General features: G+C 37.0%; 34 protein-coding genes. 20 read left to right on the top strand and 14 right to left on the bottom strand.

Annotation, left to right across the window (positions count from 1 at the left end; translation table 11 throughout):
• Positions 1-2 precede the first annotated feature (2 nt).
• Entirely contained in the window at positions 3-2,117 is a 2,115-nt protein-coding gene (locus QM491_RS22105; protein ID WP_283329708.1) for a peptidylprolyl isomerase, read from the bottom strand.
• Between the two features lie 559 nt (positions 2,118-2,676).
• Between QM491_RS22105 and QM491_RS22100 the strand changes: the two genes are divergently transcribed.
• Positions 2,677-2,931, top strand: a complete 255-nt coding sequence (locus QM491_RS22100) for a hypothetical protein (RefSeq protein ID WP_283329707.1) — start codon at positions 2,677-2,679, stop codon at positions 2,929-2,931.
• Positions 2,932-2,963: 32 nt separating this feature from the next.
• On the opposite strand, the gene QM491_RS22095 is transcribed toward QM491_RS22100, so the two are convergent.
• From QM491_RS22095 to QM491_RS22075, 5 genes are all read right to left on the bottom strand, one after another.
• Entirely contained in the window at positions 2,964-4,085 is a 1,122-nt protein-coding gene (locus QM491_RS22095) for an aspartate aminotransferase family protein (RefSeq protein WP_283329706.1), read from the bottom strand.
• A 101-nt stretch (positions 4,086-4,186) separates the two neighbouring features.
• The gene (locus tag QM491_RS22090; RefSeq protein WP_283329705.1) at positions 4,187-5,032 is read right to left on the bottom strand and encodes a hypothetical protein; all 846 of its coding nucleotides are present in this window, start codon (positions 5,030-5,032) and stop codon (positions 4,187-4,189) included.
• 172 nt (positions 5,033-5,204) lie between these two features.
• On the bottom strand, positions 5,205-6,164 hold the full coding sequence (gene argC, locus QM491_RS22085; RefSeq protein ID WP_283329704.1) for an N-acetyl-gamma-glutamyl-phosphate reductase: 960 nt from the start codon (positions 6,162-6,164) through the stop codon (positions 5,205-5,207).
• 90 nt (positions 6,165-6,254) lie between these two features.
• The gene (argG, locus tag QM491_RS22080; protein ID WP_283329703.1) at positions 6,255-7,457 is read right to left on the bottom strand and encodes an argininosuccinate synthase; all 1,203 of its coding nucleotides are present in this window, start codon (positions 7,455-7,457) and stop codon (positions 6,255-6,257) included.
• 130 nt (positions 7,458-7,587) lie between these two features.
• Entirely contained in the window at positions 7,588-8,307 is a 720-nt protein-coding gene (locus QM491_RS22075) for a GNAT family N-acetyltransferase (RefSeq protein WP_283329702.1), read from the bottom strand.
• A gap of 614 nt (positions 8,308-8,921) precedes the next feature.
• Between QM491_RS22075 and aat the strand changes: the two genes are divergently transcribed.
• From aat to QM491_RS22060, 3 genes are all read left to right on the top strand, one after another.
• Positions 8,922-9,554: a leucyl/phenylalanyl-tRNA--protein transferase gene (gene aat / locus QM491_RS22070; protein ID WP_283329701.1), complete on the top strand. Its 633-nt coding sequence runs from the start codon at positions 8,922-8,924 to the stop codon at positions 9,552-9,554.
• A gap of 150 nt (positions 9,555-9,704) precedes the next feature.
• Entirely contained in the window at positions 9,705-10,739 is a 1,035-nt protein-coding gene (gene proB / locus QM491_RS22065; RefSeq protein WP_283329700.1) for a glutamate 5-kinase, read from the top strand.
• Positions 10,740-10,958: 219 nt separating this feature from the next.
• Positions 10,959-12,254: a hypothetical protein gene (locus QM491_RS22060; RefSeq protein WP_283329699.1), complete on the top strand. Its 1,296-nt coding sequence runs from the start codon at positions 10,959-10,961 to the stop codon at positions 12,252-12,254.
• Here the strand turns inward: QM491_RS22060 and QM491_RS22055 are convergent, their stop codons facing one another.
• The 5 genes from QM491_RS22055 to secA form a co-directional block, all read right to left on the bottom strand.
• Entirely contained in the window at positions 12,255-13,016 is a 762-nt protein-coding gene (locus QM491_RS22055; RefSeq protein WP_283329698.1) for a class I SAM-dependent methyltransferase, read from the bottom strand. It lies immediately after the preceding gene.
• Positions 13,006-13,911 carry a glycosyltransferase family 2 protein gene (locus tag QM491_RS22050; RefSeq protein WP_283329697.1) on the bottom strand — a complete coding sequence of 302 codons (906 nt, stop codon included), beginning with the start codon at positions 13,909-13,911 and terminating at the stop codon, positions 13,006-13,008. The genes QM491_RS22055 and QM491_RS22050 overlap by 11 nt, the downstream gene beginning before the upstream one ends.
• A gap of 52 nt (positions 13,912-13,963) precedes the next feature.
• Entirely contained in the window at positions 13,964-15,058 is a 1,095-nt protein-coding gene (locus QM491_RS22045; protein ID WP_310589600.1) for a DegT/DnrJ/EryC1/StrS family aminotransferase, read from the bottom strand.
• On the bottom strand, positions 15,055-15,441 hold the full coding sequence (locus tag QM491_RS22040) for a sugar 3,4-ketoisomerase (RefSeq protein ID WP_283329696.1): 387 nt from the start codon (positions 15,439-15,441) through the stop codon (positions 15,055-15,057). The genes QM491_RS22045 and QM491_RS22040 overlap by 4 nt, the downstream gene beginning before the upstream one ends.
• Before the next feature lie 376 nt (positions 15,442-15,817).
• Positions 15,818-19,192, bottom strand: coding sequence for a preprotein translocase subunit SecA (gene secA / locus QM491_RS22035; RefSeq protein WP_283329695.1), 3,375 nt, complete (start codon positions 19,190-19,192; stop codon positions 15,818-15,820).
• 242 nt (positions 19,193-19,434) lie between these two features.
• Between secA and QM491_RS22030 the strand changes: the two genes are divergently transcribed.
• Both QM491_RS22030 and QM491_RS22025 read left to right on the top strand, forming a co-directional pair.
• Complete coding sequence (locus QM491_RS22030; RefSeq protein ID WP_283329694.1) at positions 19,435-19,923, top strand: hypothetical protein; 489 nt, start codon at positions 19,435-19,437, stop codon at positions 19,921-19,923.
• 142 nt (positions 19,924-20,065) lie between these two features.
• Positions 20,066-20,956 (top strand): energy transducer TonB, encoded by an 891-nt coding sequence (locus QM491_RS22025; RefSeq protein WP_283329693.1) that lies wholly within the window; start codon positions 20,066-20,068, stop codon positions 20,954-20,956.
• Between the two features lie 123 nt (positions 20,957-21,079).
• On the opposite strand, the gene QM491_RS22020 is transcribed toward QM491_RS22025, so the two are convergent.
• Together QM491_RS22020 and QM491_RS22015 are read right to left on the bottom strand one after the other, a co-directional pair.
• Positions 21,080-21,712 (bottom strand): NUDIX hydrolase N-terminal domain-containing protein, encoded by a 633-nt coding sequence (locus tag QM491_RS22020; RefSeq protein ID WP_283329692.1) that lies wholly within the window; start codon positions 21,710-21,712, stop codon positions 21,080-21,082.
• A 167-nt stretch (positions 21,713-21,879) separates the two neighbouring features.
• Entirely contained in the window at positions 21,880-23,841 is a 1,962-nt protein-coding gene (locus QM491_RS22015; RefSeq protein WP_283329691.1) for a M1 family metallopeptidase, read from the bottom strand.
• 193 nt (positions 23,842-24,034) lie between these two features.
• On the opposite strand from QM491_RS22015, the gene QM491_RS22010 reads away from it, so the two are divergent.
• The gene (locus QM491_RS22010; RefSeq protein WP_283329690.1) at positions 24,035-24,385 is read left to right on the top strand and encodes a DUF6984 family protein; all 351 of its coding nucleotides are present in this window, start codon (positions 24,035-24,037) and stop codon (positions 24,383-24,385) included.
• 84 nt (positions 24,386-24,469) lie between these two features.
• Here QM491_RS22010 and QM491_RS22005 read toward each other — a convergent pair whose 3' ends face one another.
• Positions 24,470-27,415, bottom strand: a complete 2,946-nt coding sequence (locus QM491_RS22005) for an FAD-binding and (Fe-S)-binding domain-containing protein (RefSeq protein WP_283329689.1) — start codon at positions 27,413-27,415, stop codon at positions 24,470-24,472.
• A 1,085-nt stretch (positions 27,416-28,500) separates the two neighbouring features.
• Between QM491_RS22005 and QM491_RS22000 the strand changes: the two genes are divergently transcribed.
• The 13 genes from QM491_RS22000 (at position 28,501) to QM491_RS21940 (ending at position 57,534) form a co-directional block, all read left to right on the top strand.
• Positions 28,501-31,539, top strand: coding sequence for a SusC/RagA family TonB-linked outer membrane protein (locus tag QM491_RS22000; RefSeq protein ID WP_283329688.1), 3,039 nt, complete (start codon positions 28,501-28,503; stop codon positions 31,537-31,539).
• A gap of 70 nt (positions 31,540-31,609) precedes the next feature.
• A complete protein-coding gene (locus QM491_RS21995) occupies positions 31,610-33,145 on the top strand; it encodes a RagB/SusD family nutrient uptake outer membrane protein (protein ID WP_283329687.1) in 1,536 nt (511 codons plus the stop codon).
• Positions 33,146-33,314: 169 nt separating this feature from the next.
• A complete protein-coding gene (locus QM491_RS21990) occupies positions 33,315-33,878 on the top strand; it encodes a hypothetical protein (RefSeq protein WP_283329686.1) in 564 nt (187 codons plus the stop codon).
• Between the two features lie 28 nt (positions 33,879-33,906).
• Positions 33,907-36,387: a TonB-dependent receptor gene (locus QM491_RS21985; RefSeq protein WP_283329685.1), complete on the top strand. Its 2,481-nt coding sequence runs from the start codon at positions 33,907-33,909 to the stop codon at positions 36,385-36,387.
• 29 nt (positions 36,388-36,416) lie between these two features.
• Entirely contained in the window at positions 36,417-37,559 is a 1,143-nt protein-coding gene (locus tag QM491_RS21980) for a DUF4249 domain-containing protein (RefSeq protein ID WP_283329684.1), read from the top strand.
• Between the two features lie 17 nt (positions 37,560-37,576).
• A complete protein-coding gene (locus tag QM491_RS21975; RefSeq protein WP_283329683.1) occupies positions 37,577-40,828 on the top strand; it encodes a VCBS repeat-containing protein in 3,252 nt (1,083 codons plus the stop codon).
• 239 nt (positions 40,829-41,067) lie between these two features.
• A complete protein-coding gene (locus tag QM491_RS21970; protein WP_283329682.1) occupies positions 41,068-43,131 on the top strand; it encodes a glycoside hydrolase family 97 protein in 2,064 nt (687 codons plus the stop codon).
• Positions 43,132-43,203: 72 nt separating this feature from the next.
• Entirely contained in the window at positions 43,204-46,518 is a 3,315-nt protein-coding gene (locus QM491_RS21965) for a VCBS repeat-containing protein (RefSeq protein ID WP_283329681.1), read from the top strand.
• A gap of 79 nt (positions 46,519-46,597) precedes the next feature.
• The gene (locus QM491_RS21960; protein ID WP_283329680.1) at positions 46,598-49,915 is read left to right on the top strand and encodes a VCBS repeat-containing protein; all 3,318 of its coding nucleotides are present in this window, start codon (positions 46,598-46,600) and stop codon (positions 49,913-49,915) included.
• A 259-nt stretch (positions 49,916-50,174) separates the two neighbouring features.
• Entirely contained in the window at positions 50,175-53,477 is a 3,303-nt protein-coding gene (locus QM491_RS21955) for a VCBS repeat-containing protein (protein ID WP_283329679.1), read from the top strand.
• Positions 53,478-53,607: 130 nt separating this feature from the next.
• Positions 53,608-54,816 carry a DUF3696 domain-containing protein gene (locus QM491_RS21950; protein WP_283329678.1) on the top strand — a complete coding sequence of 403 codons (1,209 nt, stop codon included), beginning with the start codon at positions 53,608-53,610 and terminating at the stop codon, positions 54,814-54,816.
• Positions 54,806-55,912, top strand: coding sequence for a hypothetical protein (locus QM491_RS21945; RefSeq protein WP_283329677.1), 1,107 nt, complete (start codon positions 54,806-54,808; stop codon positions 55,910-55,912). Before QM491_RS21950 ends, QM491_RS21945 begins: the two co-directional genes overlap by 11 nt.
• Positions 55,912-57,534 carry a DUF262 domain-containing protein gene (locus QM491_RS21940; protein WP_283329676.1) on the top strand — a complete coding sequence of 541 codons (1,623 nt, stop codon included), beginning with the start codon at positions 55,912-55,914 and terminating at the stop codon, positions 57,532-57,534. Before QM491_RS21945 ends, QM491_RS21940 begins: the two co-directional genes overlap by 1 nt.
• Positions 57,535-57,671 lie beyond the last annotated feature (137 nt).

The raw sequence follows: 57,671 nt of genomic DNA, 5'->3' as shown, positions 1-57,671 counted from the left end.
TCCTAATAGAATCTAGCTCTGTTGTCTACAACTTTCGCATGTTCCTTAATTGCTTCGTTGATATAGAACGATGCTCTTTGAGCAGCCATCATACGAGCAGAGTTTTTATACATAGTCAAGTCAGCGATTGCTGGTGCAGGAGTTGATTTAACCGATTGAACGATAAATACACCTTGTTCACCTTTAAATGGCTTTGATTTTTGACCAACTTTCAAACCGAATGCTTTACCCAATGCAGTTGGATCTGCACCAGCGCTTGACAATACGCCTTGTGCCAAAGTAATATCAGTAGCAGTTTCAACTAAAGCACCTGCACCATATTTTTGTGCTACTTGCTCCAAGCTTCCTGAAATACCACCTAATTTGTTGATAATTTGTTCAGCTTTCAATTCAGCTCTAACACGTGCTGTTAATTCGTCACGATAGTCTGCAACTTTCACTTCGTCTTTTGACGTTTTATTTGTCAAAATAGCAACGATATATTGGTTGTCATTTTGGAATACATCCGAAACTGTTCCAACTTTAGTATCATCATTGAATGCCCAACGTACAATGTCACGAGCATTAGTTAAGTTATTTACATTGCTAGAACCTTCCAACATTCTTTCAGCACGAAGCATCAAGATACTTTTATCTTTTTTAACAGCAGCATCAAATGCTTCAGAGTTAGTATTGGCAGCAGCAAAGTTATCTGCTTTGCGCAACACTTCGTCCATTGTAGCTTGACTAGGAGCGATAGTACGATTAATAGCCGCTAATTTATAACGAGTATTAGATTTTGGCTCAGTTACTTTTACAATATGGTAACCGAAATCTGTTTCAATCAAACCAGGAATCAAACCTGCTCCGCTAAATCCAAATACAGCTTTTTCGAATGGTTTTACCATTGAACCGTTGTTTTTGAAGAAACCTAAGTCACCACCTTGCTGAGCAGTACCATCCATACCATTCAAACGAGCAAGTGCTTCAAAGTTTGCACCACCTTTGATTTGCGCCATAATACCTTCTGCACGTTTACGAGCTGCTGCTTTTGACGAATCGCTTGTGTTTTCTGGACGAATCAAGATATGACTAGCACGTACTGTAAACAAAGAATCTTTCTGGATACCACCATATTTGTAGATAGAGTAAACATTGTTTTCTTTGAATGGACCGTAGATACCACCTGCAATCATTGAACCTAATTGTGTTTTTACAGCTGCTGGAACTTCTGCCAATGAAACCAAATATGGAGTCTTAACATCTGAGTTCATCATGGCAAATGCAGAGTCATTTTTAGCAACTGCTAAATCCTTCGCCAAACGCTTGATATCGTTGTAGAAAGAAGCTGTATCTTGCTTTGAAGGAATCACAGGGAACGTTACATATTGTATAGAACGTGTGTTTTCGCCTTTAAACAAGTCCTTGTGTTTTGCTAAGTATTCTTCCAATTGGCTATCTGTCACTTTCACAGTAGAGTCAGCAATAGAATAAAAAGGAACGTACAAATATTGTACATCAGCTTTAGCCGTTTGAGCTTGATAGTCTTTTTGAGCTTCAATATTTGTTGTATAAGTCGAAAGTCTCAATAAGCTTTCATACTTTGATCTCAATCTATCTTGACCCAAAGACTTCTCAAAATTAGCCCATGCTTGTTGCTGAGCAGCCGGCATAGACTTTAAGTTTTTCAGAAACTGAATAACGTAATTTTTGTCGAACTGACCAGTTTGAGGGTTTGTAAACTGCTGTCTAACAGAAGGGTGGATATTGTTACCTTGAACCATATCAACTAATTCCTCTGGAGAAACAGAAAGTCCTAGCGCTTCATATTCTTTGCCGTAAGCGAAATCCAAAAGGTATTGGTTCCATACTTGCTCACGCATCATTGCTAATTCTTGCTCACTTGGTCCACGACCTGTTTGAGCGGAGTAAGCTTGAGAGGCTTCTTCTACTTTTTTCTGAAAATCTGGAAATTTGATAGATTCTCCAGCGATTTCTCCCACCTCGTCACTACTCCCACCGAAGAAGCGAGATTTGCCTTGGAAAATGTCGCTCCCTAATAGGAATAGAATTAAACTCACAGCAATGGCTGCCGCTGCAACTCCCGATTTTTCTCTGATTTTGGTAATTAATGCCATATTTAGTACTTTAAAACGTTATGCTTTAATGGGTGAAACGAGACTCGTAGGTTGGTAGTAAAAAGGGATAGTTATTCTTCACCAATTACGAGATACAATATTCTGCACAAAAGAACCGCAAAATAATCATAATACTTTGTAATATCAAAATAGCAGTATGGCATCTTAAAAGAGATAGATGAGTTTTTCTTTTTTTTATTCAATTTTCCTATCTGAAGTAAAAGAAAAATACCTAGCTTTACTTATGTAATACACAAAACTTAATCGTTTGATTGTCAAAGTTTTGTTTGATTTATTTGCTAAATATGGAGCATTTCAAGATTTATACTGATTTATGTCAGATTAACTAAAGAATAATAAAATAATTATGAATTAATTTTAGTTAATAATGTTACTTCTGAACTGTTTTTCAGTCTTTTATAATGAATCGTGTAGTCGCCATCTACACACAGGTATCATTATTTTATAGAACTTATTTATTAAACTTCTTAAGATAGCTAGTTGTAAAAATTGGTAATTTCTCTCTAACTAATTTTTGGCTTCGACTATCCCGCACCACATGTTAAGAGTAAAGTATATACTTTTAGTCAAACACTTTGAAGGTCGAGCCTCCAAAGATGAGGAACAAGAAATAGAACTCTGGCGGAATGAAAATATTATTAATAATCTGACGTATCAACGACTTAAGCGTGTTTGGGAAGAAGACTCAAAGCGTGAGATTGTGAGTGAATCACAAAAAGAGGAGAAAATGTGGAAGAATATTTTTGATAAAATTATTTCTGAAGAAAAACCTGTTCAAGTAGGAAGCAAGTAGTTGGATACTACTCACTTCCATAATACACATATTTATTTTAAAACGCTTTGAAGCGATTCTAAAAATCTATCACACTCGGTTTGTCCCAAAGCTAAGCTTGGTAATAAACGCAAGGTGTGTTTTCCTGCATACCCACAGAAAATATGATGTTTGAATAAAAGCGTATCTCTGATTTCATCTACAGGTTGCTCAAATTCAATACCAATCATTAACCCTCTGCCTCTAAGCTCTTTGATACCTTGAATTTGTTGTAAATTACTCATTAAATAATCTCCCATTTTTGACGCATTCTCAATCAAGTTTTCTTGCTTCATCACGTCCAAAACTGCAACTGCTGCTGCACATGCCAAATGGTTGCCACCAAATGTTGTGCCTAACATCCCGAATTTTGCTTGAAACTTTGGTGAAATTAATACCCCACCAATCGGAAATCCGTTACCCATTCCTTTGGCTGTAGTAATAAGGTCTGGGTGAATATCGGCATATTGATGTGAGAAAAATTTGCCCGAACGACCATAGCCACATTGAACAGAATCAAGAATCAATGCTGCACCAGTTTTATCGCAAATTGCTCGTGCTGCTTTCAAGAATGCTTCTGATGCTACCTGAATACCACCAACTCCTTGAATACCTTCTACGATAACGGCACAAGTTTCATCTGTTACACCTTGCTCTAAAGCTTCAATGTCGTTAAATGGCAAGAAAGTTACATGTTCAGAATAGTTTACTGGTGCCACGATTGCCTTGTTGTCGGTTACTGCCACAGCACCAGCAGTACGTCCGTGAAAAGCCTTGGTAAATGCTACTACTTTTTTACGACCATTGAAAAATGATGCCGTTTTTAAAGCATTCTCGTTAGCTTCAGCACCTGAGTTACACAAGAATAAGGCATAATCTTCGTAACCTGATAGTTCACCTAATTTAGTTGCTAATTCTTCTTGAATAGGAATTTTTACTGAATTAGAGTAAAAACCAATATTATTCAATTGAGTTGTAAGCTTCTCAACATAGTACGGATGCGAGTGACCAATAGAAATCACGGCATGACCTCCGTACAAATCAAGATATTCTTGACCATTTTTATCCCATAAATAACTGCCTTTTGCTTTTACAGGCTCAATATCATATAGGGGATAAACATTGAATAGATTCATTTCTTTGTGAGTTTTGAGATAGTGAAAATGGCCCAAAAGGAAGAGAAGAAGATACTAACCGTTAGCTCAGAAAACGAATTTCTGAGCTATGTCTTTTATAATTACTTCTTCATTTTGCCGATTGTGAAGCCTAAAACAAAATAATCTTCTAAATACCAAATGCTTTGTTTGGCATAATCGCCATCACGACCTGTAGTTCGGATATTGTTTAGACGAGAAAAACCTCCTTTGATGTCGTTGCGTAAGAAAACGTGTTTGGTAATATCAAACTGTAAACCTGCTTTTAGGGCAAATCCATAACCAGCAACATTCCAGTAGTTGTTTTTGCCTACGGTAAATAAGCGAACATCACTTCGAGGAACAAATGCTCCTACGCTACCACCTACAATCCAATCAAGCCCTTGTACACCATTTTTTGCCTTCCAGAGTCTGTCATAGCGGTCTAGGTCAACACTGGCAAAGTTGAAACCATCGGTATGCTCAAAAGTTAAAAAATCTTTTGAGTTAATTGTGATTGGCGTATGATCAAAAGTGCCCACATAAGCAGGGTTTACTGTAATCGCAGGATTAGATACCTGTGCCGAAATAGTTCCTGTAATAGTGCTCTGCTGATCATTGACCATTACATATTTCATGTGATCCCAACCGATTGATACCGCCCAGTGATCACTGAAAAAATATCCTCCTCGAATATTAAATTGAGGAATCGAAAATAGCGCTGGGTCATAATATTCACGTCCTAAAGGAGAGGGAGCATCTTTGGCTACTACATCATGTAGTGTAAAGTTGTAGCCTTGACCAATAAACGTGATATCTGACTTGGTATAAGTGGAGCGGTTGTATCCCCAGTAAACAAATCCTTGCCCTTTGCGACTATAAGGTTGTTTTTCTTGAGCAATGCTCAGTGTTGGTAAAATAAGCCCAAGTAATAGTACTAGCTTTTTCATTTTTGAGAGAGTGATTGTTTAAATTGTTGGTAAAGAGAAGGTTATTTAATTCTGAAAAATTGCCAAGAACCTCCAACTTCAAAATTAAGCATTCACTCGACTTGGAAAGATGATATAAATCAGTCTGAATAGAACCTACACCAGAATTTCTAAGTCAGAGCAAAGCACATTCTTAGAAACCAACACTTTTTAGCGCCAAACCAGTTCGTTCTGGTAATCCAAAAATTAGGTTCATATTTTGTACAGCCTGACCTGATGCTCCTTTAGTAAGGTTGTCGATAATACTAGAGATTAGTAAATTTCCATTGTGTAATTCTAAGTGAATCAGGCACTTGTTGGTATTTACTACTTGTTTTACATCTATTGCCGCATCGCTTACTGTAGTAAAAGGGTGATTGGCATAATATTTTTTGTACAAATCTTTCGCTTCTGCTAAAGTACCTTCAAACTTTGTATAAACGTTTGCCATGATACCTCTAGTAAAGTTTCCACGGTATGGAATAAAATTAATAGGCTGATCAAAATCAGCTTGAAGTTCATTGAGCGTCATGCCAATTTCTGTCAAGTGCTGATGTGTAAAAGCCTTATAAATTGAAATATTGTTGTTACGCCAAGAGAAATGACTTGTTGCCGACAACGACTGTCCTGCACCCGTAGAGCCAGTTACTGCTGAGATATGAATTGCATCTTGAATTAATCCTGCTGAAGCTAATGGTAGCAAGGCCAATTCGATAGAAGTAGCAAAACAGCCAGGGTTAGCAATATGCTTGGCACCTTTGATTTTATCTCTTTGTAATTCGGCCAATCCATACACAAATCCTTCTGATTGGTCACGATAGTCTGTACTTAAGTCAATAATACTGATTTCCTTAAAGGCAGGGTTTGCTTCCAAAAACTTTTTCGACTCGCCGTGTCCTGAACAAAGGAAGGCTACATCAATATTAGTATGTAATTCGTCCGTAAAAACCAACTCTGTATCGCCTAACAAATCTGAGTGCGTAGCATAAACAGGTTTTCCAGCTTGTGATTTTGAATTGACAAAGACAATTTCGACTTCTGGGTGATTGATTAAAATTCTGAGTAACTCTCCACCTGTATATCCTGCACCACCGATAATTCCTACTTTAATCATGTTTTTTATATGATAAAAAAATGCGACAAATTTTCGTGTGTAGCCCAAGCTAAACACGAAAATTTGTCGCATGAAGTAAAACAAATATTCTTATTGCTGTTGGGCTAAGTCTGTAACTTTACGGTGAATCATTGTTTGATTCGACACAATTTTAGAGAATCCTCGGACATCATCACCTGTCCAAGCATTGTTCATTTCACCATAAGAGCCAAATATAGAAGACATTAGGTCGTACTGTGATTCGATACCTACTACAAAATAGCGGTATGGTGCCAAATGAATTTCAACTGTACCCGAAACGTTATCTTGCGTATCTGCCAAGAATGTTTCGAAGTTGCGCATTACTGGTTCCAAGAATTGTCCTTCATGTAACATCGTACCGTACATTTCGGCAATGTTTTGTTTCCAGTAAAGTTGTTGTTTAGTTAATGTATGTTTTTCAAGCAAATGGTGAGCCTTGATAATCAACAAAGGCGCTGCAGCTTCGAAACCTACACGGCCTTTGATACCAATGATTGTATCTCCAACGTGGATATCACGACCTACACCGTACGGTGCGGCAATTTCATTGAGTTTTACAATTGTTTCAACTGGCGATAATTTTTCACCGTTAAGACCTGCTAACTCACCTTTTTCAAAATGTAATTTTACAGTTTCTTCACCAGACTTTGTTACTTGAGTTGGCCAAGCTTCTTCTGGCAAATATCCATTTGAAGTAAGTGTTTCTTTACCACCAACTGAAGTTCCCCACAATCCTTTGTTGATTGAGTAAGCCGCTTTATGCCATTCTCTTACAACACCTTTTTCTTTTAGGTATTCGATTTCGGCCTCACGCGACAATTTAAGGTCACGGATAGGAGTGATGATTTCTACCTCAGGAGATAAAATTCTGAATACAACGTCAAAACGTACTTGGTCGTTGCCTGCGCCTGTACTTCCGTGAGCAATCGCTTTGGCACCGATTTGGTTAGCATACTCAGCCACAGCAGTAGCTTGGAAAACACGTTCAGCAGATACTGATAATGGATAAGTATTGTTTTTCAATACATTACCAAATATCATATAGCGGATACAATCGTTGTAGTATTTCTCAACTACATCCAATGTTACGTGCGATACCACGCCCAGTCCATAGGCTTTTTCTTCAATGTCTTTCAATTCTTCTGCCGAAAAACCTCCTGTGTTTACCAAGGCCGAATGTACTTCATAGCCACAGTCTTCTGAAAGATATTTCACGCAAAAAGAGGTATCAAGGCCTCCTGAAAATGCTAATAATACTTTTGGTTTACTCATTTTTTTATTTCGAAAGAATGGTTTAACAGTACCTCTCTTTCTGGTTGTTTATATGATCAAGATACACTTCAATTAAAATATTGGGGCAATTGTCTTTCCGAAAGTACGATACTGAATCCTAATCGCACAATTACGCAATCCCTCTTCTTAATTTACGCTCCTTACTTCTTTCGGACATTTTTAAGAACATTTTTTCTTTGATAGAGAGTAAACGTTCAAGAACTTTTACGTCTTTCAAAAAATCCCAATTGCCATGTGCTGGCTCCGACTCTGATGTTACCAAAGCTTCAGATTCACGCTGTTTGGCTTTTTTCTCCCATTCTGGGTCAAAAATCATCCCTGTACACAAGCAATGCTTGCGATCGGTACGTGAAAGTACATCGTAGTTGACACATGATTGACAACCTTTCCAGAAGGCATCGTCAACAGGTAGTTCGCTGAAGGTGGTTGGCTCATAACCCAATTCTGAGTTGATTTTCATTACTGCCAATGAAGTAGTAATACCAATGATTTTGGCATCAGGATACTTGCTGCGAGACAGTTCAAACGCTTTAGCTTTTACAGCTTTAGCTACACCGTATTTACGCCATTCTGGTTTTACAATCAAACCTGAGTTTGCCACGAATTTACCGTGTTCCCAGGTTTCGATATAGCAGAAACCAACAAACTCTCCGTTATCATCGATAGCGATGATAGCCTTGCCTTCATTGATTTTATCACGTAAATATTGTGGAGAACGCTTAGCGATTCCTGTTCCGCGTGCTTTAGCGGATTCTTCCATTTCGAGACAAATAGCCTCAGCCAGATGTAAGTGTTCAGCGGATGCGACCTGAACTTTATATTGATTCATTGAATGATAGCGATAGCGTTAACCTGCTACGGTTCAAGGAGTTAATTCGATAAAAACAGAAAATAAACTAGATAATGAGATAACCTGCCACATAGGCAAGCAAAGGAAGAGTCAGGGTCAAACCCTAAAAAAGAATGGTCGCCTGCGTGGTAACGCAGTAGGTTCAACGATGATATGTAAAAAAAGATTTTTCACTATGATATTGTAAGGTTTTGTGAAAATGAACTTGAAAGCTCAAGTATTTTTTTTACCTAATTTAAGACGACCTGTTGGTTTTTTGTAAGTATTAAAACTAAAAATCGTGCAAAGTTTACCAAAACAAAATGTAAGATGCAAGATTTTTTTTTAATAGTTTGAAAATTTAATAATACTTATCTGTATATAGGGCTATTTATTGGACTTATTGAATGTTTTTTGGGAGTATTTATACTTATAGCTACCCATTAATAGCTTAAGAGATTTGAGTTTGGAAATATGCCAATAATTCCCTAAAATTGGTTTAATAGGCACTAATAAACAGGAGCACTTGAGTGAAATAGGTGGAGCATTTTAGAGGACACTCTACACTTCAACCTTAATAAACACCTCGATTGGCCAATTGATAAAGATTAAAAATGGATGAATTAACTGCAGAAGATTTGATGTATGGGTACATGAATGGTATATTCCCTATGGCCGATACCGATGGTTCATTATATTGGTACTCGCCAGACCCACGTGCCATTATTCCTATCGAGACCTATAAACCTTCAAAATCATTACGGCCAATTCTGAATAAAAATTTGTTCGATATTCATATCAATCGGAATTTTGAAGCTGTGATGCGCCATTGTGCATTACCACGTAATGGGGAACCCGAAACGTGGATTTCGGAAGAAATTATACAAGCTTATTGTGATTTGCATAAAATGGGCATGGCACATTCTGTAGAGGCTTATATAGGTGATAGACTTGTAGGGGGGCTTTATGGCGTTGCAATTGGTGGGGTGTATTTTGGAGAGTCTATGTTTTATCTTGAACCAAACTCTTCAAAAGTAGCTTTTCATTACTTAATTGAAAATCTACGAAAACAAGAATATGAGCTACTCGATACTCAGTTTATCAACGATAATGTAAAAAGGTACGGAGCTATCGAAATCCCTAGAGCAGAGTATTTACTGATGCTCCGAAATGGAATCCAACAGCCAAGAAGCTTTGTTCCTGATACTCCAAGTATTTATTTTGACCCTAATCAAATAGAAGGATAGTGAGTGAGAAATCACGAAAATCAATCCTTATCATTTTTTTGTTTTTTCATTCCTCTATCTTTGTTGTATGACTTGCTGTAGTATTGTTTGCAGAAGTTATCATGAGAACACATTGTTCTGTTAACCCCAGTATGATAGAATTTATATAAAATGTCAAAACCAGTTTTAGTTATCAAATTTGGAACGGCCTCCATTACGCATAAAAGTGGAGAATTGAACGAGGCTGTTTTGCAAGAAATTGCTCGACAAGTAGCAATTTTGCATCAGGATTATCATATTGTATTGGTATCGTCGGGTGCAGTAGGAGCAGGAAAAGGCTTTATCAAAGAATACAAAGGAACAATCACTGAACGCAAAGCGGCGGCGGCTATTGGAAATCCCTTGTTGTTGGCCAAATACACTAAGTATTTTTCACAATACGATATAGCGATTGCTCAAAGTCTTTGCGAGCGCCAACACTTTGCCAATCGTAATCAGTTTTTACAACTAAAAGAAACCTATCAAGAGTTGTGGGACAATGGTATTATTCCAATTGCTAATGAAAATGACGTAGTAAGTAACTTAGAGTTGAAGTTTTCGGATAATGACGAATTGGCTACTCTAATTGCTACAGGCTTTGGTGCGTCGGCTTTGTTGCTTTGTACTTCTGTGGGAGGCTTACTTGATGACCAAAAGCAAATTATCTCTTTTGTTGAGCAAATTGATGAGAAAATATTAGGGTTTGTTGATACTGATAAATCGGCTTTAGGATTGGGTGGTATGGTTTCAAAGCTTAATTATACTCGGTTGGCTACTCGAATGGGAATCAAAGTTGTGATATTTGGTATGAACCAACCTGATGGCATCATCGAGGCAGTTGCTGAGAAAACAGGAACAGTGTTTGCACCTCAAGAAGCAAGTTTGACGGCACGCCAAAAATGGTTAGGTAGCGGTAGTATTATTGCAGGCAACGTTGTGGTAGATGCTGGTGCTGTAGAAGCACTGAACAAACGAAAAAGTTTGTTAGCAGTTGGTATTATTGAAGTTGATGGAGAGTTTGAAAGAGGAGAAGTTTTTGAAATCTTAGATCAATCGACCAATGTTATTGGTATTGCAAGAGCTAGAGAGTCTTCAGTAGTGATTGCTCAAAATCTTAAGACTCAAAATTTTGAGGTTGCCAACGCTGACGAAATCGTATTACTATAAAATTCAAAGGGCCATATCGGCCCTTTGAATTGTCTTCTTTACTTGATTATGAATTTGATTCGAATCTTAAAGTACGCTTCTCTTATTTATCTTCTAATCCCATCCATCTTGTTCTTGCTGACTTGGGTAAATATTGCTGTTGGCCTAAGCGCCAGTGTCTCAATAGTTATATATTTCTTTTGGTATTTGAAAAAAGATACTGCAAATGAAGTTAGAGAGATGTCTCCCCAATATTATAGCTGGGTTCATATTTTAGGAATATTAGCATTGGCTTTAGGTATAAATGTATTGTTAGGAATAGGAGAGTTTAAAAGACAAGAGTCAGACTTTATTGCAAATAATTTTAAGTATTATGATTTGATTAAACATGATTGGCCTTTGTACTATCCAGATTACAAGGTACACATGTGTTACTATTTAGGATACTATCTACCTGTTGCCCAATTAGCAAAATGGTTTTCGTTAGAGAGTGCTCGATATTTTGCTTTGGCATGGAGTGTAATAGGTTTATTTTTTGTGTTGCTGTGGATAAGCACTTTTGTGAAAAAAAACGGTATTGTGCTAGTTTTCTTTGTGATTATATTTCCGAATGCTTGGATAATATATGCCCTGATTGATTGGATAGGGTGGCATAGAGAAGTTTTTCCACACTATTTTATTCTTATTAATGATTTTTATCTTGTACTTTCCAAATTTGAGGACAATTGGGCTTGGGCTCCTCAACATACTTTGCCTGCGGTATTGGGAGCCTGTTTTGTTATAGAAGCATTTTTAAATAAGAAAGTTAGTCGACTTGAGCTTCTGCTTATGTTGCTTGCTACTATGTATTGGAGCCCTCTAGCGAGTATCGGTTTATTCCCGTTTGTATTGGTCTTATTTTTGAAAGATTTTCAAACACTTTTCAAGCAAGAAAAGCTTTCAGAGCTACTAGGAATGACTGGGTTAGTAGCGTCATTCATGCCTCTTATGATTTACTTTATCAGTACAGAAGGAGTTAATAGTGGCAATACAGGATTTATTTGGCAGACAGGAACTTCTTTATGGGTGATATACTATGCCATTTATGTGTTGGCAAATGTTGGAATTTGGTTTTATTTTATTCAATCAGATTCTTTTGAATGGAGTCCGTTAATTTATGGAAGTATGTTTTTTACTGCTATATTAGGTATTTATAGAGTTGGTCTCTACAACGATTTGAATATCCGTGGAGTAATACCTGCTTTTACTATAATGTCTTGTGGGATAAGTGTTTGGGTTATTCATAACTGGAAAAAGAAGAAATTGGGGGTCTATCTTCTAACAACATATATTGTAATAGGCGGCTTGCATTCAATACGTAATTTTGGCTTAGCAATATTACCAAGTAAGCCTCTAACTACGATTGAAAAACCCTTCATAAAAAATTACACTTCGATGCTTTCCTTTCAAGAAAGCGCCTATGGCGACACTACGGCAATTAAAGAGTATTGCTTGAAAAGAGGAGGTTTTTTTGACAAATATCTTTTGAAAAAGTAGTTATTTTTTAATAGTTAAAAACACCGAACTACCAAATGGAGTTGAATCAAAAAGTTTTCTCTCAATACTTGAACATTGATAAAAAAAACGATTTATGCCTGCACTAGGAAGAGATACATCGGATACAACTTGTGTTTTATCAATTAAATGAAGCTTAAGTTGTAGCTGTTGTAGTTGACGCACTGCCAATATGAGTGGCGATAGAAAAAAAGGCCAGTAGGTATGTTTTTTGATGGTTAAAGTTTCTGGTAAATATTGAGCATACGTTGATTTTGTAAAGCGATGCTTTCCTCCAACTGCAATATCGTGAGTCCCAAAAAACATATTAAAGGCGTTGTTATTAGTTAAAAAAATACCTTTAGGACCAAGCAATTTAGAAATACCAGCCAGTGTCGTTTTAATGGATTCTGATTCAAGACAGTACACCACGTCGTTGCAAATAATTACATCAAAAGATTCACTAGGAAAAAAATCACCTAATGCCGCAGCATTTATTTTCTGTACACTTAATCCACGTTGTTGACAAAAGCTGAGCGATGAATCAGAATAGTCTATACCTTGAATATTTGAGTATCCTTGTTTTTGAAGAAAAGTCAATAGTCCTCCTGTTCCAGCACCAACATCCAAAATTTGGATTTCCTTGTTTTGACCAAAATTCTCAACAATCTCTTCCAAGACTCTTTGATGTAGTATTTGATACCACCAGAGTTTCTCCTCTACCTCAAACATAATTTTGTATTCTTCGTGACTACTATTCAGCATGATTGATATGTTTTGATTTTATGACAAATTGTGGATGGCTATTTTGGGTCAAAAAGCCTTTTGCAACGTACTCGCCAATGATACCTAGTCCAATAGTCTGAATACTTCCAAAAATACAAATGGCGATAAATGTGGCTCCAGTATCAATCAATCCTAGAATTTGAGCAATAAGTAGTATAAAACTGAAACTCAAAGAAATTACTCCTAAACTTAGAATAATACGAACAGGTAAGAGCGAATATCCAAAAAGAATAGATAAGAATAGGGCGATTAATTTCTGAATTGTATAGCTGGATTGTCCTTCGGCCCGTGCGTGATGCTCTACCAAAACACGCCCTACATTTTTGGTTACTCTAAAAATTAAGGCATCTATATAAGGATAAGGCCCTGTATATTTACAGATTTCGGTTACAACCTCTTTTTTGATAAGCTTAAAACTCGACAAGTATAAGTTCTTAGGTTTTTCGAAAAGATAAGATGTCATTTGATTGACGAGCCAGCTTCCGAAATTGCGAAAATAATGATGCTTTTTATCTTCGTAATAACTATAAACAACATCTAAATTATCAGACTGGGCTTTATGCAAAAGCTTCAGTATTTCACTTGGAGGGTTCTGAAAATCGTCGTCGATGATTACGGCAAAATGTCCTTTGATATGATTGAGGCCACAGATTACAGCATTAAATTCCCCAAAATTTCTACGTAATGAAATAAAACTAACTCGCGGGTACCGCAGTGCTAATGAAGCACAAACTTCCTCTGAGTTATCGGGGCTCCCATCGTTTACTAAGACAATTTCGAATGAAACATGTTGTAAGGTTTCATGAAGTTTATGTACTAACAAACTAATAGATTGAGCTCCTTTATAGACAGGGATTACAACTGATAATAGCATATCTCAAATGAAAGGATGATGACTTTTAAAAATAATTGCCAAAGAAGAATCATTAACCGTTAAAATAATTGATTTTTTCGATAATATACTCAATTTCTACTTCCTGCAAAGTGGGGTTTAAAGGAATACTAAGTACTTCTTGGTGAATCTTTTCAGTAATTGGAAAACAGAGGTGATTAAATTCAGAAAGGGCTTTTTGCTTGTGTGGAGGAACTGGATAATGAATGTCAGTTCCGATTCCTTGCTGTGCTAAATAGGTACGAAGTTTATCTCTTTTCTCTGTTCTTATCACAAATAAATGCCAGACATCCTTATCAATTGAATTAGAAGGAGGTAGTACAATCGACGGGTTGTTGATTTGTTCTAAGTAGTTGCGGGCAATTTTTTGGCGATAAACATTTTCACTATCTAAATATTGCAGTTTCAAGGATAAAAAAGCTGCCTGAATTTCATCTAAACGGCTATTAAGTCCAATCTCATCAAAAACATATTTTTGAGATGAGCCATAATTTCGAAGCTGTCGATATTCATGAGCGAGCGACTCGTCATTACAGGTAATAGCGCCTCCATCTCCTAATGCTCCGAGGTTTTTGGATGGATAAAAGCTAAAACCAGCGGCATCACCTAAGTTACCTGCTTTTATGCCTAAATAAGTAGCTCCATGAGCCTGTGCGGCATCTTCAAAAATTTGTAATTGATATTTAGTAGCTACAGCTTGAATTGCGGTCATCTCACAACATTTTCCATACAAATGTGTAAGCAAAATTGCCTTTGTCTTCTTTGTAATGGCTTGCTCTAGTTGATTAGAATCAATCAAGTAAGTATCTAATAAAGGCTCTACTAACACAGGTTTTAGACCCGCATTGATAACAGCTAAAATGGTTGCAATATAAGTATTGGCAGGTACAATGATTTCTGATTGGGGGGGGTACTTATAGGCTTTTAGGATAATTGTTAGAGCATCTAGACCATTGGCAACACCTAGGCAAAAATTAGTTTCACAGTAGCTAGCAAAGCGATTTTCAAATTCAGTTAATTCTTGGCCTAAAATAAACCAACCTTTTTCAAGCTTTTCTGCAAAAATTCTTTTTAAATCATCGTGATAAGGTTTATTAGTATTTTGTAGGCTCAAAAAAGGAATAATCATAGGATTGTAATTGTCGATTGTGGGTAAGGCTCATAAATGTAGTCATCTTTGTCATAAAATTTGTTGGCTAAAACCAATAAGATGGCATCACTAGAAAATTGATCCATTACGTGCCAATCTTCTGGTGCTAGTACTAAGCATTTTTGAGGCGAATCAAGGATGAATTCTTCTTGTTTAAGGCCGTTGTCATTAAGGACACGACAACTTCCAGATATACATACTAAGGCTTGCCAAGTTTCTTTGTGCCGATGTCCACCTCGGACAGAATCTTCCTTTCCCTGAATATAAAACACTCGTCTTATATGTCCAGGGAGAATTTTTTCAAATACAGTTAAATCTCCTGCATCAGAGCTGAATGTATCCAATAGTAATAATTGACTCACTATTATTAACGAAGGTTTAAAAAGTGACGTGGTTGTATAAAGTATATTAGGTACGATTATCGATATATTTTGACCGATAACGCAGTTGATTGGAAGATATATATGTTTACAAATACTATAGGGTTCAAAAATACTAAATATAATTTAATAGTAAGGACAATAGTGCTTTTAAATTGCTGAACTAAGGGATGAAATAGATTAAACGGTCATAAAATGCGAAAACATTTATTAAGATTGAATCATGTAGATAAAAAATATACCTTTGTAGAAAACTACGAATTCAAAGTCCAATTGGATGGATTTTAGATATAGAACTTAATATAAAAATGGTTAATTTACAAAAAAACGCCCGTTTTGCGGGCGTTTTTTGTTTTTGTTATGCAATTACAACTGCTATGCCTTTTTCTACATCTTGCTCAACAGTTTTGTATTTTACATTTTCTTTGATTGAACCATCTGGATATTGAACTGTTACTCTTTGATTGCGATCAGCAATTTTGATGGCTTGTCTTGGAGCAACTTTTTCAACTGGTTGACTTGCGCTTGGGTCAATGTAATCAAGACCTGAGTCCAAGTTTCCTGCTAACCCACTTACTAAAGATGAAATAGCTTCATCTTTTTGTATTTGTAATTTGGGTTGTGGTGCTGGTGCTTGAGGAATAGCTGGCTGCTCAACAGCTTGCTGAAAATCAGGCATATCTGCTTTCATCAAGAAGCTAACTGTATCGACGTTGATACGACTCAAGAAACGTTCAAATAATTTGACAGCTTCGAATTTGTAAATCAACAACGGATCTTTTTGTTCAAAAACTGCATTTTGTACTGATTGTTTCAAATCATCCATATCACGAAGGTGCTCTTTCCACTCTTGGTCAATAAGGCTCAATGCAATGAATTTCTCCATTTCAGAGATTACTTTTTTACCATTTGTAGTAAGCGTTTCGTTGGCATCAGCAAATACACCTGTTACCAATACACCATTTGTGATTGGTACTTGAATACCTTGATAGCCTTGAGATAAAGCTTCTTGAGCAAAATCAATTACTTTTTCTGCTAAAACCTTATTTTTGGCACTATAATGTTTCTCAGCTGCATCGTACAAACGATTTGTACGCTGTTGAGTATTTAACTTAGCAAACTCCTCACGATCGAATGGAGGTTCCATTCCTAAAATATCAATAACACGAAGCTCTACTTCATCGTAAGAAACATTGTTTTGGATAATATCTGAACAAACGTCAAACGTTGTGTTGGCAATATCCAATGACAAACGCTCTCCGAACAAAGCATTCTGACGACGCTTATAAATGGCATTACGTTGGTAGTTCATTACGTCATCGTATTCCAACAAACGCTTACGAATACCAAAGTTGTTTTCTTCTACTTTTTTCTGAGCACGTTCTACCGACGACGTAATCATAGAGTGTTGGATTACCTCGCCTTCTTCCATACCCATACGGTCCATAACTTTAGCGATACGGTCTGAACCGAATTTACGCATCAAGTCATCGTCCAACGACAAGAAGAATTGAGATGAACCTACGTCACCTTGACGACCCGCACGACCTCTCAGCTGACGGTCGACACGACGAGACTCATGGCGTTCTGTACCAATAATAGCCAACCCACCAGCAGTCTTAGCTTCGGGCGATAGCTTAATGTCTGTACCACGACCAGCCATGTTGGTTGCAATAGTTACCTTGCTTGCATGACCTGCTTCGGCAACGATTTCGGCTTCACGAGCGTGATGCTTTGCGTTGAGTACGTTGTGTTGAATCTTACGAATCGTAAGCATACGACTCAATAACTCAGAGTTTTCGACAGAAGTAGTACCCACAAGTACAGGGCGACCACCTTCTACCATTTCTTGAATCTCTTGCGCTACAGCGTTGTATTTTTCACGAACAGTTTTGTAAACTTTATCTTCGTGGTCATTACGAGAGATTTTTCTGTTTGTAGGAATGGTTACAACATCTAATTTATAGATTGTCCAAAACTCGCCTGCTTCAGTTTCGGCAGTACCCGTCATACCACAAAGCTTGTGGTACATACGGAAATAGTTTTGGAGTGTAATCGTAGCATAAGTTTGCGTGGCATCTTCGATGTTTACATTCTCTTTAGCTTCAATAGCTTGATGTAAACCGTCAGAATAACGACGTCCGTCCATGATACGACCTGTCTGCTCATCTACAATTTTCACTTTACCTTCATCGATGATATATTCGGCATCTTTTTCAAATAAAGTATATGCTTTGAGCAATTGGTTTACGGTATGAATACGTTGAGTTTTTGCTGAATAATCACGAATCAAAGCCTCTTTTTTAACCAAGCGGTCATGTTCATTCAATTCTGCGTCCTTCTCGATGGTGTTCAAATCAACAGATAAATCAGGAATTACAAAGAAATTGACATCGTCAATCAATCTTGCCATAAATTCAAGACCTTTTTCTGTGAGTTCTACCTGATTGTTTTTCTCTTCGATGGTAAACATCAAAGGAGCATCTGCTTCAGGCATTAACTTTTGATTTTCGGCAAGGTAGATAGATTCTGTTTCTTGCATGATTTGCTTCACACCAACTTCTCCCAAGAATTTAATCAATGGGCGGCTCTTTGGCAAACCACGGAAAGCACGGAATAATGACAAGCCACCTTCTTTTTTCTTTCCTGCTGCAATTAATTTTTTAGATTCTACTAATAACTCTTGAACAATACGTTTTTGTTGATCAACCAAACGAGCTACTAATGGATTGAAAATCTCAAAATCTTGTTCATCTCCACGCGCCATTGGTCCACTGATAATCAATGGCGTACGAGCATCGTCAATCAAAACGGAGTCAACCTCATCGACCATTGCATAGTGGTGCTTGCGTTGAACTTGTTCTTCTGGGCTACGAGCCATGTTGTCACGTAGGTAGTCAAAACCAAATTCATTGTTTGTACCATACGTAATATCTGCCAAATATGCTTTACGACGAGCATCTGTATTGGGCTCGTGCTTGTCGATACAGTCAACCGTAATTTGGTGGAATTCAAACAACGGAGCATTCCACTCAGAGTCACGTTTAGCAAGGTAGTCGTTTACGGTTACAAGGTGTACTCCTCGTCCAGCCAAAGCATTCAAGAATGAAGGTAAAGTAGATACCAATGTTTTACCTTCCCCAGTTGCCATTTCGGCAATTTTACCTTGGTGCAATACGATACCACCGATTAACTGTACATCGTAGTGAATCATATTCCACTCGATTTCGTTACCAGCTGCCATCCATTTGTTATGCCAGATGGCGGTGTCTCCAACAATTTCAACATTTTTCTTTCGGCTTGCCATCTCAATATCAAAAGGAGTAGCTGTTACCTCAAGTTTTTTGTTTTCCGTATATCTTCTAGCCGTTTCTTTTACAATCGCAAATGCCTGAGGGAGAATTTCCATCAAAACTACCTCTAGCGATTTGTTACGCTCAACTTCCAATTTGTCGATTTGGTTAAAGATATTTTCTTTAACATCTACAGACATCTCTGAATTACCTTCAATCTCTAATTTGAAATCAGAAATCTCAGCATCATATTTGGCCAAACGTTCTTGAATAAGGGCTTTAAGGTCAACTGTTTTTTGACGAAGCTGATTATCCGTCAAGCTAGAAAGTTTGGCGAATTCAACTTTGACGTTTTCTACAATTGGCATTAATTCTTTGATGTCACGCTCTGACTTAGTACCAAAGAATTTTGTAACTGCCTTGGTTAAATAATTTATCATTTTGTTTTATTCGTTAATCTTTAGAGATTATTAAATGAGGCTTTAGAATAGGATATTTTTTCAAACACAAAGCCTGCAAATTCCTATTGGTCTACCTACAGAAAATTAATTACTTACAAATTTAGTTCATTAGAACCTTTTAAAAACAATTTCGTTATAATTAATATTGCACTAGAAAACGATTTGTCATATTTTAGAAATCACTTAAAACGCCTTTTTCAATAGGTAAGTTATTGAATATCATGGAACAAACTCCTCAACGCCGTCGTCCTCCTCGTCAAAAGTTAAAAATGCCATTCTTTGGAGATTTAATGGGAGGCTCGGGCAATAGCTCGTCTAATCAAGAGAAAAACCCTCTAAGTGGTAAAATCACACCTTTGATTTTTTTGGTTGTGTTGGTGGTTTATGGTATTGATTACTTAACAAGTAGTGGTAAAAATAGGCCTGTTGCTGGAGCTGGTGATATTAAACAAATGGCTTGGAATGGTAAAATTACCAAAAAATGGGCCAATGTAATTGATTCGGCAAGAATCCATTATCTTCTCGAAATAACCGAAGTAGTTAATGATAGCACTAAGGAAAAAAAGGTTATAGATTTGTTTGAAGAGAAAGGTGACTTTTGGGATAAAGTAAGTCCAAAAAATACCTTAATCAAGAAAGAAGGAAGCTTAGATGTTACCATACAACGCTATTTTAAAAAGGATACAGTAATTAAGCTACAATATCCTTGATAATGAGTTAAGTAAAGATTAGAGTATGATTTAAGGGTGAAGCTTGCTTCACCTTTTTTATTTCCTAAATCTAATGGTTGAATGGCATAGAATTTGTACGTATATATGTATTACCCACACGTTAAGACTATTTATTAAAAAAATGAAAAGAAAGTATCTCTTAGTCCTAAGTATTTTAAGCATTTATACCGCCAATACATTTGCTCAGTCATCAAAGAAGAACAGTAGTAAGTTTACATTTAAGCTACCCGCAAATCAGGCTTTTGTATTACCTGCCAATCCTTACATAAATGTAAGCGATGTACCTGTCTTGTTTTCAGCTTCTTCGTTGCTATCATCATTTGCTTTAGTTGAGTCAGTAAGCTCTGAAACCCCTGATTTGAGGCTTAGTTCTTCTAATCGTGACTACGTTATTGGTACTGTATCGTACGATGACGAAAATGACGAAGATGATGAGGCTGCATTGCGTTCAATTATGGACAAAAAGGCAAAGGTTAAAGAAACGATTGTTTTGCAAAAAACATCACCAAAAATAGAAGAACCCAAGTCTGTCGCTGTTAGTGGTGCAAGTAGGACTAAAGCTGAAGGAGGCTTATATGAGTATGTTGTGAAAGAGGCAATGCCAGAAGTAACATTAACGGAAGAGGAGAAAAAACAATATAACTCAAGAGGAATGCGTGTGCTTTCTTTGTTGGAAGAAGAAGCCTACAGTGATTCAGTTTTTACAAAACCTGATCAAATCGCCGTATTTCCTGGAGGCTCTAAGTCTTTCTTGAAATACTTAGACAAGACACTTAAAACCTCAAAAAAACTATCGGATGCAGAAAAGCAAGATAAAGTTATCGTGCAGTTTGTCGTGCGTAAAGATGGACGTACTGAGCGTTTCAAACTGATGAAAGCTTCTGATATAAATACAACGGGATTAGTTTTGGAAGCTTTGAACAAAATGCCTAATTGGGAGCCAGCAATTACGAAAGGTGCAACAGTTAGCTCATTAGTTCAGGTAGAAGTACCTGTTATTAGTGCTAAATAAACTTAGGTCAACTAATATAATTTAGGGCTTACAGCGGAGGTTTTAGCTAAAATCTCCGCTGTAAGCCCTAATATTTGAGCAATAATATGCAATGACTTGTTGACCAATTCATCACATAGCCAACTAGTCGCAATAGATTGGCAGCTCTGGGTTATCGTAGTATTCAAACATTTTTGCAATTTGGCTTTCTACAACACGGTCCACGGAAAGAGTAGGGATATTGTTTCTATCAAAAAACTCTACTGCTGATGTTTCTTGTGTATGTGCATCTAATTCTCCACCAATGATTTCGCATAGTATGAATAGCTTGTAAACATACCAAGCTTGAGGAGGATGAGCATGATTTCTTTTGTCAAAAACACCTAATAGTTTTACTGCTTTTACTTTAAGTCCAGTTTCTTCCCAAGCTTCTTTCTCGGCTACTTCAAAAGGAGTATATCCTACATCGCCCCAGCCGCCCGGAAGAGACCATTTGCCGTCTACAGTTTCCTTAGCCATCAAAATCTTACCCTCTTCATTGAATACCACTGCACGAATATCTACTTTGGGAGTTTGATAACCATCTCGTTCGCTTGCAAATAGGTTAATGATTTTTTCAATAGGTTCATCAGTTAGTTTCTCTATGATTTTTACACTTAAATCAGAGATTTCCTGATATCGTTCAAGGTCATAAGGTTTGTCTGCTGCATAGAAAATACCTGCTTGTGCAATTGATTGAAGTTTTTGAGCTATTGCTAGCCAATCTAGATTGTTCATTTGAAAAGGGAAGTAAATTATTAGAGTCTAAATCGTTGAAGTTAGAGAAAATAGCAATACTTTTTGTACAAATGCTTTAAAAATGAGGAAAGGGTATAAATAAAAATGGGAAAACGACATAGTGTCATTTTCCCATTTTCGAGATAAATAGTACGATTAAGTATTGCTTAATTTGGTTTTTGAGCTTTTATACCCAAAGGTTTCCAAACGTTATTTTTTGAGTTAAAATCAGGAAAAACATGGTCTGGGTCGATGCTCACGGATTTAAGAGGCAAAGTTGTTGCGGTTTTAAATGTCCAAGTGTTTCCTCTCTGCCAGATTTCAACAGGAAGTTTGATTCGTTCTTTCGTACCACCAACCATTTCTAATTCTACCTCGACAGGCATGGCTAGCTTTTCAAGATTTTCAATAGTAATAACAGCACCGTTTTTAGGGTCTTGTTCAATATACTGAACATCTTTTACTGCTTGGTCTAGTTTCCAAGTTTCATAAAACCAACCTCTCCAAAACCAGCTTAAATCTTCGCCAGAGGCATCTTCCATTGTTTTGAAAAAGTCATAAGGTGTTGGATGTTTAAATGCCCATCGTTTGATATATTCCTTGAAGGCATAATCAAATCTGTCTTTTCCTAAAACTTGTTCTCTCAAAATTTTCAATCCAATAGCAGGTTTGTAATATGCCTCATAGCCCAAGTTGCTAGCCTGCATTACATCAGGAATATTCATGATAGGTTCTGCACTTTCACGGAATAGCTGTTTCGCCATTTGGTGCATATCCATTTTATAACCTTTGTATTCGCCGTTATTAAAATCGTCGGTCGAGTAAAAATTGATAAAGGTATTAAAGCCTTCGTCCATCCATGCAAATTTGCGTTCGTTTGAGCCTACAATCATTGGGAACCAGTTATGTCCAAATTCATGGTCTGTTACGCCCCAGAGGCCTTGTGTCGTGCTTGTACTTCCACAAAAAACAATTCCTGGATATTCCATACCGCTGATTGAACCTGCCACATTGGTAGCCACAGGATAGGTGTATTCGTACAACCATTTTGAATAGAACTCCAAGCAAGATTTCACATATTCTGTTGATCGTCCCCAGCCTTTTTCTCCACCTGATTCTGCAGGATAGGCAGACATAGCCAATGATTTTTTACCACTTGGTAAATTAATTTTGGCAGCATCAATCACAAATGCTTTCGAAGAAGCAAAGGCTACATCGCGGGCTGTACTACATTTAAACTTCCATGTGATTTTGCCTTCGGATTTTGGTCTTGAATTCGCTTCTACAACTTCTGCTGCGCTTCTAATCATTACAGTTTTGTCGCTATTGCTTGCTTGAGCTAGTCTTTTGAGTTGTTCGCTTGTCCAGCATTCTGATGGATTGGTAAGTTCTCCCGAACCTACAATAATATGTGATGCAGGAGCTGTAATAGCATATTCAAAATTGCCATATTCTAGGTAAAATTCGCCAGCGCCCAAATAAGGAAGAACGTTCCAGCCTTCAACATCGTCATATACGCACATACGAGGATACCACTGAGCAATTTCATAAACGGTTCCTTGTTGTGCTTCGTGCATTCCCACACGGTCGGAGCCGTATTTAGGAATTTGGAAAGAATATACAATTTTAATTTTGGCAGAGCCGATTTTCTCAGCTATTGGATTTGCCAAACGAATTTGCATACGAGTATCTTCTACCACAAATTCCGCAGGCTTTCCATCGATTGTCACAGACTTGATGGTATAGCCACCATTGAAATTGACATTGCCAAAGCGCCCGCCTGAAATTGGCGTAGTTGCCGAACCACGAGATTTGTTATTAAATTGGTTTTGGTCAAGTTGCAACCAAAGGAAATTAAGTTTATCAGGCGAGGCATTTTTATAGGTAATTTCTACATCGCCATCTAAGATGTTTTTTTGGTCATCGAGCGCAACGTTGATTTTATAATCTGCTTGGTTTTGCCAATAAGTAGCCCCGGGTGATCCTGTTCCACTGCGAGTAGGAGTTGACAGGGTGTAATTAAAAAGTGGGTTAAAAAGGTCGTATTGACTGTAATTTGATTTTTGTTGTGCCTGACTGCTCCAATGCAAGGCAAGCAATGAACCTAAGGCAATTAATTTTTTTACCATCTGTTGTTGAATGTTTAAAAGTAGATTTGGCAGAAACTATAAAACTGAATCCATTGCAATTTAGATGTTTTCCTACAAAGACAATGTTTTATCTTTGTAGCTTTGAGCTAATGGGGATGAATCTGATTAAAAATTATCGATTCAACTACAACATAGCATTCTGAAACAATAAACGATCGAAAGAACAAAAACAATGAGTCAAGATACAAGAAAAATCAGACCGCAAGAGCTAGCATTGATAGAGCATCTTTTAGGGTTGGTTGGGTTTACTACAGAACAATATCCTGTTCGTGAAGATGTTGTGGAGTATGAAGATGGTAAAATGGGAAGTATCAGTGTTGGCGAAGACCCTAATTTATACGATGGAGATTTGATTCAGGTAGAATACGTAGATTCTGATGGAACTCCCGTGTTGATTACACTCACAAAAGATTCCAATAACAAATTGTTAGATTTAGATTTTTGGAAAGTAGATTTCTCCAAATTAATCACCTACCCTCAACCTCATCAGGTAAGTATCAGACCATTAGATGCAGGAGTGTAAGACAATACTATTAATGAAAAGAGTCTGAATATCTATAAAATAAAAGATACTCAGACTCTTTTTCTATGAATAACGTTACTTGACTTATTTCAAGGCTGCGTGAAGAATCTCGACTGCATGCAAAGCTGTACGACCAGTACCATCATGGATTTGGTGACGGCAGCTTGTACCTGAAGCTGCAATGATTACCTCATCTGGTTGCTGGCGAATTGTTGGGAACAATACTAATTCGCCCACTTGATTAGAAAGTTCGAAGTGTTCTTTTTCATAGCCAAACGAACCCGCCATACCACAACAACCACTTGGAATCAATTGAACTTCATAGTTACTTGGTAATGAAAGCGCTTTTTTGGCAGGAACTAAGCTAGAAAGTGATTTTTGTTGACAGTGACCGTGTAATTTGATTAAACGTTTTTCACTTGTAAACAACGACTTATCAATACGTTTAGCATCAATTTCTTTTGCTAAAAACTCCTCTACCATAAAAGTGTTTTTCGCTAATTTTCTAGCATCTTCTAGGAGATTATCATCAACCAAATCAGGGTATTCATCACGGAAAGTTAGAATTGCGGATGGTTCAATACCTACTAAAGGAGTGTTTTCCGAAATAACATCTTTTAGTAAGGTTACGTTTTTCGTAGCCAAAGCTTTTGCATCGTCCAATAAACCTTTTGATAGCTGCGGACGCCCAGATTCCACATGGTTTGGAATAACTACTTCATATCCCAGTTTTTCTAGTAACTCTACCGCTTTTTTACCGATTTCTACATCATTGTAGTTCGTAAATTCATCGGCAAAGAGATACACTTTTTTGCTTAAAACAGTTGCTTTTGAGCGTTTCTTGTTCCAATTCAAGAATGTTTCTTTTGCCAAAAGAGGCATTGTACGTTCAGGGTGGAACCCGACGATATTGTTAGCAATTTTACGTAGCGCAGGCGTATCAAATACCAGATTGTAAGCCCAAGGAACATAAGAGGCAACTTTTGAAAGTTTCGAGAAATTGGCAATTAACTTGCTACGAAGCGGTACTCCATTATCCTTGTAATATTGGTGCAAGAATTCCATTTTCAATTTTGCCATATCCACATTCGATGGACAATCAGATTTACAGCCTTTACATGCCAAACACAAATCCATCACTTCTTTGATTTCTTCATGATCGAAACGATTTGCTTTGTCTGAACGAGTCAAAAACTCTCTTAGAATATTGGCACGAGCACGAGTTGTTTCTTTCTCATTGCGAGTAGCCATGTAAGAAGGACACATAGTTCCGCCTGACAAATGCGTCTTACGACAGTCGCCCGAACCGTTACATTGCTCGGCATGTTGCAAGATATCTTGGTCGTAAAAACGGAAAGTTGTTTTGAATTCTGGGGTAGTTTGTCCCGGCGTATAGCGTAGGAACGTATCCATCGGAGGAGTATCTACAATTTTATTTGGATTGAAGATATTCTTAGGATCCCAGACCTTTTTGATTTCTTTCATCAATTGATAGTTGTGGTCACCAACCATCTGCTTGATAAACTCGCCTCTCAAACGACCATCACCGTGTTCTCCAGAAAGAGAACCTTTGAATTTTTTTACCAAAGTGGCAATCTCTTCCGCAATCAATCTAAACTGTTTATTGCCTTCTTCCGTCTTTAAATTAATGATAGGGCGGAGGTGAAGTTCGCCAGAGCCAGCGTGCGCATAATGCACACAATACATATTATTGGCTGCAAGAATTTCATTAAACTCTTTAATAAATTCAGGCAGGTCATTGACATCCACGGCTGTATCTTCGATAACAGCTACTGCTTTTTCGTCGCCAGGAAGATTTGATAATAACCCTAAACCAGCCTTTCGCAAATCCCAAACGCGCTTGGTATCAGCACCGTAAACTCTTGGAAAATGATAGCCAAAGCCAGCAGCACGCATTTCAGCCTCGATAGCAGCAGCCTGTTTTTCGATTTCGGCAACATCATTATCGCGAAGCTCAACCACCAAAAGTGCACCTGGGTCACCTTCCACAAAGAAACGATTTTGGCGGTGCTCAGGGTTTGCTTTAGTACATTCTAGGATATAATGATCCATCAACTCCGAAGCAGAAGGCTTGTATTTCATCGCAATAAGATTGGCTCTAAGAGCTTCGTCTATGGTATTGAAATGAACACATAATAAACCGATTTCTTTAGGAGGTAAATCGTTGACATGAATTTTAATTTCGGTAATAAAACAAAGTGTTCCTTCAGAACCAGCTATGAGTTCACACATATTGAATGCTTTACCATTTGGTGTAAATGGCTCACAGTTCAATAGCATATCAAGTGCATATCCTGTATTTCTTCGTTCGATGGTAGGCTTAGGAAACTCTGCACGGATTTCGTCTTGATTTTTTGAATCGCTGAGTATATCGTTAGTTTTAAGATAAATCCTATCTAACAAGGTTGCAGAGCCGTTTTTTTGTTGTGCTGTAGCTACCAAAGAGCTAAAGTCAGCTTTGTCGGTTGACTTAAAAACTGTTTCTGAACCATCTGCCAAAATAGCATGTACTTCTAATAAATGGTCACGGGTCGAGCCATAAACCACAGAGTTTGAGCCACATGAGTTATTACCCACCATTCCGCCAATCATAGCACGATTGGCTGTAGAAGTCTCTGGGCCAAAGAACAAACCATGTTTTTTGAGCTCCATATTGAGTACGTCACGCACTACACCTGGTTGTACACGCACCCAATGTTCTTCTTTATTAATTTCAAGAATTTTAGTAAAGTTTTTAGAAACATCTACTACAATCCCATCGCCCACAACCTGTCCAGCGAGCGAAGTACCAGCAGTGCGAGGAATGATGGACGAACCGTTATTGGCAGCAAAAGCAATAAGTTTTTTAATGTCTTCTACCGATTTTGGGATAGCAACAGCGGTAGGCATTTCACGATAGGCCGAAGCGTCGGTCGCATACAAGGTACGCATTACAGTATCGTAATGAAAATCACCCTCGAGCGTACCAGCAAGTTGTGCTAAGAGCTGATTACTTACTTTTTGACTCATTTTTGATAAGGGATTAACCGATGAATAGTATGGTTGCTATTCAGATTAATACAAAATTAGTACGAATTATGAAAGAGTTTTTTGGTTCATCAATACAGACATTGAATGCTCAAAGATACGAAATTAAAGGCATAACAGCCTAAGTAAAATTGTGGTAATAAAAGATTGAGAAATTGAAGTGTAATAATTCAGTGAATCTCTTTTAATTCACACTGAGGAGCATTTGGAAAGTGTAGATAACTTGGCAAAATAGAGCGATAAGAAGGAAAGAAGTTGGTAATTAAGTTAAAAGCAAAATCGTGCAAGAATATACTTATTGGTCTTACGAAAATATATATCTAAGAGAGAAAAAACTAAGAGAAGTCAAGCCTTAAAGTACAGATTTCTTAGGATATACATAACGATATTTAAGACGAAATATTTTGCAAATGATTGCAAATGTTGTGCAAACTTATACAAACAATTGCATATAGACTTCTTTGATATAACCTGATAAAATTCGGAGAATTTATATTAGAAATAGATGATAGAGGGATTAAGTAAAATACTAAAATGATTTTGAAGAAGTTAAAATTAATAATTGTACTTTTTTGAGATGATACGCTCAAAAGTAGAAATTTTCATGTTTAAGTGTATTAATAAAAGAATGTTAGACTGTTCTAAAGTGTACAAAATTTGTGATTTTATTTATTAGAAAAATACAATGTTTTTTTATTGTACAGGCAAAGACGTTTTTAACATTTATTAACAAAAAACGTGCATACGCAAAGTTTTACAAAGTTTTGCAAATCTGTCCTACACTGTGCTAAGTTTGCAAGGTATAGTTTTAGTGCAATTTTGATGAAAATAAGTATTTTTTTTGAAATAAAATTTTTTCAAAAAAAAATTGAATTATAGAAACTTTATCGCCTACTTTGTTGTGTGAAATCACAGCAAATTCATACTTTTTAGTAAGAAAATTCCATAACTAGGCTAGCTACTAATTCCCAAAACAATTCCTCTAGTATGAGAGTTTTTACCTACAAAATGCTGTGAATAGCATTCTCAAATTTCATTAACCATTTTTCCCAATCTTAATATTACCTATGAAAAATCATTTTTACCGATGGTTTGGTCGCCCAATGCGACAAGGTTCAGTATCAACGGGGCTTCTTAAGTTCGCGGCGATAGCTGTAGCTATGCTTTTGTCTATTGGGGCTTATGCTCAAGACAAAACTGTTACCGGAAAAGTTACTGACAGTGGCGATGGCTCTGGGCTACCAGGTGTATCTGTAAGTGTAAAAGGAACAAATAAAGGTACACAAACAGATGCGACGGGCTCATTCAAATTGAACAATGTATCAGACAATGCTGTTTTGGTTTTCTCTTTTGTAGGTTACGCAAAACAAGAAGTTTCGGTAGGTGGTCGTTCTCAAGTGAACGTTTCATTGGCATCGGAAACTAAAGCATTGGAAGAAGTTGTAGTAGTAGGTTATGGTACTACAACGAAAAAAGATGCAACAGGTGGTGTTGTAGCTTTGACTGCTAAGGATTTTAACAAAGGTGTGATTGCTTCTCCAGAACAATTATTACAAGGTCGTGCGGCGGGTGTTCAAATGACTCCTAACTCTGGTGAGCCAGGTGCAGGTATCAACATCCGTATTCGTGGTACAACTTCAATTCGTTCAGGTAATGGTCCATTGTACGTAGTAGATGGTATTCCATTGGATGGTGGTAACACTTCTGAAGGTACAGATGGTAGTGCAGGTGTTGGTACAACTACAGCAAGAAACCCATTGAACTTCTTGAACCCAAGTGATATCGAAAATATCTCTGTGTTGAAAGATGCTTCTGCTGCTGCAATTTACGGTTCTCGTGGTGCAAATGGTGTTGTTTTGATTACGACTAAGAAAGGTAAATCAGGTCAAAGTAACTTGAACTTCTCAGCAAACACTGCGATTTCAAACAACTACAAAAACTATGATGTATTGTCTACTGCTGATTTCTTGAAACAAGCTACTGCTGCTGGTTTGGATGTAAATAACAAATTGATTAATGCTGGAGCAAATACAAACTGGCAAGATCAAGTATATCGTACTGCAGTTGCTCAGAACTACAACTTAAGCTACGGTGGTGGTAATGACAACACGAACTATTTCTTCTCTTTGGGTTACAATGACCAACAAGGTACTATCAAAAACTCAGGAATGAAGAAAGTTACAGCTCGTGTAAATGCTACACACAAGTTGTTTGATAACAAAGTAGTTTTGGCGGTAGCAATGACTACATCTAAAGTAACTGACCAATTGTCTGCTACAGGTGGTGACATCGGTTTTGAAGGTAACGTTATTTCAACTGCTATCAAAACTAACCCTACTTACCCAGTTTATGCTACTGACGGTTCTTATTTTACAAGTGGTACTCCATCGTTCCGTAACCCAGTTTCTTTGTTGAATCAATATAGAGGTGGTGCTGTAACTAACAGAACATTGATGAACATCAGTGGTACTTGGAATATCCTTCCAAACTTGTCTTACAAAGCTAACTTTGGTTATGACAATTCTGATGGTGTAACAAGAACAAGTGTTGACCCTAATACGCCTGGTTTTGCAACAAACATTCCTGGTAACCAAGGTTATGCTCGTATTGCAAACCGTTATTTGACTACAACAACTTTGGAACACACGTTGAACTACAAGTTGGATTTGGGTAAAAATAAAATCGACGCTTTGGCTGGTTTCTCATATCAGAAATTTGAAAATCAAGGAAACTATGTTCAAGCTAATTATTTTGTTTCTCCAGCTGGATTTGATTTGGCTAACAATATCAACTTCGTAGATAACTCTGGAACAAACAAAGCGTACTCTGGTGGATCTGCTAAAGGCATGAGTGAATTACAGTCATACTTTGGTCGTGTTAACTACAATTACTCAGATAAGTACTTGTTGACAGCTACTTTGCGTGTGGATGGTTCATCAAAATTTGGTGCTAACAACAAATATGGATACTTCCCTTCATTTGCTGGTGCTTGGAGATTATCTAACGAAACTTTCGTTCCAAAAGAAGTATTTACTGATTTGAAAGTAAGAGCTGGTTGGGGTGTTACAGGTAACCAAGAGTTCCCTACAAATACATCTTTGGCTACTTATGCTCCTAACTCTTCTTCAGGTGGTTTGCAAAAAGAAAACGTACCTAACCCTGATATTAAATGGGAAACTACAACTGCTTATAACATCGGTTTAGACTTCTCATTGTTGAAAGGAAGATTGTCAGGTACTGTTGATTACTTCAACAAATCTACTAACAACTTATTGTTCCCATTTGCTGCTCCACAGCCTGATGTTGCAACAACAAGATGGAGTAATATCCCTGCTGACATCAGAAACAAAGGGGTTGAAGTTTCATTGACTTACCAAGTATTGGCAGGCAAAAAATTGGATTGGGAAGTTTCTGGTAACGCAACATTCTTGAAAAACGAAGTAGCTCGTTTGGATGTATCTACTATCCAAACTGGTAACTTGTACGGTCAAGGTTTGTCAGGTGCATTTATCCAACCTATCACTCAAGGATATCCATTGTATGGTTTCTTCTTAGCTGATTTCTTAGGTTACGATGAAAATGGTAACACTAAATTGTCTGCTGACAAAACTTACAAAGGAAGTCCATTCCCTACAATGACTTGGGGTTTGAACAACAGTTTCTCTTTGGGTAGCTGGAATGCTAGTTTGTTTATCAATGGCCAACAAGGAGGATACGTTTATAACAACACTGCTAACGCTGTATTAAATAGAGCTTCTGTGAAACAAGGTAACAATGTTACTAACTATACAATCTCTAGTACAACAGGCCAAGCATTTGGTGACGCTCCAGTTCCGTCATCATTCTACCTAGAGAAGTCTGATTTCATTCGTGTTTCTAACTTCTCATTGGGTTATACATTCAAGTTACCTGCTAACAGTTTTGCTAAGTCTCTTAACATCTCTTTGACAGGTCAGAATTTATTGTTGATCTCTAATTACTCAGGTCTAGATCCAGAAGTGACAAACACTGCTGCTACTAGAAATGGTGTTCCTTCATTGGGTATTGATTACATCTCATATCCTAAAGCTAGAACATTCTCATTGGGTATCAACGCTAACTTCTAACAACTTGTATAGTTCAGTTTTGACATAGCTTAAGACTTTACTTTAATCCACATTATCCGAAATAAAAGAAATGAAAAATTTTAAAAATATATTGTATCCTTCGTTGTTAACGCTAGCAATGGGAGGCGCGATCGGATGTACGAACTTGGATGATGCTGTGCTAGATCGTTTAACGAGTGCTTCATCTATTTCGCCTGATTTAACATTGAAGTCTGCCTATCAAAGTTTGGGTACCTTTACTGACCAAGCAGCTATTTACGCTTTGACAGAACACCCTTCTGATGAGATGCAAGGCCCAACTCGTGGTGCTGACTGGGACGATAATGGTCGTTGGAGAAACCTTCATACACACACTTGGACAAATCAAAGTGATGATGTATTAGCAGCATGGAATAACCTAAACCGTGGTCATGCGCTTGCTAATGAAGTAATTAATAATGCTTCAGCATCAGCAAAACAAAAAGCTGAAGCTACTTATCTTCGTGCATTCTATATGTTTTATACAATGGATTTGTTCGGTCAAGTAGCATTTAGAGATCCAGCAAATCCAGGTGCGTTGCCAAAAGCATTAAGCCGTAAAGAGGCTGCTGCTCAGATTATTGCTGATTTGAATGCTATTCTTCCATCATTGGATAATGCTTCTGGCTCTAATTCAGGTACAGCAACTAAAGAAGCAGCTCGTTTCTTGTTAGCAAAAGTTTATTTGAACAAAGCTGTTTACGATCAAGATCCAGCTAGTCCAGCAGGTCCATTCACGTTTGCAAAAGCTGACATGGATCAAGTGGTATCATTAGCAGATGCTATTACTGGTTCAGGTAAATTTAGTTTGACTGCTAACTATTTCGATAACTTCCACTTCGAAAACTCATCTCGTTCAAAAGAATTAATTTTTGTAATTCAGAACGAAAAAGGTGCTAGTAACAACAATGGTTCTTCTGTAAGAAACCGTTATTATATGACAACGCACTATAACCAAGTTCCTAGTGGTTGGAATGGTTTTACAACTTTGTCTGATTTCTATAATAGCTTCGAAAAAACGGATAGTCGTTTGGGTGCTTCTGTTACAGGATTGACAGATAAATCAGGTTTGCGTGCAGGTTTCTTGGCAGGTCAACAATACGATCAAAACGGTGCAGCATTGAACGACCGTTCTGGTAAGCCACTTAGCTTTACTTTGAAGTATGACTTCAAAGTTGCAAATGAGGCAGATGGTGTTCGTGTTATCAAATATATTCCAGATTTGTCAGACATCGATTCTCCTGCAAATGATTATGTATTCTTCCGTTATGCTGACGTATTGTTGATGAAAGCAGAGGCTTTGTTCAGAGGTGGTAACACTGCTGGTGCATTGACTATCATCAACGATTTGAGAAAAACTCGTGGTGTAGCCGCTCTTGCAGCATTAACAGCAAACGACGTTTTGGCTGAGCGTGGTCGTGAATTGTACTGGGAAGGTTGGAGAAGAAATGACCAAATCCGTTTTGGTACTTTCGCAAACCCTGTTGATAACAGAACAACAGCATCTCCTGCTTACCGTGTTGTATTCCCAATCCCTCAAAGAGAATTGGAAATCAATTCAAACTTGAAACAAAATGTTGGATACTAATCTTCTGACAGTTTTATAATACTGGAAAATGCTCGATTTATCGAGCATTTTCCTTTTAAGGATATTGTTATACCTTGCATCTCAATAGGTATAAAGAAAATTACTGATGGTATAATCAGCTTATCTATTCCTTTATTTACTACATAAACATTAATAAGCTCTCAAAATAATGGTACGTCAATTCATTTTTATTATTGGAATTTTATTGTTGGTTTCGGGTTGTACAATTTCAGATAAATTCAAGGCTGATGAAGTTTATAGTCAGTTGAAAGACGACCAAACAAAAATTATTTTAAAAGTTAAAGGAACCAACTTTTATAAGGAAGAAAGTGTCTTTCACGGTCACCTCGAAATCGTTGAAAAATCATTTACTATTAATTCTTTCGATCAGTTCGATAGCAATGTAATGATTCATTTTGGAGGAGAAAAATTATACGAAGAGAAGCCTCTAAAAGTTCCTATCCGAATGTTTAACTCATATACATCCACAGTGATGTTTGGTAAAATCAAAGATAAAGCTAAAAGAAGAGGTGAAGGATATCTGATGAGCCAAGGTCTCCTCACATTCAAATCTCTCAACAAAGATAAAATTGTTATTGAGGTTGTAGGAAAAGCAAAAAAATATCCAAATGTTGGTGAAACCGATCCTGCATTTGAAGTAGAAGGAATTATCGTATGCAAAAAACCGAAAATAGCTTTACTAGATGTTAATGAGGCAACAACATTGTACTAGTTCCTGTATCGTTTGAACCTATAAACTAATGAAAAAAATTAAACCTATTAATAGCTTTAAGCTTCCAATGCTCATTTTTCTGATAGGTACTTTGGGAGCTAACTTTTTTTCTTTGGGACAAACTCAGAGGAGTTCAAATGAATTACTAGCTAGATTGAGTACATCAGTCAACAGAGATAAAACTTTCCTGCGAACCTTTGCTCTAGTTGGAAATGTGGTTGATGTAGAAAGCCAAAAGCCAATTCCTAATGCAAGTGTTTCTATTGACTATGTCAAGTCAGGTGTAATTACAGATTCTACAGGTAATTTTTATATGAGATTGACGCAGGGTGAATATATTGTAAAAATCTCGGCTGTAGGATATAAGATATTTAGAAAATACATCAAGCTTGACCAAGATACTAAGATGAAGATTGAGCTTCAGGCGGTGTCAAATATGCTTGAAGAAGTGATTGTGTCGAGTGTAGCAACTCGCAAGGATATTCAAACACCATCTTTAGGGGTTTCTTTGTTGAGCCTAAAAGGCATTAAAAAGATTCCTGCTATGATGGGAGAGGTAGATATACTGAGAAGCTTACAGACACTCCCAGGCGTAAGCTCAGTGGGAGAAGGAAGCAATGGTATTAATGTACGCGGGGGGGCAGTGGACCAGAATTTGATTTATGTCGACGATACGCCCATTTTTAATCCCACACACTTATTTGGTTTGTTTTCAATATTCCCCTCCGACGCCATTAGGGAGGTAGAACTGTACAAAGGAGGTGTTCCTGCTCGTTTTGGAGGACGTACTGCTTCTGTTTTAGATATTAAGATGAGCGAACCTAGTCTCGAAAAAGGAAGTGTTCAAGGGGGAATAGGCGCCATTTCAAATCGTTTGACTTTTGAAACTCCTCTTATCAAAGATAAACTTTCGTTGATGACTTCGGCTAGGGTATCCTTTAATGATTTTTGGTTTAAATGGTTTGGAACTCCCGAAGTAAAAAATACAAGAGCTAACTTTTACGATTTGGCATCCAAAGTGTTTTTTAAACCTGATAAAAAAAATACGATTTCACTGACCGCCTATATTAATCATGATTTTTATCGAGTAGATTCTTTGTTTAGCCTCGAAAATGTTGTGGCAAATCAAACGGATTTTACTTATGGACATCAGAATTTAGCGCTACGTTGGAATCATTTTTTTTCAAGTAAAAGCAGTTTAGAAGTTTCTGCTATTTCTAGTTTGTATAAAAGCCAGACGGTTGCTCCTGATACTGCCAATAAGATAGACCTTCGTAACTCTATTCGTTATTATAATTTCAAAGCTCTTTTTTCCTATTACCCTAATGAAAAGCATAAAATCAATGCGGGTATATCGGGTATTCGATATGAGTTAGAGCCAGGCGTATTGAATAAAGATATTGTATCAAATATTGCCAAAGTCATTTTGGATAAGGAACAGGGTTATGAACTGGCAACTTTTGTTGATGATGAATATAAACTTAGTGAAAAACTAAGAGTTCAATTGGGCTTACGTTATGTGCAATATTTAAGTATGGGACCAGCTCCCAAACGGGTATATGTGGCTGGTGAGCCTTTTTCAGGAGAAACACTTTTACAAAGTACTTGGACATCAGGTGTGATTGAGAATTATGGAGGACTAGAACCTCGTTTGACTGCACTCTATACCATTGATGCAAACTCTTCTTTGAAATTTGGCTATAACCGAATGCACCAGTTTTTACAACTAGTTTCTAATAATACAACACCTTTGCCAACGGCTAGATGGAAATTATCAGACAATAATATCAAGCCTCAAAGCAGTGACTTAGTGTCGTTGGGATATTTCAAGAATTTGAAAGAAAGCATCTGGGAATTATCTGTGGAAACGTATTACCGCAGAACCCAAGATATGATTGATTATATTTCTGGAGCAAACTTACAGTTGAATCCGACCATAGAAACACAATTATTGAATGGAAAAGGCTTGGCTTATGGCGCAGAGCTGATGCTTACGAAGAAAAAAGGAGAGGTAACGGGCTCGATTGGATATACCTTTGCTCGCTCATTTTCGAAAGTTGATGGTCAATACCCAGAACAGCGTATTAATAAAGGTAATTGGTATCCGACCAACTATGATAAGCCTCATACGCTCAACCTGATGTTTAATGCACAGCCTGACAAGCACAATAGTTTTTCTTTCAATTTTGTCTATAGCACAGGACGCCCATTGACAGCGCCTGTGGGAACTTATACGCTTGATGGACAAAAAATCTTGGTATATACCAGCCGAAATAATGACCGTATTCCTGACTACTATCGATTAGATTTTTCTTGGATTATCTCTAATCCGAGTATGAAAACCAAAAGGTGGGAAGGAAGTTGGGCATTTACAGTGTATAACCTTTTGGGGCGCTCAAATGCTTATTCAGTATTTTTCAAAACACTAAACGATGTAATTAGAGCTTACCGATTGAGTGTTTTTGCCTCGCCGATTGTTTCCTTAGGTTATAATTTCAAGTTCAAATAAGTTTTACCGACCTTTAGCATTCATAGCGTATGAAAACCTATTTAAGATTTTTAATTCTAACTTTAATGTTGAGCTTAAGTTCTTGTATCGACGAACTTAGAGACTATACCCAAGCTACAGGAGAACGATATCTGTCGGTAGAAGCCTCGCTTTCGGATTTGAAAGGACCTCATAGAGTATATCTGTCTTTTTCGTCTCCCAACATCAATATCAATACCGAAAGTACACCCATAACTGGTGCGACGGTATTTTTTGAAGATGATTTAGGAAAACAGGAAAGGCTCTCAGAGCTTTCAGGAGGAGTTTATGAGTCTTCATCTACTTTTCAAGGCGTTGTAGGTAGAAGTTATACCTTAAATATTACCTTGCAAAATGGTAAAAAATATCAATCAACTCCAGAACAAATTATAGCATCGCCAGCGATAGATAGTGTTTATACACAGTTTAAAATTGATACAGACTATCCAACCAACGACGCACGCAGATATGCTTTTCAGGTATTCGCCGATTTTAAGGATTCTTCAGATCCTCAGCAATATTATGAATGGAAATGGACGCATTACGAACGAACACTTTACTGCGCAAGTTGCGAACGAGGATATGATTATATCCAAAACAAATGTAGTATTGAAAATAACTTTCCGCTTGGGCAAACGGTACCAGAATTAATTAATTACAAATGCTCAGAGACTTGTTTTGATATAGAAAATTCAACTTTGATTAATATTCTTTCTGACAATTTGTTGAATGGACAAACTATCAGAGGCGTAAAAGTAGCGAGTGTTCCTTACACAGATAAATCTTTGTATTATTTGAAAATTGAACAAAGAGCTATTCCAATTAAACTTTACCAGTATTTGAGAACGATAAAAAATGTATCTCAAAGCTCAGGAACGCTATTTGATGTGCCTGCCGAAACACAGTTTAGCCCAAATATCATTTCGGTAGATTTTCCTGAAGAAAAAACATTAGGTGTTTTTTCAGTATTCGGAGCTAAACAAAAAATAGTATATATAGACCGCTCGATTGGTTCTGACGGATATACAGCTATTCCAAAAGTGTATCAAGGAAGAAGCATTCCACCACCACCAGGAGCATTGAGTGGTCCGTTGACGCCTTGCATAGAAGGTAAATATCGAACAAAAAAAGAACCTGAAGCTTGGCGTGAATAAGTAAAAGAACCAAAAGTATGATAAAGAATTTCATAGTAATTAAACATATTTTTAAAAACCTATTTTACATAGGTCTTTTGGGTGTAATGGGTATTTCTTGTCAACAGCAAGAGACACTTTTTACACTCAAAACACCTGAAGAAACAGGTATTCAGTTTTCTAATATCGTAACAGAGTCTGAACAGGAAAATATTCTCAATTATGAATATTTTTATAACGGAGGAGGCGTTGCTGCTGCTGATTTCAATAACGATGGATTGACAGATTTGTATTTTACAGGTAATCAAGTTCTTAATACTTTGTACTTGAACAAAGGAGAAATGCAATTTGAGGATATCACCTCCAAAGCTGGGGTAGCTGGTAGACAAGGTGCTTGGAAAACGGGTGTTTCGGTAGTTGATATTAATGCCGATGGTTGGCTGGATATTTATGTGTGTTATTCGGGGTTGAGACCAGAGGGAACTCGTAAAAATCAACTTTTTATCAATAACCATAATCTAACATTTACCGAAAAAGCGCAAGAATATGGACTAGATGATTCAGGGTATTCGACACAAGCTAGTTTTGTAGATTATGACCTTGATGGTGATTTAGATTGCTTTTTGATTAATCATAATCTGGCTGGATACCAACGTAAGGAGGCTGCCGTTATGCGTGCTGCTCGTGATTACAATGCAGGAGATAAACTTTTCAGAAATGATAAGGGGCATTTTACGGATGTATCCGAACAAGCTGGTATCAAAGGAAATCCATTGGGTTTTGGTTTGGGAGTAATGGTTTCGGACGTCAATCAGGATGGTTATCCTGATATTTATGTAACCAATGATTACGTGGAGGATGACTATTTGTATATCAACCAGAAAAATGGAACATTTAAAGATGAACTTCGTGAGCGTATCGGACATACATCTTATTCGTCGATGGGAGTAGATATTGCCGATATCAACAACGATAACCTACCCGATATTTTTACCCTAGATATGCTTCCAGAAGATAATGCTCGTCAAAAATTGTTGCTTTGGCCAGACAACTGGAATACTTATCAAGCACAATTGCAAAATAGCTTCTGGCATGCCAATATGCGCAATATGTTGCAGGTAAACCAAGGAAATGGACAATTTGCTGAAATCGGTCAATTGGCAGGTGTATCTAATACCGATTGGAGTTGGGGAACGCTCATGGCAGATTTTGACTTGGATGGTTACAAAGATATTTTTGTAAGTAATGGTCTAGGAAAAGATTATACCAATGCCGACTTTATCAAATATTACAATGATGAGGAGGCTTATGGTTCTAAAAAGCCCTTATTGGATCATTTGAAACAAATGCCAACGAGTCAGACGAAAAACTATATTTTTAGAAATAATCATCAATTAGGCTTTGTAAATGAACAAGTAAATTGGGGATTTGACCGTGCTACTGTGGCTAGTGGTGCTGTATATGCTGACTTGGATAATGATGGAGATATTGAAATTATTACCAACAACCTCAATGATAAAGCTCATGTTTATGAAAATCAAAGTCAAAATATTCAGCCAGATTTTCATTCCGTGAAAGTAAAACTGACTGGGTCGACACAGAATCTTTTTGCCATAGGAGCAAGAGTACAGCTTCGTGTACAAGGAAAAGATTCCGTAATGACTTTGACTCAAGAAATTGCCAATAGTCGCGGGTTTCAGTCGAGTAACCTTGAGCCGTTAACTTTTGGGATTGGTACTGGGAAAGTTATTTCTGTAAAGGTATTTTGGCCTGATGCGCAAGGTTCAATTACAGAACTGTGTCAACCCAAAGCTGACAATAAATACGAAATAATTTATCAGAAAACACCAACTTGTAATTCTCTGCAATCGGAGAAAGCTACCAATCCAATTTTTACCAAAACAACCATTCCTTCGGCGGTTTCTGAGATAGCTCTTACCAATAACTTTGACCGTCAGGTAATGTTGCCGATGCACTATTCTTACACAGGTCCTAAAATGGTGGCAGGAGATTTTAATAAGGATGGACAAATGGATGTTTGGGTATGTGGAAATGCTTTGTCACCGCCAGTAATCTATCTGGCAAAAGGAGAAGGATTTACGCAACAAAAACTTTCATCGCCTCCTGTTTTTCAACAAGATGCCATCGTAGGCGATTTTAATGGTGACCAATGGCCAGATGTTTATGTGACGGTTGGAAATTATGCCAATGCACAATTGAGCGAACAGCAGGATCAACTATGGTTAAATGATGGAAAAGGAAATTTAAAACTTACCCAAACTATCGAAGATGGGTTGAATACCAAAACGGTAAAAGCCTCAGATTTGGATAAAGACGGTGATTTGGATGTTTTTGTAGGTGGTCATATTCAACCTAACCGTTTTCCAGTGGCAGAAAAGAGTGCTATCCTTTGGAATGACGGAAAAGGCCATTTTACCAAACAAGAACTAGAAGCGTATGGCTTGGTAACGGGTGTCGAAGTAGATGATTTTGATCAAAATGGTACGACTGATTTAGTTGTTGTAGGAGAGTGGATGAGTCCGATAATCCTAAAAAATAAGGGTAACAGAACGTTTGAAATTCAGGCAACAGATACTCCTTCAGGTTGGTACACAAGTATTGCACAAGCCGACTTGGATGGAGACAAAGACTTGGATTTAGTACTGGGAAATATGGGACTCAATACCCAAATTCGTGCTTCGAAAGTAGAGCCAGCTAGTTTGGTTTTTGATGATTTTGACATGAACGGAACGGTTGACTTTTTCCTCAATTATTATATTCAAGGAAAGTCTTATCCTGCCTGTACCAGAGATGAAATGGCAGAACAGATGCCAATTTTGAAAAAGAAATTTCCAGATTATGCCACTTTTGCGAAGGCAACGATAGAGGATGTTTTTGACCAATCAGCTTTAGAAAAGGCACATAGACTGGAGATTACCAATTTAAAAACTTTGGTATTAGAAAATCAAAAGGGGAAATTAGTGGTACATCAATTACCGATGCAAGCGCAATACGCTCCTGTGTATGCGATAGCCTTGCAAGATTTCGACAAGGATGGCAAAACTGATATTTTGTTGGCAGGTAATAATAGTAAATTGCGTTTGAGAATTGGCAAGGTTGATGCCAATTATGGTATTTTGTTGAAAAACAAAGGAAAGTTTGCCTTCGAAAGCATGTCCGTCGCTCAAACAGGTCTATTTTTCAAAGGAGATATTAAATCTATCCTAGCCCTACCAAAATATCTATTCGTCGGAAAAAATAATGAAGGAGTGGAAGGGTATGTGTGGTGAAGAGGGGATAGGGTTTAGGGGATAGGCATTAGTTTTAGTGAACAGGCACAAAGGCACAAAGTGTTTTTAGGGGATAGGGTTCAGGCAAAGAGGAGTTGTGTTTTAGTGTGCGATTAAAATTTTACATTCATCACTCAGCACTCACAACTCTCAACTCACAAATCTCCCTTTGTGCCTTTGCTATTTATGCCTTATCCCTTTTTTTAAAACCATTTTTATTTAAACAACTATATCAAATTATGAAATTCACTGGCTTATTATTGGGGCTTTTGCTGTTGTCAGCAGAGGTTTTTCCTCAAAAGGCATATCATCTTGCCTCTCCGAATGCACGTGTTAATTTGACTGTAAATGTCACCAAAGAAGGTAAGCTTACGTATGCCTTAAATTTGGCTCAAACTTCGGTTGTAAAGCCTTCTTCGCTAGGTTTTAAGCTCCAAAAACCTGCTATTTCTCTCACGAACTTTACCCTTATTTCTGCTGATTCTAGTGAGTTTTCTGAAACTTGGACTCCTGTTTGGGGAGAAGTAAAAAGTATCGAGAATCATTACAAGCAACTCAAACTTCGTGTAAAAGCCATTCCTGCGAATGTATTGATTGATGTTGTCTTTAGGGCTTTTAATGATGGAATAGGCTTTCGCTACGAATTCCCTGAGCAAGAAGGATTTAAACATTTTATTGTTGCTGATGAGTTAACGCAATTTAATTTGGCGACTAATAACAAAACTTTTTGGATTCCTGGAGATTATGATACAAATGAATATTTGTACAATACAACCTTATTTTCAGAGATTCATGCTTTAGCTGCTGCTAAAAAAGAAAAGGATATTGCCCTACAATCTTTGATTGCGGATAATGCCGTTCAAACGCCTTTGATGATGAAAACCCCTCAAGGAATTTATCTCAATATCCACGAGGCTGCTCTTGTCAACTATCCTGTTATGCACCTGATGGCAAACACCAAGACTTTGGGGCTGACTTCACATCTTACGCCTGATGCTGTAGGGAATAAAGCCTATTTGCAAACGCCTTTTAATACTCCTTGGAGAACAATTGTTTTGAGTAATAAAGCCGAAGAAATTTTGGCATCTAAACTTATTCTTAATCTTAATGAGCCTTCCAAAATTGAAAAGACTGATTGGATAAAACCACAGAAATTTATCGGTATGTGGTGGGAAATGCACGTGGGTAAAGCAACTTGGGAAAAAGTAGGAGGAAAACACGGTGCTAATACCGAAAATGTAAAGAAATACATAGACTTCGCCTCAGAACATGGCTTTGATGGCGTGCTGGTAGAAGGCTGGAACGAAGGTTGGGAAGATTGGTTTGGTAATTGGAAAGAGGAAGTTTTTGATTTTGTCACCCCATATTCTGACTATGATGTGGATGCTTTGTTGGCTTATGCCAAAAAGAAAAATGTAAAACTGATTATGCACCACGAAACCTCTGGTTCGGTGACCAACTATGAGCGACGTATGGATAAAGCATTTCAGTTTATGAAAAATAAAGGGTTTGAAACAGCCAAAACGGGTTATGTAGGTCGTATTATTCCTCGCGGTGAGCATCATGATAGTCAATGGATGGTAAATCACTTCAATCGGGTAGCGGCAAAAGCTGCTGAGTACCAAATTATGATTGAAGCGCATGAATCTTCTCGTCCAACGGGTTTGCACCGTACATATCCAAACTGGCTTGCCAACGAAGCTGCTCGTGGCAATGAGTTCAACAACGCCCCAACGTTGGGATTGGTACCAGAGCACGAAACCATCTTGCCATTCACTCGCTTGATGGGCGGTCCGATGGATTATACGCCAGGTTTTTTCAAAATGCACCTCAACCAGTTTATCCCATCTCGCACCACACGTGTGCGCACGACCTTAGCAAAACAATTGGCGTTGTACGTGACTATGTACAGTCCTTTGCAGATGGTGGGCGATTTGCCAGAAAATCTCAAGGTTTATCCCGATGCTTTACAATTTATCAAAGATGTTCCTGTAGATTGGGACGATACCAAAATTTTATCTGCCGAGCCAGGAGAGTTTATCATGATTGCTCGTAAGCAAAAAGGACAGAACCAATGGTTTGTGGGAGCTGTGAGCGATGAAAATTCAAGAGAGCTTTTAGTGAATTTTGATTTTTTACCTTCTGGTAAAACTTACACAGCAACCATTTATCAAGATGCTAGCAATGCAGATTGGGAGAAAAATCCAGAAGCTTATCAAATCCAAAAAGTTTCGGTAGATTCACAAACCAAGCGCACAATCAAAATCGCTAAAGGTGGTGGTTTTGCAATCAGTATTAAATAGGATATCGACTGTTGGGTTGAAAAATGGAATACTTTTCCCAACAACCATAACTAACCTTATATAAACAAAAGAATGAAAGTATTACAACAATTGTCGCTTATAGCCCTCATGGGAATTGGATTGGGATGTTCGAGTAAAAGCGACACCGTGTTCGAACTCATGGATAGTAAGGATACGGGCATTGATTTTGTGAATAAAGTCGAAAACTCAAAAGACTTCAATATATTCAATTACCGCAATTTTTATAATGGCGGAGGCGTAGCCATTGGCGATATCAATAACGACGGTTTGCCCGATATTTTCTTGACATCCAACATGGGTGCTAACAAACTATATCTTAACAAAGGCGACTGGAAATTTGAGGATATTTCTAAAAAAGCAGGCGTAGAAGAAATAGGTAAATGGAATACTGGCGTGGTCATGGCAGATATCAATCATGACGGTTTTCTAGATATCTATGTGTGTAACGCAGGGATTAATAAGTTTACCCAAAAACAAAAAAATGCCCTTTTTATCAACAATGGTAACTCAACTTTTACTGAGTCAGCTGCAAAATATGGCTTGGACGAAGGAGGTTATACTACCCATGCGGCATTTTTTGATTATGATTTGGATGGCGATTTGGACTGTTATATTCTCAACAACAGCTTTATCCCTGTCAATACGCTCAATTATGCCAACAACCGTGAATTACGTGCTGAGGATTGGCCAGTAAAAGATTTCTTGAAAGGTGGAGGTGATAAATTGATGCGTAACGATAACGGCTTTTTCCATGACGTATCCAAAGATGCAGGTATTTATAGCTCATTGATTGGTTTTGGCTTGGGCGTAACCATTGGCGATGCTAACAATGATAACTATCCAGATATCTACGTTTCTAATGATTTTTACGAAAAAGACTATCTCTATATCAACCAAAAGGATGGGACTTTCAAAGAAGAAATCGAACAGCGGATGAAACATATTAGCCTTGCTTCTATGGGAGCAGACATGGCCGATATCAATAATGATGGTTACCAAGAAATCATTACTACAGATATGCTTCCTCGTGATGAATATCGTTTGAAAACTACGTCTTCTTTCGATAATCATTATGTTTTTAAACTGAAAAAAGAACGTGGTTTTTATAACCAATTTCAGCAAAATAGTCTTCAGTTAAATAACCAAGATGGTACTTTTTCGGAAATAGGAAATTACGCTGGCGTAGCAGCTAGTGACTGGAGTTGGGGTGCCTTAATGTTCGATGCCGATAACGATGGATACAATGATATTTATGTATGTAATGGTATTTATAACGACGTAATCGACCAAGATTTTATTGACTTTTTTGCCAATGAATTAGTGCAGGATATGCGCATGACGGGTGTGAAGCAGGATTTTAATAAAATCATTGAAAAAATGCCTTCAACGCCGATTCCTAATAACTTTTTCCATAATACTAAATCATTGAAGTTTGAAGAAAAGGCTAAGGATTTTGGTTTTGATGCACCTTCGTTCTCTAATGGTGCGATGTATGCCGATTTAGATAACGATGGAGATGAAGATTTGGTGGTAAACAACGTGAACGCTCAATGTTTTGTATATCGCAACAACTCTGACAAACAAGCAGAAAAACCTCATTTCTTAAAAGTTAAACTTCAAGGCGAAGGTCAGAATACCTATGCGGTTGGAGCTAAAGTAGATGTTTTTACAGGAAAAGAAACACAAACTCGTTCACTGATTCCTTCTCGTGGATTCCAGTCAAGTGCGGAGTATGTCTTGAATTTTGGTCTAGGAAAAAATACCAAAGTAGACTCCCTAATCATTACTTGGCCTGATCAGCGTATTAGTATTTACAAAAATCCTAAAATTGATGGCTTGGTTTCGTATCAAATGAAGGATGGTAAAAAAATGTCTTATCCAAAGGCAAAACTAGTAGATGGATATTTTCAATGGGTAACTCAGCCGTTTGAAAAACATCAAGAAGATCCGTACGAGGATTTTTACCAAGAAAAAAATCTTCCTGCTATGCTTTCGAAAGAAGGACCAAAGGCTGCCGTTGGCGATGTCAATGGCGATGGCTTAGAGGATATTTATATTGCAGGGGCAAAGGATCAAGCAGGTATGTTGTATTTGCAAACAGCCGCTGGGTTCAAATTGTCCAAACAAGAATCGTTTGAAAGAACAGCCTTTTTTGAAGATACTGCGGTGCTATTTTTCGATGCCGATAAAGATGGTGATTTGGATTTGTTCGTAGGTAGCGGAGGTAATGAGGTTTCGGAAGGTACAAATGACTTGTTGGATAGACTGTACCTAAACGACGGTAAAGGCAAATTTACGTATTCGTCAGGCGCTATCCCAATGAATACTTTGAACACTTCTGTAGTATTACCACTCGATTATGATGCCGATGGCGATATAGATTTGTTTGTAGGAAGTCGTAGTGTACCGATGCAATACGGTTTAAATCCTAATAGTTTTATTTACCAAAACGACGGTAAAGGTGCATTCAAAGATGTGACAGCTAGTGTTGCGCCACAATTGAAAGAACTCGGTATGGTACGTGATGCCTCTCTGTCGGATGTCAATAAGGATGGTAAAAAGGATTTGGTCATCGTGGGTGACTGGATGGCACCTGTAACTTTGTTGGCTAAAGGTGCAAAATTCGAAAAAGCGGATAATGGCTTAGAAGAATACACAGGCTTCTGGGGTGCTATTAAGGTGCTAGATGTTGACGGCGATGGAGATAACGACATGGTATTGGGTAATATGGGTGAAAACTTTACGCTTCATACCCAGTTAGATGCCCCGTTGAAGATTTGGGTCAAAGATTTTGATAAAAATGGAAGCATTGATAAAATTTTAACCAAGACTATTAACGAAAAGGATTCACCTGTTTTCTTGAAAAGAGAAATGGCAGAGCAATTCCCAGCCTTGAAAAAGCAGATTCTGCAACATGCTGAGTATGCTAAAAAGTCATTGCAAGATTTGTTTCCATCGGATGTCTTAGAAGGAAGCTTAACCAAAACAGTGGCTTACTGTAAATCTATAGTGGCTATCAACGATGGTAAAGGTAAATTTACGGTAGTAACCTTACCTGAGGTAGCACAGTTATCATGTATCAATGCTATCGAACAAGCTGACGTAAACCACGATGGTAAACCAGATTTGATTATTGGAGGTAATTATACGGGCTTTATTCCGCAGTTAGCGATGATTGATGCAAGTCGTGGAAATGTATTGATTAATAAGGGGAAAGGACAGTTTGAAGTACTTACCAATCAAGAAAGCGGTTTTGTTTTGAATGGCGAAATCAAACAAATTTTGCCTGTTAAAGTAAAAACTCAAACCGAATATTTGGCACTTATTAATAACGAAGTGCCAAGGTTATTTGCACTCAAAAAATAGTTTTTTTGTCCTTTTACAAAGTCTTTATGTTTTTGTAAAAGGACATTTTTTAGCAATACACATCATTCTAGCTGATTCGATGAAAAGATTTTTATTTCTTATATACCTCCCTCTCGTCCTATTCCTTCTTTTTACACAAAGTTGTCAGAAGAAAACGCCACCTGCATTTGAATTGTTAGATGGCGAAACTACTGGTATAGACTTTTCTAACGACCTTAATCCAACTAAAGATTTTAATATTTTTCGTTACATGTATTTCTACAATGGTGGGGGTATAGGTGCAGGAGATTTAAACAATGATGGCTGGGTAGATTTGGTGTTTACCGCCAACATGACCGACAACAAGGTCTTTTTGAATAAGGGTAATATGAAGTTTGAAAATGTTACCGAAAAAGCAAACTTCAAAGGAGGAAAAGGTTGGTCAAACGGCGTATCAATTGTCGATATAAATCAGGATGGGCTACTTGATATTTATGTCAATCAAGTTGGTGATTTTGAGATTTTAAAGGGACATAACTTATTGTTTGTTTGCCAGAAAATAGGCACTGACGGTGTTCCTGTATATGAGGAGGAGTCTCAAAAATATGGACTTGATTTAATAGGCTTTGGCACACAAGCGGCCTTTTTCGACTATGATTTAGATGGTGATTTGGATATGTTCCAATTGAATCACTCGGTGCATCAAAATGGTACATTTGGTTCTAGAGATAATTTCAAGGGAACGATTCACCCTTTGGCTGGAGATAGATTTTACGTAAATAACAATGGTAAATTTGAGGAAATTACGCAGCAAGCTGGCATTGCTGCCGATGCTTTGGGTTATGGCTTAGGTATAGGTTTGGGCGATTTCAACTTTGACGGTTATCCAGATATGTACATTGGAAATGATTTTCATGAAAATGATTATTTGTACATCAACCAAAAAAATGGAAGTTTTGCCGACCAACTCACGAGTCAGATTGGACATACCAGTCAGTTTTCGATGGGGGTCGATGTCGCCGATTTGAACAATGATTTTTTGGACGATATTGTATCCATGGATATGCTTCCGTATGACCGAGAAATTCTCAAACGTTCAGAAGGAGAGGATTCTTACTCTACCTTTTTCTACAAAATCCAAGCAGGTTATGGCTATCAATTTTCTCGAAATAATTTACAACTCAATCGTGGTGATAATACCTTTAGCGAGATAGGTTTATATGCCAATATGTTTGCTACAGATTGGTCGTGGTCGCCATTGATTTTTGATTTTGATAATGATGGCCGTAAAGATCTGTTTGTTTCTAATGGTATTCCGAAAAGAGTAAATGATATGGATTATATCAACTTTATTTCTTCGGAGGAGGTTCAAAATAAGCTTGACCAAAAGCAAATGGATGAAAAGGATATTTCTTTGGACGGGAAACTTCCTGAAATCAAAATTCCCAATCAGTTTTTTAAGAATAATCCCAATTTAGCTTTTGAAGAAATCGCTTCGCAAATTGCCAATAATCAAAATTCCTATTCCAATGGCGCTATCTATGCCGATTTGGACAATGATGGCGATTTGGATATTGTGACTAATAATATCAATGAAAAAGCATACGTCTACAAGAACTTAGCGGATGCCTACGCCCCAGAACAAGGATATATGCGTTTGTATTTGAAAGGGAAAGCTCAAAACCTGAATGCCATAGGAGCGAAGGTGTTGATTTTTAAGAAAAATGAAACCCTTTATTTTGAAAAATTCCCTGTAAGAGCCTTTCAAGCGAGTATGGAGATTCCGATGGTGATGGGATTAGGCAATCGTGCCGAGGTGGATTCGGCTTATTTGATTTGGCCTGACCGAACTTTTCAAAAAATGAAGAAAGAAGACTTGAAAGATTCTTTAACGATTTCGCACAAGGCTAATCTTCCTGTATTTGATTTTGAAGGTTTCAAAAATAAATATCGTCCGAAAACATATTTCAAGGATGTTTCAGACATCTTGGGAGTAACAGTTAAGCATGAAGAAAATCTTTTCCATGAGTTTGAAAGAGAAGCGTTAATCCCTCACAAAATGTCCTCGGAAGGACCAGCTTTAGCAGTCGCCGACATCAATCATGATGGTTTAGAAGATTTCTTTATTGGGTCATCGCAAACCAGTTTAGCCAAGGTTTTTCTCCAACAAAGCAATGGAAAGTTTAAGGAAATACCTCAGCCCGATTTGCAAAAAGACTTAAATTATGAGGAGGTGGATGCGCAGTGGATAGACATCAATGGCGATTCACATCTGGATTTGTTGGTGGCAGAAGGTGGAAATCAATACGCCATCGGCTCCGAATATATCCAACCTCGTTTGTATCTCAATGATGGTAAAGGTCTTTTAAAAGCTCAAGAAGGCGCTTTCCCAGCTGTAACAATGACCGAAGCTTGTATCAAAGCCCAAGATATTGATGGCGATGGTCGCCCAGAAGTTTTTGTGGGCGGACGCTCGGTTCCATTTGCTTATGGCAAAATTCCTCATTCGTATTTGTTCAAATACAATGGAAAACAATTTGTAGATATTACAGCCAAAACAGCTCCAGAATTATCCGAAGTAGGTTTGGTCAAAAACGCTGAAAGCGTAGATTTAGATAAAGATGGCGACACAGATTTACTGTTGTCTTTGGAGTGGGATGGACTTTGTTTATTCGAAAATCAAAAAGGAAAGTTGGTGAAAAAAACGCTGACACAAGAAAGAGGTTGGTGGAATTTTACCTATACTACCGACATTGATGCTGACGGCGATTTGGATATTGTGGCAGGAAACTTAGGCTTAAATAGTCGATTAAAAGCCTCTCCTGAGCAACCTGTGCGTTTGTATGTGAATGATTTTGATAAAAATGGCTCAACCGATGGGCTGTTGACTTATTATTTAGGAGGGCAAGAAATTCTTTTTGCTAATAAGACCGAAACGCAAAAACAGTTTCCTTTTATGAAAAAGAAATTTTTGCTAGCCAAGGATTTTGCTAAAGCCGAAATCAAAGACTTAGTGGGAAGCTCTGAATTGGAGGCTGCCAAAACGTTAGAAGCCAACTATTTCTCAAATGCTGTTCTTATCAATGACGGCAAAGGAAACTTTAGCATAAAAGCCTTGCCATATCAGGCGCAATTTGCCCCATATTTTGCGGCGCTAGCCATAAATGCTAATAGTGATAATCTGCCCGATTTTCTCCTGATGGGCAATTTTTACGATTGTAATGTCCAAATGGGACGCTACGATGCCGATTATGGAACCTTGTTGGTTAATAAGGGAAAAGGAGATTTTGACGTGAAGCCTTTAGGTATTTCTATCAAAGGGCAAGTCAAGCGTTTGAAGCCGATTAAAATACAAGGAAAGACCTATATTTTGGTGGTTAGAAACAATGATACACTGGTTGTATTGTCTCAAGTCTAATAGTTTTTCCAAATGGTCGAATAAATGCTAAAATACAAACCTCACTATGCGTAAAAGCGTGGTGAGGTTTGTATTTTTGTAAGGAAAAGTTGTAGATAGCGGGAACAGGGACAAAGGCGTAGAGGCACAAAGTGAGAACAATACTATTAATGTAAGTTTATCCTTTTGGTTCTCTGCCAAATTATCCATTTTCCAACATACCCATACAAAAAAGACCTTAGAAAATGCCTAAAGCTCTGGCTCATAGCATTCTGTTTATATGAAAAAAATAGTTGGATTATTAGTATCAATATTGTGTTTATGGAGTTGTTCTACATCGCCCAAGGATACGCTTTTTGAAGAGCTTCCTGCTAGCCACACGGGTGTAGATTTTACCAATCATATCCTTGATCGACCGGATTTTAACATTTTTAACTACCGTAATTTTTATAATGGCGGTGGTGTAGCCCTTGGTGACCTCAACAACGATGGTTTGCCAGATATGTTTTTGACTTCCAATTTTGAGCAAAATCGTTTGTATATCAACAAAGGAAATTTACAGTTTGAAGATATTACTGAAAAGGCTGGGATTTTAGGAAAAAAATTCTGGAGTACAGGCGTAACCATGGCGGATGTCAATGGCGATGGTTTGCTGGATATTTATGTTTGTAATTCAGGAAATAAAGATAATCGAGGGAATCAGCTTTATATAAATCAAGGAATAAAAGCTGGAATGCCAACTTTCAAAGAGCAAGCCCAAGAGTATGGTTTGACCAATGGTGGTTTTACAACTCATGCTGCATTCTTTGATTATGACCGCGATGGCGACCTCGATATGTATTGTCTCAACAATAGCTTCACGCCAATGGATAGGCTAGGATATGCTAATCTCAGGGCAAAAAGAGACTCTTTGGGTGGTGATAAATTGTATCGTAATGACAATAATCACTTTGTGGACGTCAGCGACCAAGCAGGTATTTATGGAAGTCTAATTGGTTTTGGATTGGGGGTAACTGTCGGCGACGTCAACAATGATAACTGGCCAGATATTTATGTATCTAATGATTTTTACGAAAGAGATTATCTCTATATCAACCAGCGTAATGGTACATTCAAAGAGGCTATTGAAGAACAAATTGGACATACGCCTTTATCTTCAATGGGCTCCGATATTGCTGACTTGAATAACGATGGTTGGCAGGATATTATCGTGACCGAAATGTTTCCTGAAAGTGAAGAGCGTGTCAAGCGTACTGCCACTTATGAAAGTTATGATTTTTTTCAGTTTAAGGTCAAGCAAGACTACTATTACCAATATATGCGCAATATGGTGCATATCAACAATGGCGATGGGACTTTTTCAGAAATGGGTCAGCAATTGGGATTACACGCCACCGACTGGAGTTGGGGCGGTTTGATGTTTGATATGGATAATGATGGTTTGAAAGACTTTTTTGTGGCAACAGGCATCATGAAAGACCTTACCGACCAAGATTATATTGCTTTCTTGGGTGACGAAAACACCATGCAACAAATGTTGAACGGGAAAAAATTTGACTATCATGAGTTTGTTGATAAAATGACCTCTACACCAGTTCCCAATTATGCTTTCAAGAATTTGGGGAATCTAAAATTCGAAAACCATGCTGTGGATTTTGGACTTGAAGGTCCAGGATTTTCGAATGGCGCGGCGTATGCAGACTTAGACAACGACGGAGATTTGGATTTGGTTGTAAATAATAACGATTCGCCAGTTTCGATTTATAAAAACAAAGCAAACGAAAAGCTACAGGCCAATTATCTGAAAGTTCGTTTGAAAGGGTATGAAAAAAATGTTTTTGGCGTAGGAGCGAAGGTTTCAATTTTTCAAAAAGGAGAACAGCAGGTTTTACAACAGTTACCAAATCGAGGTTTCCAATCTTCAATGGATTTGTCTTTAAATTTTGGTTTAGGAAAAAATACAACTGTTGATTCTTTAGTAATTATTTGGAGCGATGATGCCACACAAACCATTCGAAACATCAAAGCTAATCAAACGCTTACGTTAGACCACGCCCAAGCCAACGAGAAATTTGTCTATAAAACTCCAAGTAATCTAAAGCCATTATTAGTAAACCATACCGTACAGTCTAGTTGGAAATATACCCATGTCGAAAATGACTTTGTAGATTATAACCGTGATGGTTTGCTCAAACAAAAATACTCTACCCAAGGACCAGCTTTAGCGGTCGGCGACATTAATGGCGATGGTATAGAAGATGTATTTATTGGGGGCTCGGCGACGCAATCCAAACAAATTTATCTCCAAACAACTTCGGGACAATTATCCTTGAGAAATATGCCTTCTTTTGAGCCTTACAAGGGTTTTGAGGTGGTAGATGCTCTGTTTTTTGATGCCGATGGTGATAAAGATTTGGACTTATATTGGGTAACAGGAAGTAATGAGTTTTTACCCAATGATCCACAATTGGCGGATTGTCTTTTCTTAAATGATGGAAAAGGAAACTTCGTTTACAGCCCAACTCTCCCAACTAATCGTACCAGTGGCGCTTGTGCCAAGGCATTGGATTACGATTTAGATGGCGATTTAGATCTATTTGTAGGTACTCGTATGACTCCCGCACGCTATGGTCAAAACCCAAATAGTTTTATTCTTCAAAACGATGGGAAAGGCAATTTTAAAGATGTTTCAGTTCAGCTTCTGGGAGCTAATCAAGCATTAGGAATGATTACCGATGTGACTATTCAAGATTTGAATGGCGACCGATACCCCGAAATAATAGCCGTTGGCGACTGGATGCCTGTAGTTATTTTACAGAATAATAAAGGTAAAAACTTCATAAAATCAGACCTTGGAAATCAAGCATTGAACGGTTGGTGGAACGCCATCCAAGCAGCGGATTTGGATAATGATGGAGACTTGGATTTTGTGTTGGGTAATCTAGGAAATAACCATCACTTCAAGGTTTCTGCTACCGAACCAGCAGAATTATATGTGAATGATTTTGATAAAAACGGTTCTTTCGAACAGATAATGACCTGTTATCGTCAAGGAGAGCCTTGGCCAATGGTTTTGAAAGCCGATTTGCAGAAGCAGTTACCAGAAATAAAACAGAAGTTTCTGAAGTTTTCAGATTATGCCTCTGCTCAAATGGGAGACCTTTTTGAAGATAGTCAATTGGAATCTGCTACAGTCCAAAAGGTCAATAATAGTGAGTCTGGCGTTATGTGGAATTTGGGCAAAGGACAATTCAAGTTTACGCCATTCCCCATGATGGCACAAACATCGCCTATTACCAGTATTCAGTGTGTAGATTTGAATAAAGATGGAGCCTTGGAAATTATCATGAATGGAAATTTCTTTGATGTTTTACCAGAAATCGGAAGATTTGATGCCAACTACGGGGTTATTCTTCAAAATGATGGGAAAGGTAATTTTAGGAAAATGACCTCTTTAGAAACAGGATTTTTAGTAAAAGGACAAGTGCGCAAAACAAGAATCCTCAAAAAAGCAAATGGTAAAAAAGCTCTTCTCATTGCTAAAAATAATGATACAGCAGAGATTTGGGATATTGTGAATTAGTATGAATTCTATCTAAATTCATGTAGATTAGCATTAAAATGTATTCTAAATAGATACTAAAGTTCACCCTATTATATTTGGATATGACATTTATATTCTTGAAAAATAAATGTTTCAAAACGCAAAAGACATGATTAGCAAGATAAAATTTAAAAACTTTAAGTTGTTTAAAGACTGGCAAACATTGGAAATAAAGCCGATTACTATTCTTATAGGAAAAAATAATACTGGTAAGACAGCCGTGTTGAAGTTGATTCCATTACTTGAATCAAGTTTGAGTGGAAGGTTTGACGAAGCAATCAATCTTAAAGATATTGGCGTTCCTATTGCAGAATTCCCCAACGAGCTGATTTATGGAACGCCAATGCACAGAGGAGAGTTAAAGTTTGAAATTTTAGATGATAGCGATAGAGAATTGAAAATCTCGTTACATATAGAAGATGGAAAGTTTAAGGTTAAAGACTGGAATTATGCTAATCTGAACTTTACTGAGAATGATGAGTCTTACCTTGATGAATCAGCGAAAAAATGGTTTCCAGAGTTTAGAGGGGTTACATTAAACTCATTGACTGATGAAATAGGAGTACGAAGTACAGATATCCCTAATAACCAGTTTACTAACAAGGATTTAACTTCTGATTACATCGGAGGGTTTAGACAAAAAGCACAGGGATACTATCCTTCTGATGATACAAAATATGATAAATCTGGTTTTGAGGGTGAAAACTTATTTTCATTTTTGATTGATGATAGCCAAACTACTCTTAAGAAATACTATCAATTGATTTCAGATTGGATAAAAGAAAAGATTGAAGGCTGGGAACTTCGAGTGGATTATGATGGGTATAGAAAAGATATACCAGCAAGAATTTCATTAGAAAAAGGCAAGCTAAAAGTTAATTTATCACAAACAGGAACTGGTATTGCTCAAGTATTGCCTCTGATAATTCGTGCATATAAACCTTGTGAGAAGGAAACATTGATTATAATAGAAGAACCCGAAAGTCATTTACATCCTTATGCTCATGCACAACTCGCACAACTATTTTTTGATTCAATTGCATTAGATAAAAACAAGAGATACTTATTCGAGACTCATTCTCAAAACTTTGTTCTAAGAATGCGAAGACTGGTAGCAGAAGGTAAATTAAAGCCTGATGATATAGCGTTGTATTATGTAGACTATGATGAGGACAAAAATGAGAGTAAATTGGAAAATATTAAAGTAAATGAGGATGGGAGTGTAGAAAAATGGCCAGAAGGTATTTTTGGCGAAACAGTTATAGAAACTAGAGCTATAATGAAGGCTAACATTAACGACTTGCGAAATGTGGATTAATATTACTAAGGATGTTTTTGTAAACTCCGATTTTAAGGCTTTAAATTTTCTATTTCAAATACTATCCTATTATCCTTCTATTGCTACAAAACCTAGGTATAATATTGTAATAGAGATTGAAAAAGTTCTTGATACTGAGAACTTTAAGAAATTGGCATCTATAGAGCCTAATTTAAGTAGTTTCTTGGAAGAGGAATACAATGCTTATGTAACTTCATCAGCTATCCCATACAAAATAACGTCAAAAAGAGGTACTTCCAATTTCAATATAGAAGAAGCTATTCTATTTTTGAATCAGCCAGTTTCTATCATATTAGAAAACAATAAAAATGATTCTGAATTTATTTTAGCGATTATTAAGCATTTTGGAAATATTAATAATTATAATAAAGCTCAGGAGCATATAGATAATGCTTGGCTTCAATTTGAAAATGCTGGAGGTTGTGGAAATATTCCTAATTTTATGGAAGGTTTTCTTAATAGATTTAAAGCTTTAGCGAGAAAAAATAGTAGAAATATATCTGACTATTTTAGAGGAGTAATTATACTAGACAGTGATACCGATTTTCCTACTCAACCTTCAAAGCATGACACTTTATTAAATAAAATACAAAAACTAGGCATAGATATAAACTCTATACATATTTTAAAAAAGCGAGCAATGGAAAATTATTTACCCATCGAGAGCTTTGAAGAGTTACAAAAGCAAAGAGCTGTTTCTAAAAATAATGATTTGAATAACTGGATTAGTACGTATCGACATTTATCAAATACTCAAAAGGACTTCTTAAACATTTCAGATGGTTTTCCTCCCAAAAAAGATAAATTTAATAGTGGTAATATTAGAAAACCTGTAGATACAAATATACTTAGTTTATTCTCTCTAAGACTCTCAGATAAAAATTTTAAGTATTTGGATGTTGGATTTACTTACATGGGTTTTGATAATTTTAATAATTTAAAGACTAGTGGAAGTTTCAAGGATGAATTTCCCAATTTGTTTAGGAAATCTATAATTACAAAAATAAATTTAAAAGATAGAGATGGAATTGGGGAGCTACAAAGCATACTTGATAAGATAACAGCATTATTATAATGTCAGAATTAAAAATAGATACCAGAATACGTTCATTACGTAAATATTTAGAGGAATTTGAACAAGGAACTTTTCAGGTTCCCGATTTTCAAAGAGACTTTTTGTGGACAACAGACGATATAAAAGAATTATTTGTATCTATCAAGAATAAATATCCGATAGGTTCTATACAGTTTTGGAAACCTATTCATGAGAATAGTGATATTTGGATTGAAAAAGATAACAACTATATTGGCCCCTATAAGGTTTTGAATCCAAGTTCTGAACCTAAGCCAATATTTATACTAGATGGGCTACAAAGACTATCTACGCTATTTGGTTGTTTAATAAATCCTGAAAAATACAACAAAGATAGACTTCAACTAAATGAATCCATCTGGAATGATAAATTTCGAATATTTTATGATTTACAAGAAGAAGAATTTATTTCTGTAAGAAAAAATCAAAAATCCACGTATGATTATCAAGTGCCTCTTTATGTTTTGATTAACACGTCTGATTTTAGAAAATTTGCCAGAGAGAAATTGGAAAAAATAAATGATAAAAACAAAATTGATCTTTATTTAGATAGGGCTGATGAGCTTAGTAAAATAATATCAGAATATGAAATTTCATCTGTTGATATTATTGATGCTACCGTAGATGAAGCAGTTGATATTTTTTGGCGAGTTAATAAAAAGGGAATTCAAATATCAAAAGATTGGATTGTTAATGCATTGACTCAAACAAATAAATTTAGTCTTAAAAATGAGATAGATTCTTTATATGAGAAACTAAAATTATACAATTTTCAAGAGATCAATAGAGAGTTAATATTTAACTGTATTCAAAGTTCATTTGGTAAATTGTCGTTTGATGTTGATGTAGTTAAACTTATCAATAGCGATAAAAATGATTTTATTAAGGTAGCGAGAAAGACGTTGATGTCATTGGAAAAGGCAGTAGCCTTTCTATTTGAAAACCTTTATGTCATAGATAGTAAATTATTACCAACTAACTGGCAATTAATTTTTATAACAGAGTTTTTTAATATTATAGACAGCCCGACTGAATCGCAATTAGAAGAACTAAAAAATTGGTTTTGGTTTACTACTTATTCTAATTACTTTACTGTATATAGTCCCAGTAAGAGGGCGAAAGCATTTCAGCAATTTAGAAATTATTTATCTGGTAGTGAATATGAATTGATTTATATAGAAAATAATGATATTGGATTTCAAGCTCCACAATACAAACCTTCAAACTTTGGCTCAGTACGTTTTTGTGCCAATGTGTTATATCAATTAAGTCAATCTAAGGAAGTTATAACCTCAGAAACTTGTTTAGGATTTGTTTCAATTAAACTAATTGAAAATGAGAAAGAAAGCCGAGCTAATGTTGTTTACAAACCATTTATGGTTGAAGATGTAATATTAAACTACCAAAATATAAAACACTCTTCACTAGAATTTCTTCTTTCTGATGAGTATAGAGGTCAATATGAAGAATTATTCATAACTGATGAAATGCGTGATTTATATGCTCAAAGAAAAAATAAAGAACTGTTGAGAATAAGAGAAAAACTAATTGAAGAGAGAGAGGATGAATTTATTGAAAATATAGGTTTAGGCTTAGACTTTTAATTTCTCCAACAAAAAGCCTGTCGGCTTCCCATTTTTAGTACAGTTTAAAAATATACATAATCTGTCTACTTTGATTATGTTTTTAACCCTTCTTGGGCTGAGTGTAGCGTAGCGGAACGAAGCCCAAGAAGGGTGTT

The sequence above is a fragment of the Flectobacillus longus genome (genome assembly GCF_030056705.1).
Taxonomy (GTDB): domain Bacteria; phylum Bacteroidota; class Bacteroidia; order Cytophagales; family Spirosomataceae; genus Flectobacillus; species Flectobacillus longus.
Note: the sequence above shows the minus strand (reverse complement) of the source record. Positions and strands in the feature narration are given on the sequence as shown.

What these genes read in the sequence shown, in the direction of transcription:
- QM491_RS21965 (WP_283329681.1), top strand. Translation starts at nt 43,204, where the DNA reads ATGAAAGTATTACAACAATTGTCGCTTATAGCCCTCATGGGAATTGGA.
- proB (WP_283329700.1), top strand. Translation starts at nt 9,705, where the DNA reads ATGTCAAAACCAGTTTTAGTTATCAAATTTGGAACGGCCTCCATTACG.
- QM491_RS22105 (WP_283329708.1), bottom strand. Translation starts at nt 2,117, where the DNA reads ATGGCATTAATTACCAAAATCAGAGAAAAATCGGGAGTTGCAGCGGCA.
- argC (WP_283329704.1), bottom strand. Translation starts at nt 6,164, where the DNA reads ATGATTAAAGTAGGAATTATCGGTGGTGCAGGATATACAGGTGGAGAG.
- QM491_RS22075 (WP_283329702.1), bottom strand. Translation starts at nt 8,307, where the DNA reads ATGAATCAATATAAAGTTCAGGTCGCATCCGCTGAACACTTACATCTG.
- QM491_RS22045 (WP_310589600.1), bottom strand. Translation starts at nt 15,058, where the DNA reads ATGATTATTCCTTTTTTGAGCCTACAAAATACTAATAAACCTTATCAC.
- QM491_RS22005 (WP_283329689.1), bottom strand. Translation starts at nt 27,415, where the DNA reads ATGAGTCAAAAAGTAAGTAATCAGCTCTTAGCACAACTTGCTGGTACG.
- secA (WP_283329695.1), bottom strand. Translation starts at nt 19,192, where the DNA reads ATGATAAATTATTTAACCAAGGCAGTTACAAAATTCTTTGGTACTAAG.
- QM491_RS22000 (WP_283329688.1), top strand. Translation starts at nt 28,501, where the DNA reads ATGAAAAATCATTTTTACCGATGGTTTGGTCGCCCAATGCGACAAGGT.
- QM491_RS22095 (WP_283329706.1), bottom strand. Translation starts at nt 4,085, where the DNA reads ATGAATCTATTCAATGTTTATCCCCTATATGATATTGAGCCTGTAAAA.
- QM491_RS21985 (WP_283329685.1), top strand. Translation starts at nt 33,907, where the DNA reads ATGAAAAAAATTAAACCTATTAATAGCTTTAAGCTTCCAATGCTCATT.
- QM491_RS21945 (WP_283329677.1), top strand. Translation starts at nt 54,806, where the DNA reads ATGTGGATTAATATTACTAAGGATGTTTTTGTAAACTCCGATTTTAAG.
- QM491_RS21980 (WP_283329684.1), top strand. Translation starts at nt 36,417, where the DNA reads ATGAAAACCTATTTAAGATTTTTAATTCTAACTTTAATGTTGAGCTTA.
- QM491_RS22060 (WP_283329699.1), top strand. Translation starts at nt 10,959, where the DNA reads ATGTCTCCCCAATATTATAGCTGGGTTCATATTTTAGGAATATTAGCA.
- QM491_RS22100 (WP_283329707.1), top strand. Translation starts at nt 2,677, where the DNA reads ATGTTAAGAGTAAAGTATATACTTTTAGTCAAACACTTTGAAGGTCGA.
- QM491_RS21990 (WP_283329686.1), top strand. Translation starts at nt 33,315, where the DNA reads ATGGTACGTCAATTCATTTTTATTATTGGAATTTTATTGTTGGTTTCG.
- QM491_RS22030 (WP_283329694.1), top strand. Translation starts at nt 19,435, where the DNA reads ATGGAACAAACTCCTCAACGCCGTCGTCCTCCTCGTCAAAAGTTAAAA.
- QM491_RS22055 (WP_283329698.1), bottom strand. Translation starts at nt 13,016, where the DNA reads ATGCTGAATAGTAGTCACGAAGAATACAAAATTATGTTTGAGGTAGAG.
- QM491_RS22015 (WP_283329691.1), bottom strand. Translation starts at nt 23,841, where the DNA reads ATGGTAAAAAAATTAATTGCCTTAGGTTCATTGCTTGCCTTGCATTGG.
- QM491_RS21940 (WP_283329676.1), top strand. Translation starts at nt 55,912, where the DNA reads ATGTCAGAATTAAAAATAGATACCAGAATACGTTCATTACGTAAATAT.
- aat (WP_283329701.1), top strand. Translation starts at nt 8,922, where the DNA reads ATGGATGAATTAACTGCAGAAGATTTGATGTATGGGTACATGAATGGT.
- QM491_RS22020 (WP_283329692.1), bottom strand. Translation starts at nt 21,712, where the DNA reads ATGAACAATCTAGATTGGCTAGCAATAGCTCAAAAACTTCAATCAATT.
- QM491_RS21970 (WP_283329682.1), top strand. Translation starts at nt 41,068, where the DNA reads ATGAAATTCACTGGCTTATTATTGGGGCTTTTGCTGTTGTCAGCAGAG.
- QM491_RS21960 (WP_283329680.1), top strand. Translation starts at nt 46,598, where the DNA reads ATGAAAAGATTTTTATTTCTTATATACCTCCCTCTCGTCCTATTCCTT.
- QM491_RS22050 (WP_283329697.1), bottom strand. Translation starts at nt 13,911, where the DNA reads ATGCTATTATCAGTTGTAATCCCTGTCTATAAAGGAGCTCAATCTATT.
- QM491_RS22010 (WP_283329690.1), top strand. Translation starts at nt 24,035, where the DNA reads ATGAGTCAAGATACAAGAAAAATCAGACCGCAAGAGCTAGCATTGATA.
- QM491_RS21975 (WP_283329683.1), top strand. Translation starts at nt 37,577, where the DNA reads ATGATAAAGAATTTCATAGTAATTAAACATATTTTTAAAAACCTATTT.
- argG (WP_283329703.1), bottom strand. Translation starts at nt 7,457, where the DNA reads ATGAGTAAACCAAAAGTATTATTAGCATTTTCAGGAGGCCTTGATACC.
- QM491_RS22025 (WP_283329693.1), top strand. Translation starts at nt 20,066, where the DNA reads ATGAAAAGAAAGTATCTCTTAGTCCTAAGTATTTTAAGCATTTATACC.
- QM491_RS21955 (WP_283329679.1), top strand. Translation starts at nt 50,175, where the DNA reads ATGAAAAAAATAGTTGGATTATTAGTATCAATATTGTGTTTATGGAGT.
- QM491_RS21995 (WP_283329687.1), top strand. Translation starts at nt 31,610, where the DNA reads ATGAAAAATTTTAAAAATATATTGTATCCTTCGTTGTTAACGCTAGCA.
- QM491_RS22090 (WP_283329705.1), bottom strand. Translation starts at nt 5,032, where the DNA reads ATGAAAAAGCTAGTACTATTACTTGGGCTTATTTTACCAACACTGAGC.
- QM491_RS21950 (WP_283329678.1), top strand. Translation starts at nt 53,608, where the DNA reads ATGATTAGCAAGATAAAATTTAAAAACTTTAAGTTGTTTAAAGACTGG.